Here is a 41311-nt window from a genome sequence, read left to right as displayed (position 1 = left end):
CAGGTCGCGAGCCTTCTGGAACTTTGCATCCGGTGCCGACGGCCGCCAGTAGCGCGGTGGCTCCCAATGCTCCGATTGTTAAGCGCGAAGCCGTCACGCATCTGCAGGCCGTCATGGGCCTGTCGGAGCGTCGGGCCTGTTCCTTTGTGGGCGCTGATCGCAAGATGATCCGCTACCAGTCCCGGCATCCGCCCGAGACAGAGTTGCGCGGCAGGTTGCGTGACCTCGCCAACGAGCGCCGACGCTTTGGCTACCGGCGGCTGTTCATCCTGCTCAGGCGCGAGGGCGAGGCATCTGGGGTCAACCGCATCTATCGGCTCTACCGCGAGGAGGGGCTGACGGTGCGCAAGCGCCGGGCAAGGCGGCGAGCGGTCGGCACGCGGGCGCCGATCCTGGTCGAAGCAAAGCCAAACGCGCGCTGGTCGCTGGATTTCGTGCATGACCAGTTCGCCTGCGGCCGGAGGTTCCGCGTGCTCAACATCGTCGACGACGTGACGCGCGAATGCCTGGCGGCGATCCCGGACACCTCGATCTCCGGCCGTCGGGTTGCCCGCGAACTGGCGGAACTGATCGCCCACCGCGGCAAGCCGGGCATGATCGTCTCCGACCACGGCACCGAGTTCACCTCGAACGCCATCCTCGCCTGGTCGAAGGATTACAGGATCGAATGGCACTACATCGCGCCAGGCAAGCCGATGCAGAATGGGTACGTCGAGAGTTTCAACGGCCGGATGCGCGACGAGCTGTTGAACGAGAGCCTGTTCTTCGGCCTCGACCACGCCCGCAGCGCCATCGCCGAATGGAGGGAGGACTTCAACACCGCAAGGCCGCATTCCTCGCTCGGCTACCAGACCCCGGCGGCCTATGCCGAGGTCATCACCGCAACCGGCTCCGACGCTGCGCTGATCGAAGGCTCCGCGCCTCCGCCGGTTGCTCAACCCGCGCCAAGAGGCGTAACAGAAACGGCCAGGCTCTAATCGCTACTGGATGACAGTTCAGTGGCAGGTCAGCGCTCGACCAGCGCCAGTGACGACAGCGGCGTTTCCAAGGAGGGATGCGCAACGATGGTGCAACCAGCCGCTAGTGCGGCAGCCGCCTTGCGGGTCAGCATCGCCGACGGGAAATTCCACGGTGTCACGACGCCGACGACACCGAGCGGCTCACGCGCCGCACCATCATTTCCGCGTTCGGCAGATGGCTGGTCACACTCTCGGCGTTCAGACGCTTGGCTTCCTCGGCGTACCACTCGACGAAGGACGCGGCATAGTTGATCTCGCCGAGCGACTCCTTGAGCGGTTTGCCCTGTTCGAGCGTCATCAGCAGCGCCAGATCCTCTTTGGCGGCGATCATCAGCTCGAACCATTTTCGCAGAATCTTGGCAACGATTTGGGAGATCGGAAATCGCGTGTTCAACAGCAGTGACTGAGCCTTTTGCAGGCGTATGGCGGTATAGAATTTACCTGGGGAGACGCCAAATTCCGCTTCGAATTGTCGATACAACTGCCGTGGCGACATGTTGGCGCACGCCGCTATATTGTCCAGAGGTAACGGTTTGGCATGTAGCGGCGCATGGTTTCGACCGCCGTAACTGTGCCGGCTATCCCCGTTTCGATGTGGTTGACTCCAAACGAGGCCAGCTTGTCCGCAACAAACCGTGCCGTCTCGTGCACAGCAAAGTCGAGCTCAGGCTTTTGATGAAGATGCCGGCGCCAGCCTGCGACCTCGTCAGCCAGGTGATAAAACTTGTCGACTGAGTGCATGCTGACCCCTTCATCGACGTCTCGCGGCCATCATAGGGCCGTGGTTGCTAACCGCTGCAGAATCTGCCCTAAATGTCTGGAATGGTTAGTGCAAAACTTGCGTCCGGCTGAAACGAAACCGTCGCATACGCGCGGCGATTGCAATAATGTTGCCTTTTGTAAGGGGTAGCGTCCTTGAAAGTTCAATCTTGCAACGAGCGTTTCGGATCGCTTTGCGTAATAGCGGTTCCGCATCAAGGGTATTGACATGATAGACGACCTTGACCGGCGGATACTCGGCGCACTGCAAAAGAACAACAGGTTGTCGTTCGCCGAGCTGGCGGATCTCGTGGGTTCCTCTGCCGCCTCGTGCATGCGCCGCGTGAATAAGTTGCGCGCCGACGGCATTATCATCAGTGATATCTCCCTGGTTGATTACAAAGCGCTCGGGAAGTCACTGACCGTGGTGGTAACGGTGGAACTTGATCGCGAGCGCTTAGACCTAGTTGACGACTTCAAGCGAGCAATGAGGGCGGCCAAAGAGGTCACCCAATGTTACATGGTGACAGGTGATGCTGACTTCGTTCTTATTGTAGCAGTGGAGGACGTCGAGGCCTTTGACGTTTTTGTAAAGACCAAACTCTACACAAATCCTAATGTTCGCAAATTCAAGAGCATGATTGCGCTGGACCGTGTGAAGTTTGAACCCCGAGTGCTCGTGTAGCCGCATCTAAGGCTGTGCATTTCCCCCACTGCCGTCCCGTTTTTGAAGCGTGCATTGCGGCCGGGGTGCCACTTTGATCGCAATCAGCGCATCGAAGTCTGCGATTTAATTGGAGCATCGTGCGATCGGCGGCCGGCCACAAAGCTTATGGCCCCGCTCAAGCGGCAAACGATCGCGCTGACGACATCTGGCACGCGCGGCGTGCTGGCGATCCGAGGTGCGCCAAGATTTGAATTGCTGAGATGTGGAACCGCTGGGCGGTTTCGCAGCAGCAATCGAAACCGGGCGTGCGGAGCGCTTGGTTGCAAGATTTGGAGGACTCAGGAATGACACTTGCTGCAGCCGAACCTGCGACGGCTCTCCCAGCCATAGAGCAAAAGCACCGGGATCAACGACATTATCCTCATGGCGTAGCCTTCATGGACGGTCAGTACCTGCCGATGTCCGAAGCCAAGGTGTCTGTCCTGGACTGGGGCTTTCTGCATTCCGATGCCACCTACGATACCGTTCATTTATGGGACGGGCGGTTCTTCAGGCTGGACCTGCACGTAGACCGGTTCTTCCGCGGAATGGAAAAGCTCCGCATGAAGCTTCCTTACAACCGCAATGAGATCGAAAATATCCTGTCGACCTGTGTGGCGCTGTCCGGGCATAAGTCCGCCTATGTCGAAATGATCTGCACGCGAGGTGGTCCGCCCACCTTTAGCCGTGACCCACGCCAGTCGGAGAATAGGTTCATCGCATTCGCCGTACCTTTCGGGTCGGTTGCGAAGCAACTGGAGCGCGGCCTGCATGTCGCAATCAGCAACACCGTCCGGATCCCGCCCAAGTCGATCGATCCGACCATCAAGAACTATCACTGGCTCGATCTTGTGAAGGGACTGTTCGACGCGTACGACTACGGTGCCGAAACTGCATTACATCGTACGCGCAGAGGCCCACATTATAGGAATTGAGCCGAGGATTAGCCGCACCCTCGAGCTGCCGATGGCGATCAACCTTGCCCAACTCCACGAGGTGCTCCAGGCCTCCTTGGTTGGACCGATAGCCATTTGCACCAGTTCAACATCGGCGGCATCATCTATGGCGCGCCGGAGTTCGACGACGGTTTCTCCGCCAATCGCATCTTCGAAGCAACCGAGTTGCGGATGGTCGATTTCGATTTTTTTCCTACGATCCCGACGAACAGCCCATCACGATCTTCTATGAGTACGATTTCGGCGACAACTGGCGCCATCTGCTCCGTCTGGAGCGCCATCAGCGCGAGGCAGGCGTCAATTATCCGCGCTGCGTTGCAGCTGACCGGTCAGGGCCACCAGAGGACGTCGGCGGTCCGCACGGCTATGCCGAGTTCCTGGAAGCATGGCGCAATCCCCGCCACGACGAACACAAGGACCATGCGCCGGTGGACCGGCCGCAAATTTGATCCCGAAAGCTGCGACCACGACGCCATAATCAACGCGATCGCCAAGTCAGTGCGCCGCACGAGGAAACTACCGCTTCCGCCGCCAACCCATGGCAGAGTTGTCCGAACACGACAGAAACCATTTCAAGCTCAAACCAGCCAACAAAATGTAAGGCGGCATGGCAAGCGAATAGTGACCACAGTTCAATGCCAAAATAGTTGGCCTGGCTCCGGCGTTCTCAAGCCTCTGCATGAACCTCGCCGAGAGCGCCGGCAACACCACTTTGTCTCTCTTGGCCAACACGACGTGGAGATCGAGATCAGGCCGTGCCAGACTATGTGCGTAATTCTCCAAGTTAAGTGGGTCCCAGGCCCTTCTGAGATCGGTCAGCTCAATCTCAGGCTCAAGGCTATCGCGTATCGATCGTGTCGCGCGGCCCGTCCAGACCATGTCCGCTAGACTCCCCGCCGTCAGGAACAGCGAGGCTTTTGACACGGCCTGGTCGCGCGCAGCAATCAACCCCGCGACCCAGGACCCTAAGCTCATACCAAGAACCGAAATCTCTCTATAGCCTTCGCTTTTCAACCAACGTATGAGCTTTCGCCCATCCAATACTGCCTGCCTTATGGACTGGATCGTTCGCCCGAGATTGGGGCTAAGCATATAATCGGCGTGGACGGAGCCAAGACGGCTGCGCTCGAAGTGATAGGGCATGGCAATCTCGACAACGGTGATACCACGCCGCGAGAAAAAACTGGCAATCCGACGGTTCCGCGCGCTTGCATTCCAATGGTGAAAGATCACCATCGCCCGATCGAACGACCCGCTTTCTGTGACTTTCGCCCACACAACATTGTTCTGCGCGATATCAGTCGCAATGTCCGACGGAAATTTTAGCCACCCATCTTTCCATTCAAAACGCTCATCGCTCTCACTCGGCTCATCGAAAAAGGCTGGATCAGCCACGGCCTGGTGGGCAAGGACACAAAACTCCTCGATGCTTGCACTCTTCCCCGCGCCCGGAAAGGCGCGGTCCGCGTCAAGGATGAAATCCGTTGTCTTCTTCCCTACCTCACCGCGTCGCGCACGCCGCTCATCCCAATGATCAAGCCAACTATGACACACTCTGATTGTTTCCTAACTTCTCGCTCTCCATCGCCCCAACCCTGGATCAAATAGGCCGTATATTGCGAGCAGCACTCCAACCGCCAGAAGGATCGAAAAGCCAGCGAATGCATCGATCAGCAAGTAGCCAGCCAAAAGTAACGCTACGATCGCTGACATCCCCCAAAAAGGGATACAAAACCGACGTTCGACACCTAAACGGATGGAGCCGTACAGAAATACAACACAGGTCGAAACAGCGGTAAGAAGGCTACTGTAATGGGTCGGCCTACGATAGCTGACCGCTGTGCTCACATCATTCCGCCCATAGAAGGCGGAAGACATATCGCCGACCAACCAAGCCACAATATTCTCTCCACGCGATGTGAGGTAGGCACTCTGGACTTTCATGACTATGGCGATCAGAATCCCCAAAACAGTACACCGAAAAATCCCACGCATAACCCTGAGGCTGGCTTCATCGAGCTCGTGTTGATAATCCTTGTCTGGCCGATTACTCGGTGCTTCTCCAATTCTCCAAAGATCATGGATCACCGTGTAAAGCAAAATGAGACCTACGAAGAACAGATAAAAACAGAGGCACATGTATAGATAAGCGAGGCCCGTGAACACGACCGCTTCTGGCACAGATATGACCTCAGGGCGCACAATCGCTAACGAGCCCCAATCCGTCGCATAGTTGCCACCCCCTTTCATCAATGGGATCAAACACACGCCGAGCCACTGAAAAAGGCCGGCGAACAGCACACAAATCAAAAAAACCGCCCAATATGAATACGAAGAAGCTTCTACGCTGCGCGCCCAGGCATCGTCGCTTTCTATCTTATTGCCATTCCCCAGAAGCTTTGGACGGCCTTCATATTTCCAAAAGGTCACTAGCTCGGTCACGAAGGCAAAAAACAGTGGCAAAAAAACCATGAAGACGAATGTCCAATTCGCCGTCCAAAGAAACCCAACCTGCTTGACGACGCCATCCGCCCGGCCATATGTCACGCTGTGAATCCCGGTAATATACGACAAAAACCCAAGAGCGGTGATACCCGCAAACACCGACGCCGGTAAATTCAGGGGAGATCCGTGACTAAAAAACGCCTCCGATTTCCTCGCCAAGCTAAGACGCCGCCTCGGCCCCTTGGCGTTAGTATCCCGTATTAGCTCTGCCGGAGACGCTGTGTCGTCATCAAGGCTCGCAGCCCGTGCTGTATCTGGAATCTTCTGTGCAACGCTGCTTCCGGCTCTCTTCCATTCTCGTCTCTTGGCCGATAACCGCGATTGCGCCGCACTAAGCTCCATCTGCCATTCGCTGGTTGCCACCGGGTCATCGCACCCAAAAACCCTCGCCAGCCAACGGATGTTGGCAGCGCTAATTCCCTTCTCGTTCTCTTGAAACCAAAGCTGCACTGTTCGCAGATCGACTCCAATCCGGTTGGAATCAATTTGCGAAATCGCTTCTGCAAGAAGCTCGGGCGTCCATGGGCCTGCAGGAAATCCATCTTTGGCCAATGGCCGACCCGCACCCGCAGCGGCTAATCGTTTGAATAATTCTTTGAAATCGCTCCCGTCTCTTGGAGGGGGGAGAAATAACTTTCCGTTCTTGAACAACTACTTACAGGCTCTGGTTTCGCTTCGTTTCGCTAGTCTTCGTATCCTATCGTGCCATCGTCGCTAATCAACTGTTTATCAACTCGATGCAACGGGCGAGCGGGCGGGGAGCAGGAAAATGGCTGTTGAACTGGCGTGCAGCAACAAAGAAGCGCAGGAGACGGACGCAGTCGCGGATCTGATCGCGGCGCACCGCCGCGCCATGTCAGAGGTGGAGTGTATCGGGAAACGTTTGATGCACGCCGAAGAGGCCGAGGCGGAGCTGATCGGTCCGCGGCTTGACGCTGCGATGAAGAACGAGACGGTGATTCGGCGTCAGGCAGCGATGGCGCCGGTGGCCGATTTCGGCGAGCTGAAAATGAAGGCCGAATATTTCGCGCGGCTCATGAACGACGGTTGGTGCGACGTGGATGCGGATGACTTGCATGAGCTGCTGCGATCTTTCGTGGACTTTCAAATCTAAGAAAAGAGGGCAGACATCCAAGACGCGAACGCGTGCCATGCGGCATAGGTCAGCGCCGGCACCGCGATGATGGCGATGAATGCGAACGCGCCGGCTATTGCACCGTCCGTGCGGCCCTCGACAGGGTAGTAGTAGCGGCTCGATTGATCCTCGTGGTTCATTGCTTGCGCTCCCCTGCCCGTCTCAGCAGAAGTTCGATGGGGTGTTCAAACTTCGTCGCCCAAAGACCATCAGCTTTCATCTTCGCGTTGACCTCGGCCACGAGGTAGTTGCCGCTAACGGCGTTGCCTTTCACGTCGGTGGCGGCGAACGCGTAGCCGGCCGCGATGAGGGCGGTCCCAAGGTCGATCGTATTGCCGTCGAGTTTCGCCCCGCACACGACAAAAGTCGCATTGTCCAGGGCCAAGGCGATGGGCTGACAAGTTACGGCCGCCGTCGAAAAAAGCGCGGCCAGGTGGGCGAGCGAGACGTCGCCGCAATCGAGCTCCTTGCCATTGGCATCAAGGGCGATCGTGCCCCGCAAGCATGATTGCACGCCATAAAGCCGATAGAGCTTGCCGCGGTCGCGCCAAGTATCTCCAGTCAGCAGCTCGACACTTTTTGACACTCGAAAGGGAGCGGCTGTCGCGTTTGCTGGCGCGGCGACTTCGGCGCTTACGGCGTGAGCACTCGCGAGTATTATAAAAGCGGCGAGGCTAGTTCGCTTCATCGGTCTGGAACTGCTTGCCGAGATCTAAGGCATGTTCGAGATCCGGCCGCAGGGACTTGCCGTCCTTGTTGCGGCCGATCGCGGCCATGTCGAAGAAGACCATGGAATCGTCGTCATAAGCGACCGAATAAAGGTCGTTGGCATTGCCAGCTCCGACGAGCGCAAAGCATGAAACCGCGTCCGGAACGCCGGGCTGGCTTTTGAGGACCAGCGTCTTGCACAACACGACGGATGCGCGGGTGTTATAGACAGCGTCGTCGTAGTCCCGCACGGCCTTCGTGCAATCCCACTCCTCAGCCTTGTAGGTGATCTTGGGCTTCGGACAGGCCGCGAGGCCCCGCAGCCTATAGGTGACGCCGTTGATGACGCGTTCGGTCGCGGACCTGATCTCCACCGGCTTGGCTAGCGCTGTTACGTCGCGCTGAAAAAGGCCTCCGCGTGCGTCGTAGCGCTCGTAGACGAAGGTCTTTTCGCCAGGTTTGGCGAACTTCTGCAGATACGCGGTCGACGGCTGCTCGAACGGATGCGGCTCGTTCGTGCCCAGATCGGCGGCGCCTAGGACGGTGCTGTGGAGCAGCAATGCCGCAAGGAAGAAAAACTGCTTCATCGGAAAAATGGCCTCGACTCTGCTTCTCGTATTGACACTTTACTTTGGCTCCATGTACCCATAGTAAAATGTCAAAATCGGTAGCGCAATGAAAAACCGGATCGCGCTTGCGCTTTCTCTCTCAGCCGTCATGGCGCCATTCGGCGCATATGCGGATAACACGACCTCGACGCGCATCGCGGCGGCGTTTGCACTGCCGGCCCGCCCGGCAGTTTCGACCGTTTCCGATGCTGATCACGGACCGACGGTTGGCGGCGGGTGTGCGCCGACGAATCGCGGGCGCGCCGCGGCCTTGGTGCGCCAGATCGCCGAAGAAGAGGGCTTCGATCCCGATCTGAGCGAGGCGGTTGCCTGGGCAGAAAGCGACATGGGCGGCAATCAAGGGCCGTCCCGCGCGGGCGCTCTCGGCATCATGCAGCTCATGCCGGCGACAGCCTCGCGCCTTGGTGTGGCTGACAGATGCGACGCGAAAGCCAATATCCGTGCTGGCGTCCGCTATCTGAAGGCGCTTTATGACGAGTTCCATGATCCGCTGCTGATGCTGGCGGCCTACAATGCAGGCGAAGAGAACGTCTACAAAGCCAACGGCATCCCGGTGAACGACGAGACCACGAAATACGTGGTCAAGGTGCTCAATCGCTGGAAGCTCGGCAAGCTGATCAAGGCTCCCCTTCCCAACCCTGTTGACGATCATCGCGCAGCCGCGACCGGCGCGGCCGGTGGCGTCGCCTGGCAAGATGGTCACGTCATCGATTTTGGCAACTGAAAGGTAAGACGACGATGGATTATAAAAAGACGGGCAAATTCGCCCTGCAGTTTATGGCCGCCGCGGCGATCGGAATGGCGCTCGCGCCGGCCAGCGCATACGCGCAGTCGGCGGCCCCCGTCGAGGGCGTGCTGGAATGGTTCGTCGGTGTCCTGCAGGGCAGCATTGCTCGATCTTTCGGGATCATAGCGGTTTGCTTTCTCGGCTTCCTTGCCATGACCGGCAGGCTGGTGTGGATGATGGCGCTTTCCATCATCATCGGCATCGCTCTGGTCTTTGGCGCCGCAGCTCTGGTCGATTCCATCCGGTCCACCGCTGGAGGCGCGTGACCGATGGAGGACGAAGAGGTCTATGTCGAGCCGGTCAGCCTGCCTCTGACGCGCCCGCCGATGAAATGGGGTGTGCGCTACGAGGTGTTCGCGCTTAACGGCATGGCTGCCGTCATCGGATTCATCGCGACCAGCAGCTTCACGCTCGGCCTCGGCCTATTCAGCGCGACCCATCTAATCAGCGCCTATCTGTGCCAGCGCGACCCATACATCTTCCACATAGTCGAACGACGACTGTCGAAGCGGGGCGCGGTCGCAAACTCAGGCTTTTGGGGTGCGAGGAGCTATTCACCGTGACCGTGAATGCCGACCTGAAATTCGCCAAAGCCCGCAGACGGGAAAAGCCTGTTGAGGGCCATGTCCCATATTTGCGCCATGTCGACGACAACCTGGTCGTCACGAAAAGCGGCTTTCTGCTCGGAGTCATTCAGCTTAGCGGCCTGCCCTTCCAGACAATGGATCAGGCAGAGCTCAACAACCGCATGTTCAATCGCAACACGACATTCCGCAACCTCTCCACGTCCCGCTTTGCCGCCTATGCGACCATCATTCGGCGTCATGTGACGCCAGAGATCGAAGGAGATTTCGAAAACCCTTTCGTGGCGGAGCTCGATGCCCGCTACATGGACGAGTTGGGCTCGAAGAACCTGTTCGTCAACGAGGCTTTTCTGACTCTCATCCGCCGCCCGATGGTCGGGCGCGTCGGCTGGGTCGACAAGGCGCTCAACGCGTTCCGCATCAGCACGGCCGGCGAAGAGACTCGTGAAGAGGCGATGGCCGAATTGCACGATGTCCTCAATGGCGTCACCAAGGACTTTTCCGCCTATGGCGCGCGGCTCCTGGGCGTGGTGACGCGACGCGACAGCGTGTTTTCCGAACCTGCCGAATTCATTGCCAAGATCCTTGCCGGCGGCGCGGACGTCGAAATGCCGCTGCCGCGCATGAGCTTGGCGAGGGCCTGTGCGACGCGGCAAATCTTCTTCGGCAAATCCGCTCTGGAGATCAGGGGGGCGCAGACCAGCAAGATTGGAGCCATGGTGTCGATCAAGGAATACCCGCCCTTCACCGCACCCGGCTCGCTCGATGGCCTGTTGCGGCTGCCGCATGAATTTATCCTGACGCAGTCGTTTGCGATTGAAGATCGCGTGACGGCCATGCGCCGCATCAACACCATCTCGAACCAGGTCAGCGGTTCGGATGAGGCCGGAACCACGGTCGAGGATTCCGTGCACGCCGGCGCTGACAAGCTCGCCGGTGGCGAGGTCATTTTCGGGCAGCACCACATGACGGTGATGGCGCTGGCTGCCGACGTCCAAGGGCTCAACCGCTCCTTGTCCGACATCACCGCCGAACTGTCGCGCATGTCGATCGTCCCGGTGCGAGAAACGCTCAACACCGAACTTGCGTTTTGGGCACAGTTGCCCGGCAATTTCAGCTACATTGCGCGCCGCGCCCTGATCTCGTCGCTGAACTTTGCCGGGCTGTTCTCGGGCCACAATTTTCCCTCGGGCCAGCGTGAGGGACTGCACTGGAAGCGGCCGATCGCGCTCCTCGAGACGACCAGCCAGACAGCCTATTATTTCAACTTTCACGTCCACGACGTCGGCCATTTCACGGTTTTCGGTCCGACCGGTTCGGGCAAGACGGTCGTGCTGTCATTCCTGATGGCGCAGGCAATGCGCATCACGCCTCGGCCCCGCTGCGTGTACTTCGATTATATGCGAGGCGCCGAGCTCTTTATTCGCGCGCTCGGCGGCCGCTACGAAGTCATGGAGCCGATGCAGGCCACCGGCTTTGCGCCGCTCCAGCTGGACGACACGGCAGAAAACCGCACGTTTCTCGAGGGGCTGCTGCGCTACATCCTCACCCCTGACGACGGTTCGCTCGACGTGGCCGAAATGCGCGTGATCAACACGGCCGTCGACAAGGTCTACAAGATCCCGCGCCAGCAGCGCACGTTCGAGCTGCTGCCGGAAGTGCTGCGCGGCTCGCTGGCGCCGGGGATGAACGATCTCGCGGCGCGCATTGAACCGTGGCTCGATCCTGGCGACAAGGGCTGGCTCTTCAACAACCCCGTTGATCTCGTCGATTTCTCGAAGCCGGTGGTCGGGTTCGACATGACCAAGATCCTGGCCGATAAAAAATTGCGCTCGGCCGCTCTGCTTTACATCTTCCATCGGCTCGAAGAGATCATCGACGGCACGCCGCTTCTCATGTTCCTCGATGAAGGGTGGAAGCTGCTCGATGACGAGGTGTTTGCCGCCTTCATTAACGAGACGCTGAAAACAATCCGCCGGCGCAACGGTGTCGTCGGCTTTGGCACCCAGACGGCCGAGGATGTGGTCAACTCGTCGATCTCGTCCTCGCTGATCGAGCAGACGAAAACCAACATCTTTTTCCCCAATCCGAAGGCGAGCAAGGACTCCTACATGGCGCGCTTCTCGCTGACGGCGAAGGAGTTCGAGTTCGTGCGCCGTACGCCCAAGGAAACGCGCACGTTCCTGGTCAAGCACGACAGCGATTCCATCGTGGCCAAACTCGACCTGTCGGGCATGCCCGACCTCATCAAGGTTCTGTCGACCAACGAAGCCAGCATCAAGGAATGCGAACGGCTGCGCGAGATATACGGACAAGAGCCGGAAGCGTGGCTGCCTTACCTGTGCGGATGGGAGAGCGAGCATGAAGAAGCGGCTTAGCAGCGTGATCGCCGCGGCCGCGATCATGCCTGGGCAGATCACGGCTCTCCCGGCGGTGGCCCAGATCGCCGTCATCGACAATTCCAATCTTGATAAGCGCGCGCAGGACGAGCAGCACAGCACAAAATCAGATGAAACCAAATCGGACGAGAAGGAGAAGAAAAAGAGCCTCGTCTGCACCTATACGAACAAGTACAGGTCGCAAATGTTCAGCCGCTCCCCTGGCGAGGCGCTGAGCCGCGACGCCGAAAACGCACAGCTCATCCGTTACTATGCGCAAAAATATGGCGTTCCGGAGGGCCTTGCGCTGTCGGTCGCCTACCAGGAATCCCGCTTCGACAGCTGTGCCGGCTCGCACACCGGCGTCAAGGGCGTGATGCAATTGACAAAGGGAACGGGCAGGCAGCTCGGCTTCGATCGCGACATCAACGAGCAGAACGTCGAGGGCGGCGTCAAATATTTCGGCAAAGGCGTCGCACAATGTGGCGCCAGCAACTACAGCTGCCTCGCGAGTTTCTATAACGGCTCGAATGCCGCCGAACAGGCTGAGTGGGCGTCGGGCGTCGGCCGATGGCACGGCACCTTCGAGAATTACGTCTCCAGCGGACAGGCGCCGGCCGCGGCCCCACCGGCGATCAGCATCGTGATGTCGAGCGGACCTGGCGGCGCTGCCCAAAGCGGCGCCCTCGATTCCGTCTCCAAGGCCGCGGCCGGCCTCGACACCAGCTCCGCCCAGATGACGGCCAATTCCTCGCAGATCAACGCGCTTGCCGGCGGCGTTGGACAAGTCGGCGAATACAAGGACGCCTGGGAGCTCAACTCGTCGGCTCGCAGTCTCAATGCCGGCCTCACCGGCCAATATATCGGTCAGGCCTCGGATTTCACCGCCCTGCTCGGACAGTTCCTGTCGTTGAACAACGTCGGAGCCTCGCAGACCGCGCGGGCCATCACGCCACCGCAAGATGGATCCCCAAATCCATTTTCATGCGACCCGGCCGAGCTGCAACGGCTGCGCCTCGATCGCAGCCAATGGCTGCCCTGTGCCAGCCGGAGCGCCGAGAGCGGTTCGGGAACCACGCCGTCCGTGCAGATCAACGCCGATCCAACCGGCGCGGCTCGCGCGATCGAAGCAATCCAGGAATAGGAGGCTGATGTGAGAAAAATCGCTATCGCAGCAGGGGCGGCACTTCTGGCGACCGCCGCTCATGCGCAGATCGCCGTCATCGACAATGCAAATTTGGACATTGCCCGCCAGAACGCCGACAATACCAATTCGATCATGGGCTCCAACAAGGACATCCTCGAAAAGAGCAATCAGATCCTGCAAGCCGTGACGGGAAGTCGCAACGGCTCTCTCGGTATCGGCCAAATGGGCTTGGGCGGCAATATGTCGATTGCGCAAGCGCCGAGCTTCGGCTCGATCCTCAATGGCGGCGCCCTCTCCTTCGGCGGGCTGTCTCCGGAAATCCAGAAGATCGCCGGAGCGGTCATCAATGGCCTGCAGCTGGTCAAACAGCTCCAACAGATCACCGCCAATGGCAGCAGTGCCGTCAACACAGCCTATGGCGGCAGCGTCAACGTCGCGTCGCTGTTGAGCGCCCTCACCTCTCAGGCCTCCCAAGGCGTCGCGCAACGCGAGCAGTCGTTGCAGTCGGCCAGCGGCCAGATCGGCCAGTCCGAGGATGTCAAAGGCTCGGTCGATCAGAACACGCGCATGCAGCTCGAGAACGCGCGTGCGGTCAACGAGCTCATCGGCGTCCAGAATGGTGCCGTCGCCGCGCTCAACGAGGAAATGAAGGCCCGGCTGTTGCGGCAAAGCCAGGTGCAAAAGCTGATGACGCCGGCGCAAGTCAATCCGTTCGAAAATTTTGGCACAAGCGGGAACTGATCGTTGAGGGGCCGAGCGAAATGGATGCCAGCTTGGTGGCGGCGGGCCGGTATCGTCGCCGCAACGGTGGCGAGTGTCATGCTGGGCGGCTGCGCCGGGCCAGGTCGCGAGCTCAAGGCGCCGTGCGCGCCGCTGGCTTATGAGGGCAACGCAAGCTGTGGACCCTTGAAGCCGGTCAACGCGCCGCCCTTCGATCGTGTTGTCGAGGCTGGATGAACGGGCTGGCGACAAGCATCCTGGGCGGCATCGATGACGTCGGACGGGGCTTTGTCTCCAGCGTCTACATGCAGCTTGGCTACGCGCTGGGGGATGTCTACGCGCTCATGCTCACCGTCTACATCATCTGGTGGGGCTACTCGATCCTCAGCGGCCGCGAGGCGATCTCTCCGATCGAGTCCGGCTACCGCCTCGGTCGCGCGGTGGTCATCTATCTTTTGCTGAATGGCTGGGGCACGTTCTCCGAGACGATCTACAAGCTGGTGCAGGCGGTGCCGAGCGAAATCGGCAAGATCATCGTCGGGGCCGTCTCGCGCGCCACCGGCAACCAGCTCTCGGATCAAGATGCGATCCCGGCCCTGATCGACAATCTCTACCGCGGCGCCCAGGATGTTGCCAATCAGGTCTACAGCGGCACATTTTACGACATATTCGGCGCGCTGCTTTCCACCATCGTGCTTCTGGCCGCCATCATCTTTTCGGCGCTTGCTATCGCGGCAATCATCGCTGCCAAGATCATGCTGTTCATCACTTTGGCGCTGGCGCCGGTCTGGATTGTGCTTTGGCTCTATCGGTGGTCAACGCGGATGAGCGAGGGCTTCATTTCGCTGACCACCTATCTGATCATCCAGCAAATCCTGATCTACGGCTTCCTGGGCTTTTATTTTTCGCTGGTCAATCTGGCCTTGAACACTGCCACATCGGGAGGCGCCAGCGTCGACAACAAGATGTCGATGGTCCTGCCGCTCGTCCTGGTCACGATCATCGGCATCTATGTGCTGATGCAAATCCCGGCGATCGCCTCGATCCTGAATAGCGGCGGCTATCTGAGCACAGTCGGCGCATACCGCTCCTATGGCAATGTGCCTGGCAATGTTGCCCGCTACTCCGGCGCGCGGTTTGTCGCAAACCGGTGGCAGCGGCTGAGATCATCCCGCAGCAGCGAGGCGGCTCGATCATCCATTCAGCAAGCGGCGCGCGATAACGCGAGGCCATTGGCCTAGACGCGCAGGCAACCGCCTGACTGCTTGAGCGCCGCAGTGGGAGTTTGGCAATGAGGCTAAAGTAAAGTGACAAAAATGCAGGCAAACATCCCCGCCGAGACCGGCAAACTCGTTGACCGTCGCTACTATCAGGCCGGCGCGACATGGGAGGACGACACGCACAGGTCTCTGAGACGTTCGCGCACGCTGGCCTGGCTTGTCAGCGGCGCTGCTAGTGTTGTTGCAGGCCTTTCGTTACTGACGCTCGTGCTCATCCTGCCGCTCAAGCAATTCGAGCCCTATGTGATCGAGGTCGACAAGACGACCGGATATCTCGAGGTTGCGCGCGCGCTGAAACCCGGCGATCTGTCGCAGAATGAGGCGGTCACGGCCGCCAACCTCGTCCGCTATATCCGCGCCCGCGAAACCTATGACGCGCGCGAGATCAAGCAGAATTACGATCTGGCGCAGCTTTATTCGACGGGAACGGCGTCCAGGGATTTGACTTGGGCTTACACGCCGTCCAACGCGCAATCCCTCGACAAGCTCTATGGGCGCAACGTCACCGTTTCCGTTGACGTCAAGTCGGTGTCGCTGCTCAACAGCACGACGGCGTCGGTGCGGTTTTCGACCACGACGCGCCGCGAGAATTCTTCCGTGACCGACAACTGGGTGGCCGTGGTGAAATTCCGTTACACGACGACGCCGATAAAAAACGAATGGCGCTTCGACAATCCGCTCGGATTCCAGGTGATCGAATACCGTCGCGATCAGGAGTCGGCGACAACGGCCGGGAGCGCGCAATGAAGACCCACATTGGGGCCGCCCTGTCCCTGCTGATTTTGCTTGGCTCGGCCAGCTGCGCTGCCGCGCGGGACTATCGCATTCGCTACGTGCCTTTCGACAACGACAGTGTGACGACGGTTAACGCCGCGCTCGGCGTCTCCACGATGATCGAGCTCAGCCCGTCCGAGGTGATCGAGACGGTTTCGGCCGGCGACACGAAAGGCTGGTCGATCGTGCTCAAACGCGGCTCGCGCTTTCTGTTCATCAAGCCGCTCGAACGGGGCGCCTGGACGAATGTCAACGTCGTCACCGACCGGCGCGTCTATTCGCTGCTGCTCAAAGCCACCGACAGCGATCGCGACCGTGCCTCCTTCCAGGTCCGATTCAGATATGCGGATGAGGATCAAGACGCGCGCTTGCTTGCCCAGGCCCAGCAAAGCGCTGCCGATCCCGATCTCAAGAACCTCAACTATGCCGATCTCAACTACAATTACGTCTATGTCGGGGATGACAGCCTGAAGCCGCGCGTTGCTTTCGACGACGGCACCAAGATGTTCCTGGAGTTCACCGGCGACATCCCGGCCATCTTCGTCGTCGACGAAAAAGGTCAGGAATCATTGGTCAATCAGAGGACCCAGGGAAAATACACGATCGTCGACAAGATCGGCCGGCAATTCACGCTGAGGGCCGACGGCAAAACGCTCTGCCTCTACAATCGAGCCCGGCCGTCGAAGACGGATCCTGTCTCTGTCGTCTACGGGCCGAGGAAGCTGGTCAGTCCCGGCCCCTTCTCCTCCCCGACCGCGAGGGGACGATAGATGAGCAACATCGACTATAACGAGCTTGATGGCGGTCCGACCGTCGCCAGACGCTATGCCGGAATAGGCACAAAAGTCGCCATGGTCGCCGCAGGGTTGATTGTTGCGGTCGCGCTGATCTGGATCAATTGGCCCCCCGAGCCGCGCTCTCGCGATGCGGCCTCGGACGCTAGCGAAAATTTCAACCCGCCTGAATTTCGCCCGCCGGCGATGGCCGAGACGCCACAAGCGGCCGACAACACAATCGATCATATCGTCGTTCCGCCGCCCGCGGAAGGCGAAGCCAACAAGCAACAGGCCGACAATGTCGATCAGACGGTTGAGCAGGGCGCCGATCTCGATGCCCAGCGGCGCGCCATCGAAGCCCAATTGGCAGCCGAGCAGGCGCGCCGCAAAGCCGAAGAGGAAGAGGCCCGCCGCAAGCAAGCGGCCGACGAGGAGGCCCGCAGGAAGGCCGAGGAGGCTGAGCGGCAAAAGGCAATGTGGGAGCGCCTGCGGTCGAACCAGATGATTACGAGCGAGCAACCAAACTCGGCCGCCGGGCACGATCAGCCGGCCCAGGCGCAGATCGCCGCCGACGGTCAGCTTGTTCCAGTGCCGGGCGCCGACAACGATGCGAACAAAGCTTTCCTCGCGCAATCGGAAACACATTCGAACGCGATGGCGAAGGCGCGGGTTTTCCGCCGCACCGATGCGTTGATCCCCGAAGGCACGATGATCCGCGGCTTTCTGGAGACCGCCATCAACACCGATCTGCCCGGCATGGTTCGCGCGGTGGCGCGCGAAGACGTCTATTCGCTCGACGGTCGACGCATTCTGATCCCGAAGGGCTCTCGGCTGACCGGCGAATATCGTTCGGGGATCGCGCGCGGGCAAAAGCGTGTTTTCATCGTCTGGAACCGCGTCATACGTTCCGACGGCGTGTCGGTCGACATTGCCTCGCCTGGCGCCGACCGTCTCGGACGGGGCGGTCTCGGCGGCCGCGTCGATACGCATTGGCTCGAACGCTATGGCAATGCGATCATGCTTTCTGTCGTGGGCGGCGTTTCTGAGTACCTGTCCTCCCTCGCCGACAATGGCAACGACAGCCAGCAACGGCAGGTGACGACCGTTGACCCCGTGACGGGGCAGACGGTCACCACCACCTATGGCGGCTCCGGTCAGCAGCGCGACGCCCGCAGCATCGCCTTCGACAAGTCCTCGACGGCGCTGCAGCAGCTGGCACAAGAGGCGTTCCGCGACACACAGAACATCCCGCCGACCATCTACGTCGACCAGGGCACGCCGATCGTCGTCTTCGTGCGCCGGGATCTGGATTTTTCCGAGCTCTATGCGGATCCGGTGGAAGAGGAGCTGGCTCGACTGAAGCGCGGCGGCAAGCCGGCAAAGCCGGTCGATCCGACGCCGCTCTTCATGGCGCCGAAGTCGGGGGCTGATCCCTATTATCCAGCCTACGGGACGCCGGTCAGATGAATGTGCTGCCTGTGCCGAACCCCTGGGCGCGCGCACCGGTCCTGCGCGCCGAACTGGAACCGATCTGGCCCTACATGGAGGAAGAATCGGTTTCGGAAATCGCCATCAACCGACCCGGCGAAGTTTTCATTGAGCGCTTGGGTACAAAGGAGATGGAGCACGTCGTCAAACGCGAGCTCACCAGAAACTGGATCCGCTCGGTCTCGGTCGGCGTCGCTTCGGCCACCAGCCAGGTCGTCAACGAGGTCACGCCGGTCTTGTCGGCCGCGCTGCCGTCAGGCGAGCGGTTTCAATGCGTGCTGCCGCCGGCCGCACCCGATGGCGGCGTGATCTCCATCCGCAAGCAGGTCATCATGGACATGACCCTTGGCGACTATGCCAAGATGGGCGCCTTCGAACAAACCGAGATGGGCAGTGGCCTGGCGCTCTCGGCCGCAGAAAAGCAGCTCGCCAAGATGCTCAACGACACCTCGCCGTTGCAATTTCTGCAATACGCGGTGCGCAATCGCATCTCGCTCATTGTCTCCGGCGGCACGTCGACCGGCAAGACGACCTTCCTCAATGCGTTGCTGAAGGTCGTTCCCTCTCATGAGCGCATCATAACCATCGAGGATACGCGCGAACTCAAGCCGGCGACTGGCAACACCGTGACGCTGCTTGCCTCGAAAGGCGACCAGGGCCTTGCCAGGGTTACGCCGCAACAGCTGCTCGAGGCCTCGCTGCGCATGCGCCCCGACCGGCTGCTGCTCGGCGAGCTGCGCGGTGCCGAGACATTTTCCTTCCTGCAAGCCATCAACACCGGCCATCCTGGTTCGCTGACAACCGTTCACGCCAATTCCGCCCGCTCGGCCTATGAGCGCCTGGCCCTCATGGTCATGCAAAGCAATGTCGGGCTCTCTCGCAGCGAGATCCTTGACTACCTGCGCGAGGTGATCCCGGTCGTCGTGCAGATGGTGCGCGGCGACGGCGGACGCCGCTCGATCAGCGAAATCAAATTCACGAAGGCTGAGACGATCTGACGAGGGCGCATTATGGAAAAGATCGCCGGCAGGATTTTTCTGGCGTTAATGCCCGTGGCGCTGGGCGCCTTGGCATTTGTGGTCGCGTACGCGGCGACCGACTGGTACAGGACCGGTTCGCATTTTCTCTTCGATAGTATCAACGCGGACCCGCGGCCAGTCTTCGGCTACGCCTGGGCGGACCTGAGAGCTGGACGCTTCGCGAAACTTCAATACGCCGGTGCCGCGGCCCTATTCGGCTTCGGCCTGCCGCTCGCGATCGCATTCTTGATGCGGCCGCCCAAGCGCAGCGACGCGAAATTCATGTCGATGGCCGACGTTCGCCGGGCTGGCCTGCTGAAGCCGAGGGGCATCTTCATCGGACGCGCCGGCGGCAGACTGGTCAACGTCTTTGCTCCGCACCGCGATCGGCGCACCGGCAAATTGCGCCTGACGCGCCCCAGAGTTCGCGGCGGCAAGAAACTATGGATCGACGGCGATGACGTGGGCGGCTTCGTCATCGGACCGCCAAGGTCGGGCAAGGGCGCGGCGCTGATCATCCCCAACGCGCTGATGTGGCCACATTCGCTTGTCGTGCTCGATCTGCGCGGCGAGACCTATGAGGCCACAGCCGGCCACCGGGCCACCTTCAGCCAGGTCGTCCGTTTCGCGCCGGCCGACCGCGACGGCAACACCGCCTTCTATAACCCGATGGACTTCATTTCGCTTGATTCGGCTCAGCGGGACATCGACCTGCGCAACATGGCGGCCGCGCTCTTTCCGCGGCCGCCTGCGAACGCCGATCCTTACTGGGTCAACGATGCGCGCCTGCTCTTCACCGGCATTGCCTCTTACGTCATGGAGTCGCCGAATATTGCCGACGAAGACCGCAGCTTCGCCACCATCCTCAAGATCATGAACGGCGCCGACGAGCCGATCCTGGAGTTCCTGGCGAGTCTGCGCGACGCCCGCCGGCATGAAGTCTCCGATTTTACGCTGCAGACGCTTCTGCCCTACGCGGACATGGCGGAGAAGCAGTTTTCTGGTCTCTATGCCGGCGTGCGCACCGGCATGGCGCCCTTCCTGAACGAGCGATTGATGCGGGCCACTGCGCGCAGCTCCTTCGACATCCGCAATCTCAAGAGCGAGCGGGTCTCGCTCTATCTCGATTTTCGGCGCGAGCAGATGGCTTCGCTCGGCCCGCTTTTCAATGTGCTCATCACGCAGATGATGAACTTCATGTCCGAATCCATGCCACGCCCCGGCGAGCACCAGGTGCTTGTCCTGCTCGATGAATTTCAGAACCTCGGCAAGCTTGAGAAGGTCACGGACATGGCCACCGTCCTTGGCGGCCATGGCGTGCCGATGTGGTTTTTCGTGCAGTCGCTCAAATCGGTCGACGAGATCTACCGGAAAGAAAGCCGCGAAACGCTGATCAACGCTGCCCGAGTCCAGATCTTCTTCGGCGCCCAGGAGACCGACGATCTGCGCTACGTCTCCGAGCAGATAGGCGAAACGTCCGAATTCCAGAAGGATGTCACCAGGACTCAGGCCAGGCTTTTCGACACCTATTACACGCGCTCCGTTCACAGCAAGCAAGTGCGTCGGCCGCTGATGCGTCCGGATCAAATCCGAACCATGGACAACAGCAAGGTCGTCATTTTGCCACGCGGCGAGAATGCAATCCTTGCAACTCGCAATTTCTATTTCGCTGATCGGGAGCTCTCCAAGCGGGCTTTCATGACGCTCCCGGAAAGGGCGAACGCAAAGCACGCCAAACCAGTCGCTGCCGCTGCTCCCCTCCCCTCCCCGCCCGTCCAGCCGATCGTGCCAGTCGGGCCACGCTACCGCTCCGGCATCACACAGTCGCGACTGCAGCGCGGTGCGACCTTCGCTGCAAAAATCGGACGTGCCGAGCGGCCAGTCGCTCGCCGTCGCTTGCCCGCCGCGCAAAAGAATGAGCTTGAGGCGCCCCATATCCAGTCGGCACCGGCGGCGCCCGTTGCGCCACAGGCTGTCGACTTTTCGGCTTTGGCCGCCCGGGCGGCGTCGACCAGGATCTCGCCGCAAAAAGAGGCCGTGATTGCGGCCATTCTTGCTCAGGCCAAATCCTTCCGTCCGCAGTCGACCGACCCCGAGACGTTCGACCGCAATTTAAGCGTCGTCGCGGAAGCATTGCCGGATGTCGTGGACGAATGATCCGTCCGACAACCGCCCGTCGGAGGTCGTTGTTGGTGCAGTCCAAAAAGCTCCGTTTCCGCTGAGAAGAGTTCACTGTAGGCGGCAAAGACTCGGCCATTGGGTTTGGCGGCTCGCGGTGGCCGCACATAAAACAAGGCGCGTGCAAAGGACTCACGCGCCCTGTCCCGAAACCGGGCCCACCTTCGAAAGACATGTGCTTAGCGCTCGTATTCGTCGTCCTGGCTGCGCTGTGTCTTGCGGTCCTGATCGTCGGCCTGCCGGCCCCTTTGCTTAGCTAAGTCTTTCTGCTGCTGAACGCGTTGCCGCACCTTCTCGGCATGTCGCGCCGAGGTCTCGGGCTGACGCGTGTCTTTTCGGGCCGGCAAATCGCGGCCGCGCGGCTCTCTTTCAGGCGCGGCCTCCCCACCTCCGCCCGCGCCCCTTTGCTGCTCGAACTGAAGCCGGGCGAGACGATCGTGCATCTTGTCGTTCACGCCATCGCGGTATTGCTCGAAACGGGGTTGCTCAGCGTTGAGGAGCGTGTCCCGCATTTGATCCAACGCCTGGTTCACACGTGCCATCTTCTGCCGCATTTCCAAAGGTGTCTGCGCCATTTCGGTAGCTCCTATCAGCCTGGTCAATTCTTTCATGCCCGGATGGGACAAGTACGACGGGTTCCGCCCCAGTCCGCCGCCACCTTTGGAAATGGCAGGGGTCGGCTTCTCGCCTCCCCTGTGCGCATGAACCTGGAGGACAGTGTGGCCGATCGCCTCGGCCGCAGTCAGAGCTTGGCCGGTGATGTCAGCCGACCGCATAACGGCGGCCGTCTGCTGCCACACGCCGGCGATCGCTCCGCCATTGGCGACGAGCAATCCGCGGTCCATTCGACGCTGTCGTTTGTCCTCCACGCGCGCGACCGTCTTGTCACTCACCTGGTAGCGCGGATCGTGCTGCGCGCGCTTGTAGGCGCCCGCATGTTCCTTCGTATATGGTCGGCTCATTGCGTGATCGTACCGGCGGGTTGCGACCATCGCGATGCCGTGCTCGCGCGCCTTCTCCGCGTACGCTTCGCGCCAGGCATGGAGATCCGCCTTGTAGAATGTCAGCCGCTCGCCGTCGGCCGACCACGCCTGCACCATGGCGTGGATATGGACGTGCAACGTCTCGGCATGGTGTGCGAGCACGAATTTGTGCCCGGGCGCCCGCTCCTCGAGCACGGCCCGCGCGGCCGCCAAGACCGCTTGCGCGTCTGTGCCAGCCCGGGCCGAGAAAAGCAGGTGATAGGCATTGCGCCGCTCCCGGCCAGAAAGTTGTGGCCGCCATTCCTCAAAAATCGCTGCGGCCGCCTTCGTCGGCTGTTTGCTGGAAACCGTCTGACCATTCGCCTGGCGAACCTGCTCGTGCGCCCGGATAAACTTTTGCAGAAAATATTGCGCCTTACGCTCGTTGCCGACGGCCGCCGTCAATTCTGCTGTGGCGCGGATGCCGGCCTTCCCCATGGCTTCGCCCAAGCCGGCTTCGATCTTGTCGAGCGCTTTGCTGCGTGAATTTGCCCGCCCGGCCGCTAGAATCTTGGCAAGCGGTCCGGCGCTTTGGTCGGTGTGGCCATAAACGTCGACGCTGTTGCCGTTGCGAGCATAGACGAACGGCTTCGATCCGAAGGCCGTGTTCAAGGCTCCCGAAAGCGCTTCGTCCGTGACGTCGCCGGCGAGCTCGAACCGCACCTCGATGAAATTCGTATTCTCAAGCTGCGCCTGGAATGTCTCTGTGAATTGGTGCAGGAAACCGCGACGGTCCTGCGCATTGGCAAGCCCCTGTCCGCTATCGGTGAAGATCTCGATATCGCGCTTCTCGCCCTGTTCATTGGCGCGTGTGCCGATATAGGCAAGCAAGGCGCCCGCCTGTTTGCCATTGGCCGCGCTCGACAGGACCTTGAACACCGCCGGCTGCGCGCCGGCGGCATAGGCCGCGCGCGCCGCAACCGCCCTCGCCTCTCGCGTTGGCCGCGCGAAGTGTCGAGCGGACGGGAGCGCGCCCGACCTTCCGCCGCCCCCGCCACGGCGCCGCCATTCTTCTTCCTCTTCCTTGACGAAGGCGCCGAGTGTGAGGCCGAAAATCGCTATCGCCCCATTTGCGTTGCTGGATGAACGCAGACTCCCACTGGTGACCGCAGACAGCGGTATCGCGCTGAGCGGTCCTCCTCGGCCTGAGGACGAAACCGGTGCCTTTGCGACGCGGGAGCTCGCTCCCGGGTGCCTCGCACTCCCCATCGACGATTGCACGCCAGCCATAGGCGAAGCCACGCGGGCCTGGGTCACGCCACTCGCACGGATGTTCATCGCTTGACGATCGGCCGTCTCCCGGCCAGCCGATTGCAAAAGCTTATCATCGTTAAGCTTCTCGAGATCGCCAGCGCCCGGTATGCGCAAATAGCGTTCGATTTCGGCAGCATATCCGGCGAGACGACCGTTCATGCCTTGACCTCGCTTCGCTTGCGCGGCCTCGCAATCATCGCCTTCAATTCTTCGCGGAAGCGGCGCACGAGCTCGCCAACGGCGATCAAGGCGCGCTCGAGGTCTTCGTCATACGGCACCCGGCCCTCGTTCATCGCGCGGACCGCCTGGTTGAAATTCACACCGACGCGGCGAAGCTGGTCGGTGGCCTCCTCAATGGAAGGTCGCAGTTCCCCGGTCGCTGTCGGCAGAAAGCCCGCCTCGGTCCGAACAAGGCGGCGAACGACTTCGCTGACCGTCACCGACTCCCCGTCAGCCATGGTGCGCAGCCGCTCCAGTTCGACGATTGAGAAGCGCACATGCAGGACTTCGCCATAGCGCCGGGATGCGTTCTGACTTTTTGTTTGGCCGTTGTTGGGTTTCATCTTCAAGCCCGCTTGCGGGCGCTAAGGCCCTTGGGCCGCGCCGTTCTTTTTTCGTGTGTAACACAAAAAAAGCTATCCTGCCAAAGACAAAAAACAACATCACCAAAATATCTTTGCGGCGTTACTCTAACTAACCCCCGCTTTCCTTCCAAACTCATCTGCACATGTTAGTACGGAAACATGTTTCCTTGTGGACATATTGCATCGTCAACTTAGCGACAAGCCAACGTTGCGACATGTTTCTGTCTCAGCATGTTACCTTGCTGCGGCATCATCATGCTAACATGGAGACAGCTCGCAAGGAGCAGGGAACATGAGCTCGTGCGATCGGGATCGCCGCGACCCCCGCGGGCTACGTAAGACGGATAAGCAGAGCCACGCGACCGAGGCCGACGGGCACGGCCGATTTGCGCCGAGCCGAGCATCGATGGCCCGGCCCCGGTCGCGTGGCCTCGAGCGTTCTCTGCTAACCCTCGCCGCGGCGGATGCCGCGGAGCGGGCTGACCTAATCGTTCGGCAGCTTGTGCTTATGGATCCTGATGTAGTCCTGCACCGCCTGGCGCAGCAACTCGGTCATGCTGTGGCCGTTGCTGATCGCGAGCAGCTTGAATTGGCGCTGCTCCCCGGCCGTAAGGTAATAGCCGCAGCGTACCATTTCCTCGTCGCGAATCTTCTTGCCGGCAACCGGATCCTTCTTCTGGCCCTGTCGCAGCATTTTGCGGAAGTCCGGCCGAGGTGACGCTGGCGCAGCTTCGGCCTCCGATGCCGCCGCGGATGCGGCGGCAAGCGGCTGATGGGCGGGATCGGACTTGGGAGCGATGAACATGCTCGGAAGCGCCGGCGGCTCAGTGGAGATCGCTCTCATCATGCGAGCCTTCTTGTCGTCCTGTGACTCCGGGAGGCTCTTGTCGGTCATGCGGCCTGCCTCATTGCTTCGGTGAAGGTCTTCAGGACATCGTCGAAGACCCCTTCACTTTCGGCAATCGCCTTCGCGTCGGGCTGATCTGGGCTGTAGAGTGTCTGACCGCTTTGCAGGTCCCGATAAGCGACACGGTTTTGCAGCGCATGGTCGGCGATCGGCGTGCCGTTCGCCTGAATGATTGCGCGCAGTTCGCTCAAGGCTCTCGCCTTCGCATCGATGATGGTCTGTTTTGTCAGGACAAACACGGCTGGCAGCGGCCGGCCGCGTGTTTCGACCGCGAGCGGAATGTAGTGATCCGTGATCTGGATTGCGGCGGTCACATCGTCGAGCGCGAAGAAGATTGGCACCACGACAATGTCGGCGGCGAATAGCCCGGCCATGAGATTGTCGTTCGTGGTGCCTTCGGTGTCGATCAGTACCACGCTGCGCTCGCTATTGTGCAGTCCTGCCGCCTTCAGGATCTCGCGCGGCGTCGTGGCGCTGACCAGCTGGAGTGTCTCGGGACGATTGCCGGCCTCCTTGAGCATCTGAGCCCACCGGCTCATGTTCTGGCGAACGTCGCCGTCAATGAGTGTCACCGCGTAGCCGCGCTTAAGGGCGACGGATGCGAGCGCGCGCAGCAGGGTCGATTTGCCAGTGCCACCTTTGGCGATAGCGGCAGATATGATCATAGCTCGGGGGACCTTCGATGAACCGCTTTTATGCCAACCGCTGCCCGGCAATTGTCATACCCGAACCCAAAGTGTAGTGTCAATTTATGAGCGATCAACCGGACAGGACAGTGATGTTCAGGGCAGCTTTGGCCGAAATCTCGACGCGCGACGGCTGCGAGGCCGCGCTTGATGCGGCAGCCGCCACGCTGGCGCATTACAGCGCGCTTGCCTCCGTCGGCATGATGCGCCAGCGCGAGCTGATCCTGATGGTGCCGAACAGTAAGGTGTGCGGAAGGGATGATTAGGGCAGTATTGGTGGCCGTAGCGGCGGCGGCGAGCCTCGGCGCCGCCGCTACAGGTAATCAGTCCAAGGGGACCGGCAGCAATCCGATGTGGCCCGCGGGGCTGCGATGGGATTGCGCCACGGCAGCAAAAATCGTGTGTGAACGCGACGGCTCCTGCAAGGTCGCAAAAGGGGATGCTTCATTCCTGCTCAATTACGACAACAACAATATCGAGTTTGCCAGCGGCGATGTCCGCATCAAGCGGCATTATCAGCAAACGGTGCAGGCAAGCCCTCTCCAAAGCGAGGTCAAGGTGGAGCTTGCCGACAATCGGGTCATCTGGCTGACGGCGGTGGATGCCAGTCGCACCTATTCCGACGCCTGGGTGGGTGCGCTGACGGAATTGAAGGGCGGCGCCGTCCTTTTGGAATCCCAAGGCGTCTATTGCACCCCACACAAGTGAGCGCCGCGAAGCGCGGCCCGAGCCAAGGGCTGCACGGCTTCTATACGCCGGAACCACCAGCGGCCCGTTATATCCGGCCTCCGCCGTCCCTACGGCGCTAGTGGGGGCGCGCTCCGGCTCCGGCTCTTTGGGCATGGGAATTGCGGCGACACAAAAGAAGATCCTTCGATGGACCCGATTGCGGGTCTAAGAGTCCGGTGCCACCAGCGGCGATCACTGCAGGAAGGGTTCGAGTGGATTGCTGAGCCGGAACTGAGCAAAACCAGATGTTCGCTATCAGACAATTATTGCAGCTGTACCGCTTGCCAGCCATCGGGTCCCCTGGAGAATGCGACCAGGCCATCACCTTCGCCTTTCCAGGAAGTGCGAAGCTTGTACTTCACGGTGCATTGCACGCCGGGTCCCACGGCGTTCTTCAAGCACTCTCCGATGCGCAACGTCGCTTGATCAGTATTTTTCGCTCGCCGGAAAGCGTCCAAAGCCTCGGCCGGCGATGGAATCTCAAGGCCGGCCGCGGCCAGTTTCGCACACAGCGCCGGCTCGGACGCAATCGCCGCAGAGAGCTGGTCTTGTGTCGGATAAAGAGCGAGCGTGCCGCCTATGCCGACCAATGTTCCGGATGCCGCCGCCATGATAAGGGCCCCCGCATTGAACATGATCACGGCTTCGGAAAAAGGTTGAAGGTCGAGGCGATAAGGTCCGTCGTATAAACCGTCTCACCGTTGCGTTTGAAAGAGTTGTTGCTGATGCGGCCTTCGACGAAGACGACATCGCCGGGCTTGGCGTTCTCCGCCACCCAGGCGGCTTGCTTCTCCTCAAGGACCGTTACCTGGACCCAATCAGTGGCTTCCTTGGCATGGCCTTGTTCGTCGCGCCAATTGCGATTGGTGGCAATGTTGACCTTGGTGCTTTTGTCGAAGGGCGCGACCGACCCGACATTGCCATGAATGGTGAACCTGTTGACGCTTTTCATCGGGGTAACTGCCTCTTTTCCTACCACTAATTTAGCCGCCCGGGGTGACTCGGGATCATGGTCTGCTAAGGTTGAACCAGGTGCGCTGCCGCAGCCCGTTCGCGTCGTCGTAATCGATGTAGTAAGGCTTCGCGCGGCGCGGGCGTTGAATGTCGTAATAGGTGGTCGTTCGATCGTTATGTGCTCCGCTGGAGACATGAGTAAGCTGGACCGGCACGGTGCGGTCGCCGAGCTGGATGGTTCCCGTCGGACTTCCGTCGGCCTGACCCTGCCGCGCTCCAAAGTTGGCAGGCTGACCGAGATTGCCAGCCGCGATCCGGCACATGCTGGCCTGGCCTTGTCCCGGCCGGTCGCTGGCCGGCGCGTAAGGCATCCACCCCTGCGGGCAGGACTCGTACGGATCGTAGCCGGCGCTGGACGAATTGGCCTGCGGACAAGTCGGCCACGAAAAGCCCGGCAATCCCATGGCGTCGATCAGCCGATCTATCGGTGGATGACAAGACGGCGTGCCCTGCCAGTCACCAGACAGACAAAGCAGGACCTGACACCCCCACTCGGATGCGAATGTTTGGGACGGAACAGACGCGGCGCCGGCGATCGCGACAGCGCCCACAACGAGATATTTCACCATGGTGCGGGCCCTTTTCCTCTGAGCGTTTTTGACACTTTACTATGGATTTTAATCAGGGAAAAGGGCAGACCGAACAGGCGGGTTCGTGCGAATACATAGATTCATGCTGCCAAACGAAGCCGGCGAGGTGAACAACCCGCTTCGGGACAATATCGCCTGGTTCCTCGAAGCCGAGCGCCGGAAGCGAAAGCTTCGCCATCAACACATGGCGGAACTGTTCAAGACGTCGCCGGGTCAAGGGCTGGCATACCGAACCTACATCCGCACCATGAGAAAACGAAACAACGTGACCCTGCGCACGGTCGAACAGATGGCCCAGGCGCTCGAGGTGTCGATCGCGACACTTCTGGTCGGCGGCGCCAAGGTGGAACCCTGGGCGCACAAGCTCACCGAAAATTCGATCCGCGCGCGCCTCGCCGCCATCATCGACAGCGAGCGTAAGCGCCGCAACCTGGTCCGCTATGAAATGGCGGAGCTGCTGGGTGTGTCGGAGATCACTTTCACCAAGCTCGAGCGCGCGAGCGGCAATATCAGTGTCGACACGATCGCCGCCGTCGGCGAGGCGCTCGGTCGCGATCCGGCAACCTTTTTGTTTCGGGAACCCGACAGCCAGCACCAACCGGCCTGATTTGGCGCGACCGATCGCCGGCTGCTTCAAAGACAGCCTCGTGCCGCTTTTAGGGGTTCCGCGGCAAGCGTGGTTTTGGCGGCTAACGCGTCAGCCGGTCGGCGATTCGTGACTGGGGAATTGGCTTCGACCCCTCCGGAGGCCAGTCGGATCGGCTGTTAAACGGTCTTTTGCTCTGTTTATTGCGGGAGCTTCCTGTGGACGCCGCTTTTTTGAAGGCAGTCGGATAAAATTTAAGGCCGAGATTGGGCCGAAATTTCGCGATCCAGGCGATCTGGCGACGATGCACGATAACAATGTGATTTGTCAGGTTCCTGGCACGCCATTGCCGGCGCTCGGTGACGCGCAGCAGACCGAGCCTGCTTGCTTTGCGCAGCGCATTGCGAACCGTGCTCGCCCCGACGCCGGCCCGATCGCCAATTTCCTTTACCGATCGGTCGCAGTTGCCGTTCTGCCGGCAGTCGCACATGACGATGTAGAGTGCCGCGCTCTCCCCTTCGGTGAACTCGCCGGCGAATTCGGGCCGGATAGCCTGCATGCGAGCGAGACGCCGCTTCCTTCTCCACCGCACGGGATCTCGCAAGCCGCTGGCAGCTTCGCGCCGGCCTCGCTCACTGCGAGGGCGTTGCGGATAAGAGGAGCGGGGTAGTGCGCGACCATTCGCAGGGGCCTTCTTGAGGTCGGCGCGTTGTCGCTCAGCCTTCTCGCAAAGCCGCTCCGCATCGGCCTCGCCCAGCAACTCCTCGCCGTAGAGCTTCCATATTTGCCGGCAAAAATCGTCCAGCTCGGCTAATGACCGAATGTTCGCGAGCCATAGGCCCAACGTTGAATAGAGATCCATTTCTTTCCTCTCGCCAGGCCGTGCAAAGCCGTGGCGCGGAAGCGCATTTTTTCTTGCAATGCCGGGAAAGACGGGCTACGGTCTCGCAAAATCTTCGGGCGAGATCAGGAGCGCCAACTCCTGTAGCCTATTCCCTGGAAAAGCCGGCCTCCGCGCCGGTTTTTTTGTGCTCGATTTTTCCTCCGTTCAGACTCACTCGGCATGATTGCAAGGCGGAGCATACAAAGTAAAGTATCAAAAAAATCCGCGAGCGGGTCGTTGAGATCGCCGCCCGGCAGGCAAGAATCGCGCGGGGATGCCTGGCGTTCTAATTTCTTGCGGTTTGCCCGAAGCCGCCCCGTGGCGCGTCAAGCTATCGATCTGAGGCGCTGAGTAGCTGGGCGATCTGAATGACGTGCCGATGTTTGCGGGGCGCCATTCAGTGTCAGTCGCCGTTGCGATGGTTCGGCCGGGACCAGATGAGGCTGTAGCTCTGACCGCCTTCGTCGGCGACGAGGTTGGCGTAGATTGGGGCGGTGAAGCACGGACCGTCGAGCTTGAGGCCCAGATAGGCGCGGCCTCGTTGGACTTTTTGGACCAGCCGGCACCCCGAATTCGATTCGATCAACGAGCACGCGGTGGCTGGGTGCGTTTTCGGCGCTGGCGCGCGTATTGGGGACGATCCGGACGTCTTGGCCTGGAGGGAAAGCGTGACGATCTCGCCGTTGAATACTTTGCCAGCTGGAAGTTGCCGATAGTAGCCATGTTCGTGTGCTCCTGACTGGTTTGTCCGAAGCCGCCCTGTGCGGCCTCGATAGCGGTCGTGAGACGACGGTCCGGCCGCCTGCATCCGCTGGGCCGCAGCGGAGCGGAGTACGGCGGAAGCCGAGCTTGTTGTCCCGCGAATGCGGCGAAGCCGCAGGGGAAGAAGGTGGGCGAAGCCGTTGCAGGCAAAAAGGCCGGACCGGCGTCAGACCAATCTTAAGAGAGGCCGTTCAGGGAAGGTCCGGGCATCCGTTCCAGAAGGACGATACTGGAGATATCGGAATGTCCGCCATGCATCCGGCACAAGCGGCACGATCATGCCGCCACGAAACCAGAGGCACGAGGTCTATGCCGGTCGCCGCTCAAACGGCCGCACATGATCCCGCCGCCAAAGGTTCAGGCGATGAGAGCAGTTTTGATGACGACGATTAACCCCGCGAAGGGGTGGTTCCGGCGGTCTGATAGGCTCGGGGGCCGAATTGCTGCGCGCTTGCGTCGTGACGGCCGACGCGTGTGCCTTCGATCATGCACAGTGCGGCGATGAGCTTGCTGGCCACCGCGGTGATCATGACCTTCCTGAAGCGACCGCGCCGCACCCATGACCGCAATGAATCGGTTGAGCCGGTTGGATTCAAAGAACTCGTTGGACGCCGCTTCCAAGCCAAGTGAGACTGCGGCCATGGAAAACGAAGAGGCAGGGCCGGTTCATCTTCGACGCATCGACCCATCGCAGAATATGCGGCGGTTTTATATGGTTGCGATCCAACCGACCTTGTTCGGCGGAGCATCCGTCATTCGCAACTGGGGCCGCATCGGGACCAGCGGCCAGTCGATGATGGAAACCTTCGATAGCGAAGACAGTGCGGCCACCGCATCAATGAAGCTTCAGCGTGCCAAGCGCCGGCGCGGATATCGCGACTGTGATCCGGACTAGCGGCTGGCGACATCGCGCAAAAGATCGCAGGCCCAAAGGCCAACTCGATGCCTCGGCGGCCAGCCGCTTCCTGTTTTCCGGAATTACCGGTGATGATGGAGATTCTTCCGCTCTTGTCCGCGATCGGTGAAAATCGAACGGAATGCCCCCAAGCTTAGCTAAAACCCAACCTGTCCCTACGCGCGCCGCTTTTTGCAGGCGGCGATCCACTGCATGGCGGAGATTGGATCTTCTAAATTGGCGACCTGCCTGGCGAAATCGATAAAAGTGTGGTGTGCGGCGCTTAACGGTTTGTGCCCATCCTCTGCGTCATAGCAGGCCTGAAGGGCGGTCTGGTGGATCAGCTCTCTTTGATGCTCGGGCCAGACGCTGAGGAAATCGATGGCGTCCGCGAGGCTCGCAATCTCTTGCACGATATAGGGCGCAAGCTTCACGAAAATGGGGCTGCCGAACTCCTCCGCATCCATGCGCTCCTCCCAGTTCACGAACCACCGCTTTGGACGAGCATTCCGCCCGGCAACCATCGCAAATGTGCTGTCCGGACCGAGACGGTTCAAGGGGCGCGATGGGAGATTTCTGGTTGGCGCAGTGCCTGGGGACGGTGGCAGGATCAGGGCATCAAACGTGCGTAGCAGAATGTTGCAGCGCTGTCAGTACGTGGCCCAGCCGACGACGAACATGATGAGATCAGCCATCTCCGATCGTCGTGTCAATAAACGGCTCGTCCAGCAGGCCGCAGGCTAGCGCGCTGCTCTAGATGGCGCGCAGGATGGTGAGTAGGTCGAGGAGATTGCGGGCGATGCGATCAGTGGCAACGGCTAGCACCTGGTCGCCGGGCCCGGGGCTTTTAAGCATGGTTTTCAGCCTCGGCCGCTCGGTATCCTTGCCGCTGGAACGGCCGAAGGCCCCGCCGTGCGGCGGAGCCCTCTTCGAGGCGATCAGTCCCGGTTGGGGCGAGACCAGATCAGCTGCAGGCCTTCCTCGCCTTCCACCTCGATCAGGGTGGCGTAGATCGGCGCGGGGAAGCTCGGGTCGTCCAGCTTGACCGAGAGGTAGTCGCGGCCCTCGTTGGAGACCTTCTGCCAGGCGGCTCCCAGTTCGACGCTACCCGAGTAGACGCGGAAGTGAGGGCCCTTGTCGGAAGGGTTCTCGACGCGGATCAGCTTGGCCTTGACGTTGAGGTTGAAGGTCTTGATGGCGCCGGAAAAGCCAGCGTTGCCGTTTGAGGTGAAAGTGCCGATGGTAGCCATGATGTCGTCTCCGTGAGTTTCTCGGGCCGCGACCACCGCGACCTCGATAGCGGTCGACAGACCGGAGGCGATCGGCCCCGCACCCACCAGGGTCCCCGTTGCGCGTGCGCAATGGGGTGGTCCTTAGGGCCGGAACGACAGTGAAGGGCAGCCAGGACGAGGCTTTCTTGTTCCGCGCGGAATGATGGCGAAGCCAGCAGGGGAAGAAAGTCGCGGCCGGCTGTTGCGGGCTTGGGAACGAGGCGCAGCGTAGCGAAGACGGCCTTCGGTCAGACCAGCCCCATCGAGGACGCAGGTGGTGCGCCCTTCTATGAAACCGCCGGCCAGACGACAGGCGAACCCTAGCGGCACGATCACCGCAACCACAGCCACGGTGAGGCGCCATCAGGCCCGGCCGTCCCCGTCACGCATCATGGCAAAAACTACCGACAGCCACAGCCGGAAAGGGACGCACCCGCCCCCATCACTTCGGTCGATTGACGACCGGCCGACTGGCGAGACTCCGAGGGTCCGGCGTCTGCCGCTTAAGGATGGATGACCGCGAACACACGGAAATACCTAACCCGAGCGGGACGTCGGCAGGGGCCGGCTGATTTGGCTCGGCCCGCCGGGGTACTACCCGAACTGACCGGGTGCCAATGGCGGATCCTCAGCCGGCTGCAAGATAAGAATGGCTCTGCGCCACCCCGACATGGATCGGAGAATGCAGCATCATGCAGCCTCCGCGCTGTGCGTCGCATTCGGATGGAGATCATCCAGATAGTTGACGCACGCTGGGCATGGCCGCCTCGGCATTTTGGAGGTGAGAGGGATGCTCGGCGTTCCTGCATAGCTGCATCGCACAAAATGTGTTTGCGCATCGCCCAGCGTTTAGCCATTAAGGCTAAAGCTGAAGACGAGATGGTTTCCTCCCATTTGCATCGCAATCGGCTGTTCCCCTCTGGAGGTTTTGACCTTCACATCTAAAGGGCCCTCGGTTTTCCGACGACCCTATTTTTTTGGTAGTGCAACGTCATCCTTCGTCACTGTGCGGAACGCGGCGTGATCGCCGCTTCCAGCCCTCAGGCTTTGGGTGTCATTTCTGCCTGGCTGTATCGACCCCTCCCGCCAAAAGTCGGACCTTTGCCAGCCGTCTGCGGGCAAGCGTTCGCGCCAGAAGTTCAAAGCCACGTCCGTAACACTCAACAACGAAAGACAGCGTCATCAGATCGAGCAGAAAGTCGTCGATCGCATGTGTGAGCGCATCAGACCTTGGTTTGAATTGAAGCAGCAAGGCGCGCGCCTCTTCGATAGCGGCCCGGCAATCGTCTGCGTCTATCAATGCGTCAAGCCTGTAAAGGATCTGCAAGCGTCTCACTCTCCCCAAGGCCACTCTCAGCCGCATCGAACGTCGCTGGCGAGTGAGTATTCATCGAAAGAACATGGCCGCGTCTCGCGAAAAGGCATCGCTCGGCAAAGTGCCCGTTGATGAAGCATGCCGCGTCAAACCACAAGCAAGAATCCGGACTCCACCCAGATGAAGTCTTCCAAGGCGAGGCGAGCCGGCTCGGGTCTGCGTCTCGGCCGAAAAAATGCTGCTGAGAGGAACTGCGGTGCAAAAGAGTTTCTCTCAAGTTTGCCAGCCGCCACTGTTCAGTCGAGATTACATGCGAGACGGCCGATAACGCAAAGCAAAGGCTCGCAAGAATGAGTAAAGCAGCTGGATCAGTTGAAGATTTGGCTGCACCAAAGACCTTTTCGCCCCTCGTGCAGCCGACCTTTCGTTCGATCTGGCTCGCCACCCAGGTCTCTTCTCTCGGCTGGCTGATGCAGACTGTTGCCATCAGCTGGCTGATGGCAACGATCTCGACTTCCGATCTGATGGTTGCGCTGGTCCAGGCGTCATCGAACCTGCCCGCGTTCATCTTATCAGTATTCGCGGGGGCTCTCGCCGACAATTTCAGCCGTCGCCGGGTCATGTTCGCCGGCCGCTGCCTGATGGTGATAGGATCTGCAATGCTGACGGCGGTTGTGGCGCTGGGCTTTGTCAGTCCGTGGATGATCCTCGGCTTCAGCTTCCTGATCGCATGCGGGGGTGCTCTTCACGATCCCGCCTGGCAGGCCTCGGTTGGCGATATCGTCGACCGCCGCGATGTCCCGGCCGCCGTGACCCTGCTCTCCGTCGGCTTCAACACGGTCCGGACCGTGGGCCCGGCACTCGGCGGCATTGTGGTTGCCTCGTTTGGGCTTTTGGCAGCTTTTACCATGACCACCCTCACCTATTTGGTCCCTTTGGGCACGATATGGCGCTGCAAGTGGAAGGTTCGCTCTTCGCCTCTCCCGCGTGAGTCGATGAGAACGGCGATCTATGACGGGCTGCGCTTCACGGCGATGTCTTCGGAAATCAAGGCGGCGATCGCACGCGGAACGCTGTTTGGCCTGGCAAGCATCGCCATTCTCGCGCTGCTGCCGCTGGTTGTCCGTGATCATCTGGGAGGCGGACCGCTCGCCTATGGCACGCTCATGGCGGCTTCGGGACGGGGGCCGTCTTCGCCGGCATCTCCAACGGCACATTCAGACGGAGCTTGTCGCAAGAACGTCTGATGAAGCTCGCGTGCGTCGCCTGCGCGGCCTGCTCCCTCTCCCTGGCACTGACCTCTTCGATTGCGGTGGCCGCACTTGCGCTCGCCTTGGGCGGCGCGGGGTGGGTCACCGCCTGGTCCGGGGTTGGCGTAAGCGTGCAGCTGGCGAGCCCGCGCTGGGTCGTGGGGCGCACGATTTCGATCTACTATGCATTGATAGATGGCGGCATCGCGGCCGGCAGCTGGGTATGGGGCACGGTCTCCCAAAGCCATTCCCTGACATGGGCGCTGGAGGGTTCCGCTGGAGCGCTGCTGCTCGTCGCCGCAGCTGGCGTGCTGTTTCCTTTGCGCGAGCGCCACGAGTCCGAGCCCGATCCTTTGGAGGAATTCGACGCCCCGGCTGTCGCTCTCAATTTGAAGCCGAGAAGCGGTCCTATCGTGGTCAAGGTCGAATATCTGATAGCCGAGAGAAATGTCGAGGCCTTCCTCGAGCTCATGCGGCAGCGCAGGCATATCCACAGCCGCGTCGGCGCTCGGAACTGGACGCTTCAGCGCAACCTGCAGAAGCCCATGCAATGGACAGAGACATTCCGCACGCCGACCTGGACGGACTACCTTCGCCTGAACCACCGCCTGACGGAAGTGGACAAGGAACTAGACGAGCGTGTCTCCCAGTTGCAGGCGGGCGAGGAAGCGCCTCAGTTGACGCTTTCGATTGAACGGCCGACCAGCTCGCCTGGTAAACGCGCAATCCTCCCACTTCCCCGTCATTGAAGCCTGGCCGTCACGTCTAGGCACCGCGATTGCCAATTTTGGTACTGCTAATGGTCGTGGCGAACGTGGAACAACCACCGGGATTCGATGTCAGCGGCGCAGATGTGCAACAGGCTGTCTCGCGCGAGTGGGTACGAAATTATCGTGTGTCCGCGACAGAAGCCAAAGACCAATTTCATGCGGTTAGGACCTGGCTTCTACAGTGTGCCGGAAGCGGACACCATGAGGGTGCTGGATGGATGTGGACAATGCGTGGGGGCGGGTGGACGAAGGCGCGCGATGGGCTTAGACGACGTTCGCAATCCCCAAGTCCGCCGAGAGCACTATGAAGCAGCAGCGACCCTTTGTCGTCGAGATCAAACAGAAGCGTGGCCTCGTAAAACGGCCAGAGTCGATCTGGGCCGGCATCGACCTGGCCGCCATCGCGTACGATGTCGCGAAAGCGAACACGAAAGGTGCAGTCGCTGAGGCGACGCGGCAGTCGATTGGTCCTGGCGAAAATCTTTCCCAGCCCGTGTTCACCACCGCTGAAGCAGTATCCGACGCCAAGGACATGATCATGCCCGACGCATCGCTTCCTGAGCCCGCAACTGTTGAGGAGGCGCCGGTTTCGGAAGCGCCGCACGCATCGCCTGTAGACGGACGAACACGCCGCAAGAAGCGGTGGCAGAAAGATGTGCCTTTGCCGCGAAGTGAACGATGGAAGCGGCGCCTGCCGTGGGTGCTCCGCCAGAGCCGGGCCGAGCGGTAGGTTGACCGTTCAACGGGCCAGAAGGAGAATAAAAGCGCGTGACTGCGGCCCACTCACTGGTGTACCGCTCGCTCAAGACGATCCGTAAGCGCCATGATGATAGATCAGAGCCGGATCCGGCTCTCCGCTGGCCACATGCCGGACGCTGCCGAGGGCGAGCGCGTGGCTGTGGCGCACAATCGTGTCCTCGACCGTGCAATCGACCGCGGACTCGTCGCCCGCGGTGACGATGTTCCAACCGGCGCGCCGCCGCTCAGAAATGTTCCTCTGGGGCATAGACCTCTTCATCATGGCTATTGCTGGGAAGCCCATGAGTCTTGGGAAGACCTTTGCCGCTCAAGCCATCGGCTTTCGGAAAGACCGGCGACGCTTCGTCTCAACGACTATTCCAGCCGTATTCTTCGCGGTGAGCACGGCCGTTTGCTTCGGCTTCGGTTGGGGCGGGGCATCAGGCGCCCTTGGCTCCGGCGTTTTCTTGGTCTCTTCCTTGTTCTTGCGGGCGCACAGCAAAGCCTTGGCGCTCGCCGCCTCCGCATCCGATACCTCGCCGGCCGGCTCGCCATCAAGATTGACTCGCACAGCGCCAGCATTCAGTCTCGCCAAGTACCTGGGCATGCTGGTATAGGCGCGCAGGGCTCTCCTCAATTCATCATCTGACAGTTCGCCGTCCAGCACGCGAATGTCATGGTGGATGCCGATCCTAAGCGGCTTGGGCGCTTTCGGATTGAACGCCGCAGGCCACTTCGCCGACAAATGCCGGAAAAGCTGTGCGGGCGATTTCGCTCGGCTGGGGGTCGTCATGATCAAGCCTCGCCCGATTTGTTTTGTTTCCCAGATCGGACCCTCCGTAGCACCCATATATGCAATGATTGTGGACGGCAAAAAAATGGGGATTCTTCCGGCAGGGGCAAAGCAGCGCATCCTAGCTTCTAGATGAATACCGTTGCCCTCCCAATCTCCTCGCGACTTCTGAGGTACGGAAACGATAAATCGGACGACCAACCTTCTGAACGCGTAAGAACTGTCGGCCATGCCGTTTGGCAAAGGACGGCTGCGCCGAGTTAATCGGCGGCAACTTGGCATAGGAAGAGAAGTCTACTCCAATCAAGAAGCCAGCCGCGAAACGCTAGCTAACGCCTAAGGTCTGGAGCTCGCCTTCTGCTCAACGCCATCACAAGGACGGCGTTGAGCAGCGTAACGACGGTTACATCCTGATGTTGCCGTCCTGGACGTGTCGATCTGGTACTCGATTAGCGTATAAACGAAAAAGGATTGCAGTTTTTTCGACACGCCGCCGCTCGAAAAGTTCCATGTTCGCCTTTTGGCAACGGCTGGCTTGGTCACGCGAGCTTCCCGTACGGGGCGGCTATTGCAACCGGTCGCTCTGAAGCTGCCCGCAGCCGCTCGTCGCTAGCCACCGCGCCCGCGCCAAGTGGGATGTCCAAGCCCGACGTGCCCGTTCCGGCTGGCGCTCTGCGTCAATGTTCAAGATGGCTCGTGCCACCTTGCGCCAGTCGAGGCCCATCGCCTCCGACATCAGCAGGACGGCGTAAGTCTGAAAGTGCGCCACGTCATAAGGCGTGACCTCGGCCAACTCGGGTGTTTCATTATCGATCCAGGCCTCCTCCTCCTTTGGGGGCGCGTCGATGTAGCGGCCAATCGACGCCAGGTGCGCCGCAATGTGGAAACGCAGGTGATCGCGGCTCCCGTAGCGCGCATCGATTTCGCCGAGCTTCTTGTACAATCCCCTACGCTTGTCGCGCGGAACATCGGTATCGCCCAGGGAGTAACAACTCGGACCGACGGCGCAGATATCGCAGCCCGTCGCGACCACGTCCTGCACGAATGCGGGAATGTCTTTTTCTTGCATGCGCTTCATTTCAATAGGCCTCTTCTGACTTCACATTTTCTTATCACAGATCACCCAATTTGCAACCCTGCCGTGCAATCTTGCGCGTCACCGCGGTGCGCAAGCACCTTCCCTCTCAGCTGCCCGTGAGCCCCGCGCCGGTCGTGGCGCGGCTCAAAGGCTGCGAATGTGCGGCCGGCGCCGTGCCGGGAGATGGCTGCCCCAAGCGGCGGCTTTTGAAAGAGCCGCCGCCGTGGGCTTGGCTAGATCATTGCGCCGCAAACAGCGGTTGAACGCGCGCCCATTGATCGGCGGTGCGCAAGCCGCCTCGCTGCGTGTAGCTTTCGACCGGGAATTTCATCCAGCGCGGCAGCCAGCTTTCCACCTTCTCGCGGCCGTTCTCCCCGGAAAGAAAATCGCGGATGATCGTCTTTTGCGTCTTCACCTTCTCGGCGACATTGCCGTCCGCGACATGCTTGCCGCCGAGTTCGGCTAGCATGGAATTGGCAATTTCCTTGTCGCGCAACAGCTCGAAGAAGGCGTCGTCCGGTTGCCAGCAAGCGGCGAGGTCGACATTCAGATGACTGCCGAGCGCCTCGATGACGGCGCTGCCGGCTTCAAGCGTCTCGGCCACGACGATGCCAAGGACGCGCAGGACATCGTCGTCGGACAGCGTCAGCAGATGCGCAAACAGGGTTGCCGTGCCGATGTCGCCGCCATTGCCGCCAGCGATTTTGCCATCCTCGTCGGATCGTCCCAGCAGCGCCAGGACCGCACGCCGCTTATTCGCGAAGGCGGCCTCGGCCTTGCAGGCTGCGAGGCTCGCAGCCACGATCTGGTTGGCGGCGCGCTGCGGCTCGGTGCGCACCTGCCACAGGCTTGAGCCGGCGATCGCATGCGCCACCATCAGGCGAAGTGCTGCTGCCGGATGGTCGAGGAGCGCCAAGCGCACGGCGGCATGACGGTGCAGATCGACATAGTTCTGCATCGGTCCGGTGAGTTCGGGCCGCGACGGTTTATCCGGGGTCCCGGCCTCTGCGGCCTCGCCATTGGCGCCGGCGCGGCGGGCTTCCTTGCGCGATAGCCAGCCCTCGTGCACCCGACCTCGCCGCGATGCGAGACTGATATAAGGACCTTGCCGCCCTTCTTCTTCGGCGTCTTTTCGTAATCCCATGCGTGAAAATGCTGACCCGGCTCGAGCACGATCACGTCGCTCCATCCGGCCTCACGATAGGCATCGCGTCTGGCGGCGATGGCCTCGTTCTGCTTGAGCCAGAACAGGTCGGCGTCGGCAAAATAGCTTTCCTCGCCGAACAGATCGGAGACGATCAGGCCGGGATAATCCTCGATGGCAAACAGCGCCACCTTGGTCGAGATCGACTGGCCGCCGAACAGCCATTGCTTCAATTGACAGCCGCGCGGCGCGCGGCTGTCGGGGTCGGCAAAGAGCGCGAGCCAGTCCTTCTCCTGCGCCTTCGAGGCCATGGTGAGATGGCGCACCGTCTCGGCGTCGATTTCCTCGCGGCGATAGGCTTCGCGAATCCTAGAGCGGTTCACGGCTTGGTGGAATCGAAGGGATTCCCGATTTGTCGGTTTTGTGATTCAAGATGCTGGCTGGAGTGGAGGCCAGCATCTGATGACTCGACCTCTTTCCAATGATCTTCGCGAGCGGGTTGTGGCGGCGGTTTTGAGTGGCGAGAGCCGGCGGTCTGCCGCCAAACGGTTCGGCATTTCGGTTTCGGCGGCGGTGAAGCTGTTGCAGCGCTATGGGACGACCGGGTCGGTGGCGCCGGGCAAGATGGGTGGACATCGCAAGAGGGTGCTTGAGCCGCACCGTGCTTTCATCGAGGCGCGTATACGTGAGACGCCACATCTGACGCTGCATGGTCTGAAGGATGAGTTGGCTGGCCGTTGGGTGAAGGTTTCCCACAACGCGGTGTGGCTGTTCCTGCGCCGCGAGGGCCTGAGCTTCAAAAAAAACGCTGTTCGCCCTTGAGCAGGCACGCTCTGATATTGCCCGAAGGCGCCAGCGATGGCGATTGGCAAACTGGTCTCGATCCGCAGCGCCTGGTCTTCATCGATGAGACCTGGATCAAGACCAACATGGCTCCGCTGCGCGGTTGGGGACCGAAGGGCAAGCGGCTGCGCGGCTTGGCTCCGCACGGCCATTGGCGCACGCTGACCTTCCTGGGCGCGTTGCGCTGGGATCGGCTCGCGGCACCCTGCGTCTTCGACGGACCAATCAACGGCCAATGCTTTCGCGCCTATGTAGAACAGCAACTCGTCGCCGTGCTGAAGCCAGGCGACACCGTCGTCATGGACAATCTGGGAAGTCATAAATCGGCGGCCATCAGGCAAATGATCAAGGCCGCCGGCGCCAGGCTTTGGTACCTGCCGCCCTACTCTCCGGACCTCAATCCGATCGAGCAGGCCTTCGCTAAGATCAAACACTGGATGCGCCAGGCTCAGAAACGCACCGTCGAGGACACTTGGCGCCATATCGGCCACCTCGTCGAAACCATCGAGGCTGCCGAGTGCAAGAACTACTTCGCAAACGCCGGATACGCTTCCGTCAAAACGTGAAATGCTCTAGGCAGAAGCTCGCCGAGCGCCAGAATGCGCTTCACCTGATGCTGGGTGAGGCCGAAAGTGGCCGCGATATCGGC

The 41311-nt window shown here is 60.6% G+C and carries 44 protein-coding genes and 7 pseudogenes; 26 read left to right on the top strand and 25 right to left on the bottom strand.

The features are described from left to right. Positions 1-71: 71 nt before the first annotated feature. Positions 72-991: pseudogene (locus AC0L2U_RS32300) on the top strand (IS3 family transposase); the annotation flags it as partial. Positions 992-1006: 15 nt separating this feature from the next. On the opposite strand, the pseudogene AC0L2U_RS32295 reads toward AC0L2U_RS32300, so the two are convergent. Next, positions 1007-1515, bottom strand: a pseudogene (locus AC0L2U_RS32295) (aldehyde dehydrogenase family protein). A gap of 74 nt (positions 1516-1589) precedes the next feature. Beyond that, positions 1590-1760: pseudogene (locus tag AC0L2U_RS32290) on the bottom strand (amidohydrolase); the annotation flags it as partial. Positions 1761-2007: 247 nt separating this feature from the next. On the opposite strand from AC0L2U_RS32290, the gene AC0L2U_RS32285 reads away from it, so the two are divergent. From AC0L2U_RS32285 to AC0L2U_RS32275, 3 genes and pseudogenes are all read left to right on the top strand, one after another. Continuing rightward, positions 2008-2463: an Lrp/AsnC family transcriptional regulator gene (locus AC0L2U_RS32285; RefSeq protein WP_473603379.1), complete on the top strand. Its 456-nt coding sequence runs from the start codon at positions 2008-2010 to the stop codon at positions 2461-2463. 326 nt (positions 2464-2789) lie between these two features. Beyond that, positions 2790-3383, top strand: a pseudogene (locus AC0L2U_RS32280) (aminotransferase class IV); the annotation flags it as partial. Further along, positions 3367-4041 (top strand): annotated as a pseudogene (locus AC0L2U_RS32275) (plasmid pRiA4b ORF-3 family protein). The pseudogenes AC0L2U_RS32280 and AC0L2U_RS32275, both read left to right, overlap by 17 nt. On the opposite strand, the gene AC0L2U_RS32270 reads toward AC0L2U_RS32275, so the two are convergent. Beyond that, positions 3957-4994, bottom strand: a complete 1038-nt coding sequence (locus tag AC0L2U_RS32270; protein ID WP_473603377.1) for an RcgR family putative quorum lactone hydrolase — start codon at positions 4992-4994, stop codon at positions 3957-3959. The pseudogene AC0L2U_RS32275 and the gene AC0L2U_RS32270 sit on opposite strands and share 85 nt — an antisense overlap. A gap of 12 nt (positions 4995-5006) precedes the next feature. Next, a complete protein-coding gene (locus tag AC0L2U_RS32265; protein WP_473603376.1) occupies positions 5007-6596 on the bottom strand; it encodes an RcgA family putative transporter in 1590 nt (529 codons plus the stop codon). 118 nt (positions 6597-6714) lie between these two features. On the opposite strand from AC0L2U_RS32265, the gene AC0L2U_RS32260 reads away from it, so the two are divergent. Further along, entirely contained in the window at positions 6715-7059 is a 345-nt protein-coding gene (locus AC0L2U_RS32260; protein ID WP_473603374.1) for a hypothetical protein, read from the top strand. Here AC0L2U_RS32260 and AC0L2U_RS32255 read toward each other — a convergent pair. The 3 genes from AC0L2U_RS32255 to AC0L2U_RS32245 are packed head-to-tail and all read right to left on the bottom strand — an operon-like array spanning position 7056 to position 8375. Further along, positions 7056-7220, bottom strand: a complete 165-nt coding sequence (locus tag AC0L2U_RS32255) for a hypothetical protein (protein ID WP_167697625.1) — start codon at positions 7218-7220, stop codon at positions 7056-7058. The two genes, AC0L2U_RS32260 and AC0L2U_RS32255, sit on opposite strands and share 4 nt — an antisense overlap. Then, on the bottom strand, positions 7217-7768 hold the full coding sequence (locus AC0L2U_RS32250) for a thermonuclease family protein (protein WP_473603373.1): 552 nt from the start codon (positions 7766-7768) through the stop codon (positions 7217-7219). Before AC0L2U_RS32250 ends, AC0L2U_RS32255 begins: the two co-directional genes overlap by 4 nt. Further along, complete coding sequence (locus tag AC0L2U_RS32245) at positions 7755-8375, bottom strand: cystatin family protein (protein ID WP_473603372.1); 621 nt, start codon at positions 8373-8375, stop codon at positions 7755-7757. Before AC0L2U_RS32245 ends, AC0L2U_RS32250 begins: the two co-directional genes overlap by 14 nt. An 88-nt stretch (positions 8376-8463) precedes the next feature. Here AC0L2U_RS32245 and AC0L2U_RS32240 point away from each other — a divergent pair, with 88 nt between their 5' ends. The 13 genes from AC0L2U_RS32240 (at position 8464) to AC0L2U_RS32180 (ending at position 21527) form a co-directional block, all read left to right on the top strand. Then, complete coding sequence (locus tag AC0L2U_RS32240; protein WP_473603370.1) at positions 8464-9141, top strand: lytic transglycosylase domain-containing protein; 678 nt, start codon at positions 8464-8466, stop codon at positions 9139-9141. 14 nt (positions 9142-9155) lie between these two features. Continuing rightward, positions 9156-9470, top strand: a complete 315-nt coding sequence (locus AC0L2U_RS32235) for a TrbC/VirB2 family type IV secretion system protein (RefSeq protein ID WP_473564911.1) — start codon at positions 9156-9158, stop codon at positions 9468-9470. Positions 9471-9473: 3 nt separating this feature from the next. Next, positions 9474-9767, top strand: coding sequence for a VirB3 family type IV secretion system protein (locus AC0L2U_RS32230; RefSeq protein WP_066991233.1), 294 nt, complete (start codon positions 9474-9476; stop codon positions 9765-9767). Continuing rightward, the gene (locus tag AC0L2U_RS32225) at positions 9764-12166 is read left to right on the top strand and encodes a VirB4 family type IV secretion/conjugal transfer ATPase (protein WP_473603369.1); all 2403 of its coding nucleotides are present in this window, start codon (positions 9764-9766) and stop codon (positions 12164-12166) included. Before AC0L2U_RS32230 ends, AC0L2U_RS32225 begins: the two co-directional genes overlap by 4 nt. Next, positions 12150-13310: a transglycosylase SLT domain-containing protein gene (locus tag AC0L2U_RS32220; RefSeq protein ID WP_473603368.1), complete on the top strand. Its 1161-nt coding sequence runs from the start codon at positions 12150-12152 to the stop codon at positions 13308-13310. The genes AC0L2U_RS32225 and AC0L2U_RS32220 overlap by 17 nt, the downstream gene beginning before the upstream one ends. A 9-nt stretch (positions 13311-13319) precedes the next feature. After that, positions 13320-14054, top strand: a complete 735-nt coding sequence (locus AC0L2U_RS32215; RefSeq protein WP_473603366.1) for a type IV secretion system protein — start codon at positions 13320-13322, stop codon at positions 14052-14054. Positions 14055-14078: 24 nt separating this feature from the next. Next, on the top strand, positions 14079-14270 hold the full coding sequence (locus AC0L2U_RS32210) for a hypothetical protein (protein ID WP_473603365.1): 192 nt from the start codon (positions 14079-14081) through the stop codon (positions 14268-14270). Further along, positions 14267-15274, top strand: a complete 1008-nt coding sequence (locus AC0L2U_RS32205; RefSeq protein WP_473603364.1) for a TrbL/VirB6 family protein — start codon at positions 14267-14269, stop codon at positions 15272-15274. Before AC0L2U_RS32210 ends, AC0L2U_RS32205 begins: the two co-directional genes overlap by 4 nt. Positions 15275-15349: 75 nt before the next feature. Beyond that, a complete protein-coding gene (locus tag AC0L2U_RS32200; protein ID WP_473603362.1) occupies positions 15350-16060 on the top strand; it encodes a VirB8 family type IV secretion system protein in 711 nt (236 codons plus the stop codon). Continuing rightward, positions 16057-16857, top strand: a complete 801-nt coding sequence (locus AC0L2U_RS32195) for a TrbG/VirB9 family P-type conjugative transfer protein (protein WP_473603361.1) — start codon at positions 16057-16059, stop codon at positions 16855-16857. The genes AC0L2U_RS32200 and AC0L2U_RS32195 overlap by 4 nt, the downstream gene beginning before the upstream one ends. Continuing rightward, complete coding sequence (gene virB10 / locus AC0L2U_RS32190; RefSeq protein ID WP_473603359.1) at positions 16858-18330, top strand: type IV secretion system protein VirB10; 1473 nt, start codon at positions 16858-16860, stop codon at positions 18328-18330. Then, positions 18327-19349 (top strand): P-type DNA transfer ATPase VirB11, encoded by a 1023-nt coding sequence (virB11, locus tag AC0L2U_RS32185; protein ID WP_473603358.1) that lies wholly within the window; start codon positions 18327-18329, stop codon positions 19347-19349. Before virB10 ends, virB11 begins: the two co-directional genes overlap by 4 nt. A gap of 12 nt (positions 19350-19361) precedes the next feature. Beyond that, positions 19362-21527, top strand: a complete 2166-nt coding sequence (locus tag AC0L2U_RS32180; RefSeq protein ID WP_473603357.1) for a type IV secretory system conjugative DNA transfer family protein — start codon at positions 19362-19364, stop codon at positions 21525-21527. A 200-nt stretch (positions 21528-21727) separates the two neighbouring features. Here AC0L2U_RS32180 and AC0L2U_RS32175 read toward each other — a convergent pair whose 3' ends face one another. The 4 genes from AC0L2U_RS32175 to AC0L2U_RS32160 all read right to left on the bottom strand — a co-directional run bounded on the left by AC0L2U_RS32175 (position 21728) and on the right by AC0L2U_RS32160 (position 25980). Beyond that, positions 21728-23983, bottom strand: coding sequence for a relaxase/mobilization nuclease domain-containing protein (locus tag AC0L2U_RS32175; protein ID WP_473603355.1), 2256 nt, complete (start codon positions 23981-23983; stop codon positions 21728-21730). Then, positions 23980-24387, bottom strand: coding sequence for a MobC domain-containing protein (locus tag AC0L2U_RS32170; protein ID WP_473603354.1), 408 nt, complete (start codon positions 24385-24387; stop codon positions 23980-23982). Before AC0L2U_RS32170 ends, AC0L2U_RS32175 begins: the two co-directional genes overlap by 4 nt. Before the next feature lie 505 nt (positions 24388-24892). After that, entirely contained in the window at positions 24893-25303 is a 411-nt protein-coding gene (locus AC0L2U_RS32165; protein ID WP_473603352.1) for a hypothetical protein, read from the bottom strand. After that, complete coding sequence (locus AC0L2U_RS32160; protein WP_473603351.1) at positions 25300-25980, bottom strand: nucleotide-binding protein; 681 nt, start codon at positions 25978-25980, stop codon at positions 25300-25302. Before AC0L2U_RS32160 ends, AC0L2U_RS32165 begins: the two co-directional genes overlap by 4 nt. An 86-nt stretch (positions 25981-26066) precedes the next feature. Here AC0L2U_RS32160 and AC0L2U_RS32155 point away from each other — a divergent pair, with 86 nt between their 5' ends. Further along, the gene (locus AC0L2U_RS32155) at positions 26067-26267 is read left to right on the top strand and encodes a hypothetical protein (protein WP_473603350.1); all 201 of its coding nucleotides are present in this window, start codon (positions 26067-26069) and stop codon (positions 26265-26267) included. Between the two features lie 10 nt (positions 26268-26277). Beyond that, a complete protein-coding gene (locus AC0L2U_RS32150) occupies positions 26278-26709 on the top strand; it encodes a hypothetical protein (protein ID WP_473603349.1) in 432 nt (143 codons plus the stop codon). A 284-nt stretch (positions 26710-26993) separates the two neighbouring features. Here AC0L2U_RS32150 and AC0L2U_RS32145 read toward each other — a convergent pair whose 3' ends face one another. The 3 genes from AC0L2U_RS32145 to AC0L2U_RS32135 are packed head-to-tail and all read right to left on the bottom strand — an operon-like array spanning position 26994 to position 28313. Continuing rightward, entirely contained in the window at positions 26994-27341 is a 348-nt protein-coding gene (locus AC0L2U_RS32145; RefSeq protein ID WP_473603348.1) for a hypothetical protein, read from the bottom strand. Between the two features lie 26 nt (positions 27342-27367). Then, positions 27368-27682, bottom strand: coding sequence for a single-stranded DNA-binding protein (locus AC0L2U_RS32140; protein ID WP_473603347.1), 315 nt, complete (start codon positions 27680-27682; stop codon positions 27368-27370). 55 nt (positions 27683-27737) lie between these two features. After that, the gene (locus AC0L2U_RS32135) at positions 27738-28313 is read right to left on the bottom strand and encodes a hypothetical protein (protein WP_473603346.1); all 576 of its coding nucleotides are present in this window, start codon (positions 28311-28313) and stop codon (positions 27738-27740) included. A 127-nt stretch (positions 28314-28440) separates the two neighbouring features. Here AC0L2U_RS32135 and AC0L2U_RS32130 point away from each other — a divergent pair, with 127 nt between their 5' ends. Next, a complete protein-coding gene (locus AC0L2U_RS32130; protein ID WP_473603345.1) occupies positions 28441-28941 on the top strand; it encodes a helix-turn-helix domain-containing protein in 501 nt (166 codons plus the stop codon). Positions 28942-29023: 82 nt separating this feature from the next. Here the strand turns inward: AC0L2U_RS32130 and AC0L2U_RS32125 are convergent, their stop codons facing one another. Together AC0L2U_RS32125 and AC0L2U_RS32120 are read right to left on the bottom strand one after the other, a co-directional pair. Further along, positions 29024-29782, bottom strand: coding sequence for a hypothetical protein (locus tag AC0L2U_RS32125; RefSeq protein ID WP_473603344.1), 759 nt, complete (start codon positions 29780-29782; stop codon positions 29024-29026). A gap of 424 nt (positions 29783-30206) precedes the next feature. Beyond that, entirely contained in the window at positions 30207-30611 is a 405-nt protein-coding gene (locus AC0L2U_RS32120; protein WP_473603343.1) for a DUF736 family protein, read from the bottom strand. Between the two features lie 455 nt (positions 30612-31066). Here AC0L2U_RS32120 and AC0L2U_RS32115 point away from each other — a divergent pair, with 455 nt between their 5' ends. Beyond that, positions 31067-31195, top strand: a complete 129-nt coding sequence (locus AC0L2U_RS32115; protein WP_473564894.1) for a hypothetical protein — start codon at positions 31067-31069, stop codon at positions 31193-31195. Positions 31196-31205: 10 nt separating this feature from the next. Next, entirely contained in the window at positions 31206-31460 is a 255-nt protein-coding gene (locus tag AC0L2U_RS32110; RefSeq protein WP_473603342.1) for a WGR domain-containing protein, read from the top strand. Between the two features lie 176 nt (positions 31461-31636). On the opposite strand, the gene AC0L2U_RS32105 is transcribed toward AC0L2U_RS32110, so the two are convergent. The 4 genes from AC0L2U_RS32105 to AC0L2U_RS32090 all read right to left on the bottom strand — a co-directional run bounded on the left by AC0L2U_RS32105 (position 31637) and on the right by AC0L2U_RS32090 (position 34058). Then, complete coding sequence (locus tag AC0L2U_RS32105) at positions 31637-31927, bottom strand: DUF982 domain-containing protein (protein ID WP_473603341.1); 291 nt, start codon at positions 31925-31927, stop codon at positions 31637-31639. 286 nt (positions 31928-32213) lie between these two features. After that, entirely contained in the window at positions 32214-32399 is a 186-nt protein-coding gene (locus tag AC0L2U_RS32100) for a recombinase family protein (RefSeq protein ID WP_473603380.1), read from the bottom strand. Next, a complete protein-coding gene (locus tag AC0L2U_RS32095; RefSeq protein ID WP_473603340.1) occupies positions 32399-32710 on the bottom strand; it encodes a DUF736 domain-containing protein in 312 nt (103 codons plus the stop codon). Before AC0L2U_RS32095 ends, AC0L2U_RS32100 begins: the two co-directional genes overlap by 1 nt. A 1075-nt stretch (positions 32711-33785) precedes the next feature. Continuing rightward, on the bottom strand, positions 33786-34058 hold the full coding sequence (locus AC0L2U_RS32090; RefSeq protein WP_473564891.1) for a hypothetical protein: 273 nt from the start codon (positions 34056-34058) through the stop codon (positions 33786-33788). A 338-nt stretch (positions 34059-34396) separates the two neighbouring features. Here AC0L2U_RS32090 and AC0L2U_RS32085 point away from each other — a divergent pair. Then, positions 34397-36045: pseudogene (locus AC0L2U_RS32085) on the top strand (MFS transporter). A 325-nt stretch (positions 36046-36370) separates the two neighbouring features. Next, positions 36371-36796 (top strand): hypothetical protein, encoded by a 426-nt coding sequence (locus AC0L2U_RS32080; protein ID WP_473603339.1) that lies wholly within the window; start codon positions 36371-36373, stop codon positions 36794-36796. Between the two features lie 72 nt (positions 36797-36868). Here the strand turns inward: AC0L2U_RS32080 and AC0L2U_RS32075 are convergent, their stop codons facing one another. The 5 genes from AC0L2U_RS32075 to AC0L2U_RS32055 form a co-directional block, all read right to left on the bottom strand. Next, entirely contained in the window at positions 36869-37072 is a 204-nt protein-coding gene (locus tag AC0L2U_RS32075) for a flavin reductase family protein (protein WP_473603338.1), read from the bottom strand. A gap of 60 nt (positions 37073-37132) precedes the next feature. After that, positions 37133-37597, bottom strand: coding sequence for a ProQ/FINO family protein (locus AC0L2U_RS32070; protein ID WP_473564927.1), 465 nt, complete (start codon positions 37595-37597; stop codon positions 37133-37135). 565 nt (positions 37598-38162) lie between these two features. Continuing rightward, complete coding sequence (locus tag AC0L2U_RS32065) at positions 38163-38675, bottom strand: hypothetical protein (RefSeq protein ID WP_473603337.1); 513 nt, start codon at positions 38673-38675, stop codon at positions 38163-38165. 238 nt (positions 38676-38913) lie between these two features. Then, a complete protein-coding gene (locus tag AC0L2U_RS32060) occupies positions 38914-39633 on the bottom strand; it encodes a hypothetical protein (protein WP_473603336.1) in 720 nt (239 codons plus the stop codon). Further along, a complete protein-coding gene (locus AC0L2U_RS32055) occupies positions 39552-40202 on the bottom strand; it encodes a hypothetical protein (protein WP_473603335.1) in 651 nt (216 codons plus the stop codon). The genes AC0L2U_RS32060 and AC0L2U_RS32055 overlap by 82 nt, the downstream gene beginning before the upstream one ends. 79 nt (positions 40203-40281) lie before the next feature. Here AC0L2U_RS32055 and AC0L2U_RS32050 point away from each other — a divergent pair. Beyond that, positions 40282-41228, top strand: a pseudogene (locus AC0L2U_RS32050) (IS630 family transposase). Positions 41229-41311 lie beyond the last annotated feature (83 nt).

This window comes from Mesorhizobium sp. WSM4808, from assembly GCF_055811675.1.
This window is presented reverse-complemented; position numbering and strand designations above follow the sequence as displayed.

Bases quoted from the DNA above. Each gene is read 5' to 3' on its own strand.
- AC0L2U_RS32285 (WP_473603379.1), top strand. From the start codon at position 2,008: ATGATAGACGACCTTGACCGGCGGATACTCGGCGCACTGCAAAAGAAC.
- AC0L2U_RS32260 (WP_473603374.1), top strand. From the start codon at position 6,715: ATGGCTGTTGAACTGGCGTGCAGCAACAAAGAAGCGCAGGAGACGGAC.
- AC0L2U_RS32255 (WP_167697625.1), bottom strand. From the start codon at position 7,220: ATGAACCACGAGGATCAATCGAGCCGCTACTACTACCCTGTCGAGGGC.
- AC0L2U_RS32250 (WP_473603373.1), bottom strand. From the start codon at position 7,768: ATGAAGCGAACTAGCCTCGCCGCTTTTATAATACTCGCGAGTGCTCAC.
- AC0L2U_RS32245 (WP_473603372.1), bottom strand. From the start codon at position 8,375: ATGAAGCAGTTTTTCTTCCTTGCGGCATTGCTGCTCCACAGCACCGTC.
- AC0L2U_RS32240 (WP_473603370.1), top strand. From the start codon at position 8,464: ATGAAAAACCGGATCGCGCTTGCGCTTTCTCTCTCAGCCGTCATGGCG.
- AC0L2U_RS32235 (WP_473564911.1), top strand. From the start codon at position 9,156: ATGGATTATAAAAAGACGGGCAAATTCGCCCTGCAGTTTATGGCCGCC.
- AC0L2U_RS32230 (WP_066991233.1), top strand. From the start codon at position 9,474: ATGGAGGACGAAGAGGTCTATGTCGAGCCGGTCAGCCTGCCTCTGACG.
- AC0L2U_RS32220 (WP_473603368.1), top strand. From the start codon at position 12,150: ATGAAGAAGCGGCTTAGCAGCGTGATCGCCGCGGCCGCGATCATGCCT.
- AC0L2U_RS32210 (WP_473603365.1), top strand. From the start codon at position 14,079: ATGCCAGCTTGGTGGCGGCGGGCCGGTATCGTCGCCGCAACGGTGGCG.
- AC0L2U_RS32205 (WP_473603364.1), top strand. From the start codon at position 14,267: ATGAACGGGCTGGCGACAAGCATCCTGGGCGGCATCGATGACGTCGGA.
- AC0L2U_RS32200 (WP_473603362.1), top strand. From the start codon at position 15,350: ATGCAGGCAAACATCCCCGCCGAGACCGGCAAACTCGTTGACCGTCGC.
- AC0L2U_RS32195 (WP_473603361.1), top strand. From the start codon at position 16,057: ATGAAGACCCACATTGGGGCCGCCCTGTCCCTGCTGATTTTGCTTGGC.
- virB10 (WP_473603359.1), top strand. From the start codon at position 16,858: ATGAGCAACATCGACTATAACGAGCTTGATGGCGGTCCGACCGTCGCC.
- virB11 (WP_473603358.1), top strand. From the start codon at position 18,327: ATGAATGTGCTGCCTGTGCCGAACCCCTGGGCGCGCGCACCGGTCCTG.
- AC0L2U_RS32180 (WP_473603357.1), top strand. From the start codon at position 19,362: ATGGAAAAGATCGCCGGCAGGATTTTTCTGGCGTTAATGCCCGTGGCG.
- AC0L2U_RS32175 (WP_473603355.1), bottom strand. From the start codon at position 23,983: ATGAACGGTCGTCTCGCCGGATATGCTGCCGAAATCGAACGCTATTTG.
- AC0L2U_RS32170 (WP_473603354.1), bottom strand. From the start codon at position 24,387: ATGAAACCCAACAACGGCCAAACAAAAAGTCAGAACGCATCCCGGCGC.
- AC0L2U_RS32165 (WP_473603352.1), bottom strand. From the start codon at position 25,303: ATGACCGACAAGAGCCTCCCGGAGTCACAGGACGACAAGAAGGCTCGC.
- AC0L2U_RS32160 (WP_473603351.1), bottom strand. From the start codon at position 25,980: ATGATCATATCTGCCGCTATCGCCAAAGGTGGCACTGGCAAATCGACC.
- AC0L2U_RS32155 (WP_473603350.1), top strand. From the start codon at position 26,067: ATGAGCGATCAACCGGACAGGACAGTGATGTTCAGGGCAGCTTTGGCC.
- AC0L2U_RS32145 (WP_473603348.1), bottom strand. From the start codon at position 27,341: ATGGCGGCGGCATCCGGAACATTGGTCGGCATAGGCGGCACGCTCGCT.
- AC0L2U_RS32140 (WP_473603347.1), bottom strand. From the start codon at position 27,682: ATGAAAAGCGTCAACAGGTTCACCATTCATGGCAATGTCGGGTCGGTC.
- AC0L2U_RS32135 (WP_473603346.1), bottom strand. From the start codon at position 28,313: ATGGTGAAATATCTCGTTGTGGGCGCTGTCGCGATCGCCGGCGCCGCG.
- AC0L2U_RS32125 (WP_473603344.1), bottom strand. From the start codon at position 29,782: ATGGATCTCTATTCAACGTTGGGCCTATGGCTCGCGAACATTCGGTCA.
- AC0L2U_RS32120 (WP_473603343.1), bottom strand. From the start codon at position 30,611: ATGCAGGCGGCCGGACCGTCGTCTCACGACCGCTATCGAGGCCGCACA.
- AC0L2U_RS32115 (WP_473564894.1), top strand. From the start codon at position 31,067: ATGAGCTTGCTGGCCACCGCGGTGATCATGACCTTCCTGAAGCGACCG.
- AC0L2U_RS32110 (WP_473603342.1), top strand. From the start codon at position 31,206: ATGGAAAACGAAGAGGCAGGGCCGGTTCATCTTCGACGCATCGACCCA.
- AC0L2U_RS32105 (WP_473603341.1), bottom strand. From the start codon at position 31,927: ATGGATGCGGAGGAGTTCGGCAGCCCCATTTTCGTGAAGCTTGCGCCC.
- AC0L2U_RS32095 (WP_473603340.1), bottom strand. From the start codon at position 32,710: ATGGCTACCATCGGCACTTTCACCTCAAACGGCAACGCTGGCTTTTCC.
- AC0L2U_RS32080 (WP_473603339.1), top strand. From the start codon at position 36,371: ATGAAGCAGCAGCGACCCTTTGTCGTCGAGATCAAACAGAAGCGTGGC.
- AC0L2U_RS32075 (WP_473603338.1), bottom strand. From the start codon at position 37,072: ATGCCCCAGAGGAACATTTCTGAGCGGCGGCGCGCCGGTTGGAACATC.
- AC0L2U_RS32070 (WP_473564927.1), bottom strand. From the start codon at position 37,597: ATGACGACCCCCAGCCGAGCGAAATCGCCCGCACAGCTTTTCCGGCAT.
- AC0L2U_RS32065 (WP_473603337.1), bottom strand. From the start codon at position 38,675: ATGAAGCGCATGCAAGAAAAAGACATTCCCGCATTCGTGCAGGACGTG.
- AC0L2U_RS32060 (WP_473603336.1), bottom strand. From the start codon at position 39,633: ATGCAGAACTATGTCGATCTGCACCGTCATGCCGCCGTGCGCTTGGCG.